The organism is Sphingobium naphthae (assembly GCF_043589935.1).
GTDB lineage: Bacteria > Pseudomonadota > Alphaproteobacteria > Sphingomonadales > Sphingomonadaceae > Sphingobium > Sphingobium naphthae_A.
In genome coordinates this window covers 1,727,526-1,785,196 of sequence record NZ_CP171454.1, presented here as the reverse complement: position 1 = coordinate 1,785,196, position 57,671 = coordinate 1,727,526, and the positions used below count along the sequence as shown (strand labels likewise).

Sequence of the window (57,671 nt, the reverse complement as noted above, 5' to 3'; positions counted from 1 at the left end):
CCCAAGCACAGCCCGCCCCGCAGCCGGCGACGCAGCCCGCCCCGCAGGCGGCCCCCGCCGCCACCGATGCCGCGCATCAACGCGTGCTGCCGCTGGAGGGCGGACAGAATTTCCGCGACCTCGGCGGTTACCGCACGACCGACGGACGGATGGTGAAATGGGGCGTGCTGATGCGTTCGGGCGCGATGTCGCGCCTGACCGAAAAGGATTTCGCCTATCTCGCCTCGCGCGGCCTCAAGACGGTGGTCGACTTCCGCGACACGCGCGAACGCGCCAGCGAGCCGGTCAACTGGCCGGCCGACGCCAGGCCGCAGGTCTTCACCAAGGATTATGCGCTCGACCACGGCATGTTCATGAACCTGCTGATGAAGCCCGGCCTGTCGGCTGAGCAGGCGAAGCAGGCGATGGCGACCTTCTATCGCGACGTCCCTAATGTCTTCGCCGACCAGTATCGCACCCTGTTCGGCCAGCTGCTGGCGAGCGATGGCGCGGTGGCGTTCAACTGCACCGCGGGCAAGGATCGCACCGGCGTCGCCGCGGCGATCCTGCTGTCGGTGCTGGGCGTGGACCGCGAAACCGCGATCCAGGACTATCTCCTGTCCAACCGCTATTATCGGCCGCTGCCGCCCAAGGCCGGCGACCCCGCGCTCGCCATGTTCAGCAAGCTCTCGCCCGAGGTGCGCCAGGCGCTGATGGGCGTCGATCGCAGCTTCATCGAAAACGCCTTTGCGACGATGGACGCCTATCCGGGCGGCATCAAAGGCTATTATCGCGAAAAGCTGGGCCTCGACGATCTCAAGATCGCGCGCCTGCAAGCCAAATATCTGACCGCCGCCTGATGCGCGACCGGCCCGCTACCCCTGCGGTGGCGGGCCGGAGCTGCCGCGCTCGATCAGGGTGAAGCGGAACTCCGGCGTTTCCCCCGCGCCCTGCGCCAGCGCGTCGATGACGGATCGGCCCATCTCCTCCAGCGGCTGGCGCACGGTCGTGAGCGGTGGCCAGGATGTGAGGCTGGCCGACGTATCGTCGAAGCCCGCGACCGACAGGTCTTCGGGCACGCGCAGGCCGATGCGGTGCGCCAGCGTCAGCACCCCCAGCGCCATCTCGTCATTGGTGGCGAAGATCGCGCTGGGCGGCGCAGGCAGGGCCAGCAGCGCCTCGCCCGCCGCGATGCCGGACGCGAAATCGAACTGGCCGGGCACGAACAGGGCCTCCTCCGCGGCGATGCCCGCCGCCGCAAGCCCTTCGCGAAAGCCATCGACCCGGCGCACCGCGGCATGGTGGGTGGGGGGCGGGGTGATGACGCCGATGCGGCGGTGGCCGAGCCCGATCAGATGATCCGCCACCATCCGACCCGCCGCCTGTTCCGGGGTCGATATGGTGAAGCTGGGCGAGGGGGCGGAGCCGGCGATGCGCGCGCAGGGCAGCTGCATCTGCGCCAGCCGGTCGAGCAGCGCCTGGTCGTCGGCCAGAGGCGGCACCAGCAGCACACCATCGGGGCGCAGCGCCGCGACCAGCCGGTCGAGCACGTCGAACCGTTCCTCCCCGCCCGGCGACAGCGGCTCCACCACCAGATGATAGCCCAGGTCCCGGCACCGCCACGCCGCCCCCATCTGGATGCGGCTGACATAGCCGGGTGCGGGGTTGTTGTAGAGGAAGGCGATCATGAAGGATCGACCGCCGGCCAGCCGCCGCGCCGACTGGTTGGGGCGATAGCCCAGCTGCTCGATCGCCGCCTGCACGCGCGCGCGCAGCTCCTCGCTGACATTGGGCGCCTTGTTGACCACGCGCGACACCGTCTTGATCGAGACTTTGGCAAGGGCGGCGACGTCGTGGATGCTGGTCATGGGTCCTGGCTCATGGCGCGGGAAAAGCCCGTCATGCCCCCCCGTCGTCCCGCTTGGCAAGAGAGCGGGCGCGGCCTTATGATCGGGCCATGACCAATATCATCAACCTGCGGCAGGCGCGCAAGCGCAAGGCGCGCGCCGACAAGGCCCATGAGGCGGCCGAGAACCGCGCCCGCTTCGGCCGCACCAGGGCGGAGCGCGCCGCCGACGCCGCCGATGAAACCAAGCGTGCGGCTTTGCTGGAAGGTGCCAAACGCGAGGGCAAGGACGTGGAATGAAACCCCGTTCCTTCTGAACAACACGCCGCTTGCCACGCGGGTCAAACATACCCGTCGCGCCGGCTTCCTCAAGCTCGGCACGCGCTGATCTGATCCGCCGCAATGGTTCAGGCCATGGAGAAGGCCAGGCCGACGCCCGGCCTTTTTCCCTGTCCGGTTGCGCTTTGGCGGCGTGCCTGATACCGGGCGCGCGCGCATCGTTACCGCGCCGTTCCTTCAGAAAGAGTCGCTGCTCCATGACCGACAAGATCAATCGCATCGTTCTCGCCTTTTCCGGCGGCCTCGACACCAGCGTGATCCTGAAATGGCTGCAGCAGACCTATGACTGCGAAGTCGTGACCTTCACCGCCGACCTGGGACAGGGCGAGGAACTGGAGCCCGCGCGGCAGAAGGCGCGCCTGATGGGCGTCAAGGAAGAGCATATCTTCATCGACGACCTGCGCGAGGAATTCGTGAAGGATTATGTCTTCCCGATGATGCGCTCCAACGCGCTCTATGAGGGGCTCTATCTGCTCGGCACCTCGATCGCCCGGCCGCTGATCGCCAAGCGCCAGATCGAGATCGCCAAGCAGGTTGGCGCCGACGCCGTCAGCCATGGCGCGACCGGCAAGGGCAATGACCAGGTCCGCTTCGAACTGGGCTATTATGCCCTGTCGCCCGACATCAAGGTGATCGCGCCCTGGCGCGAATGGGATCTGACCAGCCGCACGAAGCTGATCGAATTCGCCGAACAGCATCAGATCCCGATCCCGCGCGACAAGCGCGGCGAAAGCCCCTTCTCGACCGACGCGAACATGCTGCACACCAGTTCCGAGGGCAAGGTGCTGGAGGATCCGTGGGAAGAAACCCCGGACTATGTCTATTCGCGCACGGTGAACCCGGAGGATGCGCCCGACGCGCCCGAATATATCACCATCGATTTCGAGCGCGGCGATGGCGTCGCCATCAATGGCGTCGGCATGTCGCCCGCCACGCTGCTGGAAACCCTCAACGACTATGGCCGCAAGCATGGCATCGGCCGGCTGGATCTGGTCGAAAACCGCTTCGTCGGCATGAAGTCGCGCGGCATGTACGAAACGCCGGGCGGCACCATCTATCATCTCGCGCATCGCGGCATCGAACAGCTGACGCTCGACCGTGGCGCCGCGCACCTCAAGGACGAACTCGCGCCCAAATATGCCGAACTGATTTATAACGGCTTCTGGTTCTCGCCCGAGCGCGAAATGCTGCAGGCGGCGATAGACCATAGCCAGGAAAAGGTGACCGGCACCGTTCGCCTGAAGCTCTACAAGGGCGGCGTCCATGTCGTCGGCCGCAAGTCGCCTTACTCGCTCTACAGCGAAAAGGTCGTGACCTTCGAGGATGATGCGGGCGCCTATGACCAGCGCGACGCGGCGGGCTTCATCAAGCTCAACGCGCTGCGGCTTCGCTTGCTGGGCCGCCGCGACCACTGATCGCGCCGGGGGAGGGGGATAGCCGCAGGGCTGCCCATCCCCGCCCTCCCCGCGGACACGCCGCCGGATACATTTCGCGACAAACTTCCCGCCGATGTGACAAAATTGCGGGACAAATGGTTTCCATAAGCAGGATCAAGGACGGCGCGAGGCGTCGTTCGGAATGACACCAGCCAAGGAAACAGACATGCTTCGCAAGTTCTTCTCTACCGTCGCGGTCGGATCGCTGTTCGTCGGCGGCCTCGCCGCCAGTCACCTCGCTTTCGCTCAGCCCGGCGCCGATGGCCCCCGCGGCCCGCGCGGCGGCATGATGATGCAGGCCGACGCGAACAAGGACGGCAAGATCAGCAAGGCGGAACTCACCACCGCGCTCGACGCCCGCTTCGCCAGGATGGACGTCGACAAGGACGGCCAGCTGACCTCCAGGGACCGCGACCTCAAGCGCCAGCAGCGCATGGACGAGCGCTTCGCCAAGCTCGACACCGACAAGAATGGCCAGCTCAGCAAGGCCGAGCTCGCCGCCGGCCATGAAGCGCGCGCCGACAAGCGCGCCGAAAAGGGCAAGGGCGAAGGCCGCATGGGCAAGGGCCATCGTCCCGGCATGATGCGCCACGGCGGCAAGGGCGGCGCGATGGGCGACGCGAACAAGGACGGCACCGTCACCAAGGCCGAATTCACGGCCGGTGCGATGGCCATGTTCGACAAGGCCGACACGAACAAGGACGGCTTCGTCACCGCCGACGAGATGAAGGCCGCCCGCCAGGCGATGCGGGGCGCGTGGAAGGACCGCAAGGCGCCCCCCGCCCAGAACTGACCGCGTCCCGGCGCAAAGGGCGAAGGCTTCCCCCGCCTTCGCCCTTCCCACCTGTGACAACCCATGACAGACAGGCATGATGAGCGACCGTCCCCATCTCCTGCTCGTCGATGACGAGCGTTCGATCCGCGAACCGCTGGCGCAATATCTCGCCCGCAACGGCGTTCGCGTCACCGCCGTCGAAAATGCGGCGGAGGCCCGGCTGCGGCTCAACGCCAACGCCATCGACCTTGTCATCCTCGACATCATGATGCCCGGCGAGGACGGCCTGTCGCTGTGCCGCCATATCCGCGAGACCAGCGAGATCCCCGTCATCCTGCTGACCGCCCGGTCGGAGGAGACCGACCGCATCGTCGGCCTGGAAATGGGCGCGGACGATTATGTGCTCAAACCCTTTTCCCCGCGCGAACTGGTCGCCCGCATCAAGGTGATCTTTCGCCGCGTCGCCAGCGGCGGCCAGCGCGTCACCGCGCCCGACGGCGCGACCTATGCCTTTGCCGGCTGGCTGCTCAAGTCGCAGGAGCGCACCCTGGTCGACAGCGAAGGCGTGTCGCTGCCGCTCTCGACCGCCGAATTTAATCTGATGCTCGCCTTCGCCACCCGCCCGAACCAGGTGCTCAGCCGCGACCAGCTGCTCGACATCACCCAGGGGCGGGAGGCCCACGCCTTCGACCGCGCGATCGACAACCAGATCAGCCGCCTGCGCAAGAAGATCGAGCCCGATCCCAAGAACCCGACGCTCATCAAGACCGTATGGGGCGGCGGCTACACGCTCTCGGCCGAGGTGCGCAAACTGTGAAGCGGTTGCGCCTCTGGCCGCAAAGCCTGGTCGGCCAGGTGATCCTGCTGGTCGCCTTCGCCCTGTTCGTGGCGCAGGCGATCAATTTCGGCCTGCTGCTGCGCGAACGCAACCGGCTGACGCTGACCAGCCAGGCTGCGCCGCTCGCCTATCGCGTCGTCAACGCGCTCGACGCGCGGCCCGACCGCTGGCCCGGCGCCGACGATCCCCGGGCCGCCAATCCCCGCGCGGATCGCCCGGACCAGCGGCAGCGGCGCAATGTCGACTTCTTCTCTAGCCAGCCCGTGCTCGACGGCAAGCCGCGCCCCGACGTCGCGGCGCGTGCTCGCGCGCTGTTCGACGATATCGGCCTGCCCGTGCGCACCATCGTCGCGGCGGAGGACAGCCGCGTCATGCCGCTGCGCCGCTGGGAAAGGCTGCGCAGCCGCACCAGCGGCGCCACGCCCGGCGACCGCCGCGTCGGCCGCCTGCGCCTGGCGGTCGAATATGAAGCGGGCAAATGGGTGCTGGCCGAAGCCCGGATCGGCAACCGCCCGCCGCGCTTTGGCGGCTGGCTCGTCGGGCAGACGCTCATCCTCTACATCATCGTCCTCGCGCCCCTGCTGTGGATCGGGCGGCGCATGGCGCGGCCGCTGCGGCAGCTGACCGGATCGGCGCAGCAATTCGCGCGCACCGGCGCCGCCGATCCGGTGGACGAGCGCGGCCCGGGCGACGTGCGCGAACTCACCATGGCCTTCAACGCCATGCGCGCGCGCATCATCGCCATGCTGGACGAAAAGGACCGGATGCTGGGCGCGATCGGCCATGACCTGCGCACCCCGCTCGCCTCGCTGCGCGTGCGCACCGAATCGGTCGAGGACGATGCCGAACGCGCGCGCATGTCGGACACCATCGACGAAATGAACCGCATGCTGGAGGACATCCTCTCGCTCGCCCGCGCCGGTCGCAGCGCGGAAAGCCCGCAAAAGGTCGATCTCGCCGCGCTCGCCGACGCCTTGGTGGAGGATTTCGTCGAGCTGGGATCGCCCGTCACCCTGGCCGACAGCGACCGCGCCGTCGCGCTGGTCCGCCCCCAGCAGATCCGCCGCGCGCTGCGCAACCTCATCGAAAACGCCATCGTCTATGGCGACCGCGCGCATGTCAGCGTCTTTCAGGAGCCGGGCCAGGTGCGCATCGTCGTCGCCGACGAAGGCCCCGGCATCGCCCAGGACCGCATGGCCGAAATGCTCGAACCCTTCACGCGCCTGGAAGGCTCCCGCAACCGCGAAACCGGCGGCGCAGGCCTGGGCCTCGCCCTCGTCCGCGCGATCATGACCGAACATCATGGCGACCTGCGCCTCGCCAACCGCCCGGAAGGCGGATTGGAAGCCAGCCTGGTGCTGCCTGCATAGGGGAGGGGGCGCGCCGCCATCATCCTCCCCTCCCTCCCAGGGAGGGGCCGGGGGAGGGACCGCCGCGCAGCGGCGTGGGAGGGAGATGGCTGATTTTGGACCGGCGGCCTAACCCTAAAGTCGAGTGCGCTACTGGGCATATCAGATAACTGCCTTCCGGCACCCTGATTGGTTAGCAGACGTTCAGCTTTGCCTATGCGTTAACATTTTTTTCGTCGCGATACGTATGCCGCAATCATTAGAACATGCCGTTCTAGTCGTGATATGATCCGCCATGGCCATCTTAAAATCTGAAGGGGTGTCGCCCACTGAGCGGCTATTGGCGGGTCTGTGCGACGACACCTTTTTGCGCCTTTGGAGTTATCCTAATCCGTGCCGTGACGATGGAAAAGAACTGTGCGACCTGCTCGTCGTCTTTCAAAATGACGTTCTGATTTTCTTCGATCGAGAAAATCGGAGGTTTGACCAAGATCCAGAAGACGTTAATCTGGCTTGGAGACGCTGGCGCAAGGAAGTCATCGACAAGCAGGTTTCCACCGCCCATGGTGCGGAAAGGTACATTCGTTCCGGGCGATCGATCTATCTTGATCCTCAAAAGAAACAGTCATTTCCTTTTCCCATCGATCCAGACCAGGTGCGATGTCATAAGATTGTCGTTGCGCATGGCGCGAAAGAGGCTTGCAAGCGAGCTTCTTCGGCAAATGTTTCGGGTAGCTTGGCGATCTCCTACGAGGAGACAGGTGAGCGATTCGATCATCCATTTTTCGTGCAGATCGATCGGAACCATCCCGTCCACATTCTCGATACCGAAAATTTGGAAATCGCCCTGACCGAACTCGATACGATCTACGATTTTACGGCTTATCTGGATGCAAAGCTCGGAGCGATTAAGCGTCACGCCCTATCGTATTGTGGAGAGGAAGATGTCATCGCGCACTACTTTCTTAATTTTGACGAGAAGCGAAATCGCCATATCATCAGTACGCTTGACGCGTTTGATACGGTGCATATCGGTGAAGGCCAGTGGTTCGATTTCGAGCGCAGCGAGCTATATGCGCGGCGGAAAGCGGCAAATCAAACTTCGTATTTCTGGGATCGCTTGCTACAGATCACGTCCGACAACGCACTTCGTGGCTTGCTTAGTGGAAACAGCAAGCCTTTCCAAGGGAAGAGCGCACTGCATTTTATGGCCATGGAACCGCGTTTTTCTCGGCGAGGCCTTTCGGACTTCATGCTGAAGTCTATAAGAAACTTCCCAGAAACTGACGATCCAGTGGTTCGCAATGTCTCGCTGATGCCCTCATTCTACGAAGGCATGGTGTACGTGTTCCTCCAGCTCAAAGCTTCAGATGATCTCCGAAGCTCTAAGAACTATCGGGAGGTACGTTCCGGCATGCTTGAGATAGCGTGTGGCGCTGCAAAGCTTAGAATGCCGACTATCAAGAGAGTGATCGGCATTGCGACTGACGCGCCGAAGTTCGCGGGCCAAACAAACTCCGAAGATTTACTTTTGATGGAATTTGAGGACTGGAACGCGGAGCGACGGGCCTACTACGAGAAGGCTAACGAGGAACTGAGGTTTTTCCAGAATCCGCAAATGCAGGCGAGCAAACATACGATCTCGGAGTTTCCGAGACCTATTGCTAGCCCCAGAGTACGCGCCAAACTGGGGAGAAACGAACGATGCGTCTGTGGCTCTGGTCTAAAGTACAAAAAGTGTTGCGGCCGATAGAGCTTACGAGCCTTGGAGGCTGAGATGCGGGCTAAGCGAGCGAACTCTGAGGAAAGGTTTAAGGACGTTCGCTCCTGGGATATTCTCTTGGTTGGCGGGATGGGCGCAAAGCAGCCACCCGATCCTCCCCGCCTCTCCCGCGCCCCACACCAAAAAAAGGGGCCGCTTTTTCAAGCGGCCCCTGCATCCTCTCCCCTGTAACAGGGATGATTATCGTGCGCTGGCTCAGTCGGCCTTCGACTGGAGGTTCACCGCGGCATATTTGCCGCGGCGGTCGACTTCCAGTTCGAAGTCGAGGCGGTCGCCTTCGTTGAGGGCGGCCATGCCGGCGCGTTCGACGGCGCTGATGTGGACGAAGGCGTCGGGCTGGCCGTCATCGCGCTGAATGAAGCCGAAGCCCTTCATCGCGTTGAAGAACTTCACCGTGCCGCTGGCGCGCTCGCCGGTCAGCTGGCGCTGCGGGCCGCCGCGGTCGCCGCCGCCAAAGCCGCCACGATCGCCGCCGAAGCCACCGGCGCGGGGTTCGCGCGGTTCGCGCGGCGCGCGGTCGGTCACCGGCATCGGTTCGCCTTCGATCACCAGGTCGGTGGCCGAAACCTTGCCGCCGCGATCGACCAGCGTGAAGCCGAGCGGCTGGCCTTCGGCCAGGCCGGTCAGGCCCGCCTGTTCCACCGCGCTGATGTGGACGAACACGTCTTCGCCGCCATCGTCGCGCACGATGAAGCCGAAGCCCTTCTGCCCGTTGAAGAATTTGACGACGCCCTTGCCTTCGCCGACGACCTGGGCGGGCATGCCGCGACCACCGCCGCCGCCGCCACCGCCAAAGCCGCGACCACCGCCGCCGCCGCCACCAAAGCCGCCGCCACCGCCGCCGCCGAAGCCGCCGCGGTCACCGCCGCCGAAACCACCACGATCGCCGCCGAAACCGCCGCCGCCACCAAAGCCGCCGCGATCACCGCCGAAACCGCCACCGCCAAAACCGCCGCGGCCCTGATCGTAGAAATTGTCGTCGCCGAAACCGTCGCGCTTATCCCTGCCGCGCCCGCCGCGGCGACCTCTATCAAAACTCATGCCCTGTTAGTCACTTTCGCTTCGCCCCAAGACCAATCGGACAAACATGTCGGGCGAATGACATGCACAATCCACCGCAAAGGCGGGTTTGGGAATCACTATATCAACTTTTCGTGCCCACGCGAATGATTTTCACCTTGCTGGACCCGTTCCGTTCCTTTTGTCGCTATTCGCCGCGAAACCGACGTTTCATCGCGCGTGCGCGCCATTTCGTCGCAACTCTGCGCGGATGCGTCGCGTCGATTGCGGTGCGGGCGGTTTGGCCATAGAGGGGATCGCATGACCGTCCATTTCCATGAAGAAGATCTGCCCGCCGGCGTGCTCGCCCCTGGCCCGATCGCCGTCGACACTGAAACCATGGGGCTGATCACCCCGCGCGACCGCCTGTGCGTGGTGCAGATCAGCGACGGGAAGGGCGACGAGCATCTGGTGCGCTTCCATCCCGGCAGCGATTATGCCGCGCCCAATCTGAAGGCCGTGCTGGCCGATCCAGAGCGGCTCAAACTCTATCATTTCGGCCGGTTCGACATCGCTGCGCTGCGCCATTATCTGGGCGTGGTCGCCGCGCCCGTCTATTGCACCAAGATCGCCTCGCGGCTGGTGCGCACCTATACCGACCGCCATGGCCTCAAGGAACTGGTGCGCGAATTGCTGGGGCACGACATCAGCAAGCAGCAGCAGTCGAGCGACTGGGGCGGCCCGGTCCTGTCCGACGCGCAGAAGGATTATGCCGCGTCGGACGTGCGCTACCTGCACCAGCTCAAGGCCGAACTGGACAAGCGGCTGGTGCGCGAAGGGCGGATGGAGCTGGCCCAGGCCTGTTTCGACTTCCTGCCGCACCGCGCCGAGCTGGACCTCGCCGGCTGGCCGGAAATCGACATTTTCGCGCATATGTAAGGGGGCAGGGGAAGCGTCGCCATGTCCGTCCAGGCCGAACAGCAACGCAATGTGCGCCGCCACTGGGCGCGGCCGGGCGGCAGCCATGACCGGCTGGTCAAGCTGCTCAAGAACTGGCTGCCCGTGTCGGTCGGCGTGCTCGCCGCGCTGCTCGCCACCGCGCCCTTCACCGGCGGCGACAAGGTCAGCTTCGTGCTCGACAAGAACAAGGTCGACGTCGCCAGCGAACGGATGCGCGTGACCGAAGCGCTCTATCGCGGCGAGGACAGCAAGGGCCAGCCCTTCTCGCTGCGGGCGGGATCGGCGGTGCAGAAAAGCTCGCGCGAACCGATCGTCGACCTCAATGACATGTCCGCGCGCATCCTGCTGTCGGACGGCCCGGCGGTGCTGACCGCGCAGAAGGGCCGCTACGACATGGAAAGCGAACGCGTCGCGATCGAGGGGCCGGTGCAGTTCCAGGCGGCGGGCGGCTATCGCCTGACCACCCGCGACGTCGGCGTCGACCTCACCACCCGGCGGATGCGCAGCGCCGGCCGCGTCGACGGGCGCATCCCCATCGGCACCTTCAGCGCCGATCATCTGGAAGCCGACATGGGCGCGCGCACCGTCACGTTGAACGGCCGCGCGCGCTTGCGCATCGAACAAAATGGTCTCAAAGGGCAGAACTGATGAAACGCACGCTCATCCTGCTTTCGACCGGCTTTCTGGCTACCGCCGGCGCAATCGTCGCCGGAACGGGCGGCCTGTCCGCGCAGGTCTTCCGCAATCATGACAGCAACGCTCCGGTCAATTTCACCGCCGACCGGATCGAGGTGCAGGACCGCGCCGACCGCGTGGTCGTGTCGGGCAATGTGGTCGTGACCCAGGCGGGCATGACGCTCAACGCCGCGCGCATGACGGTCGCCTATCGCAACCAGCCGGGCGCCGGCGCGGGCGGGATAGAGATCGACCGGATCGACGCGTCGGGCAATGTCGTGGTGACCAAGGGCGATCAGACCGCGCGCGGCAATGTCGCCATCTACGACCTCAATGCCAAGCTGATAACGATGCTGGGCAATGTCGCGCTGACGCAAGGGGCGAACCGGCTGACCGGCGGGCGGCTGGTGATGGACCTCAACAGCGGCCGCTCGACCGTGGACGGCCGCTCCAGCGGCGGCGGCGCGGGCACGTCGACCAGCCCCAGCGGGCGCGTCTCGGGCACCTTCACCGTGCCCCAACGGCGGAACTGACGCCCGGCGCAAAGCCGACAGCTGCGACGGCGATTTGCGTAAATGCCGCCGCACCGCGTTTGGAGTGATTTGACGCGATTGATTAAGTCATTGTTATTATTGAACTAATTGCCTTGTTTGCCCGGCGCTACCAGCAAAAACCCGCGCAGGTGTCGCTTTCGCTGTCGCGCTGAACGGCGACGGCAACGAAAAAGGGCGCCGCCTCTCGGCAGCGCCCTATTCCTCGTCCGAAGCCCAATGTCAGGCCGCCGCGCGGCGTTCCTTCAGTTCCTCGTTCAGCATCTCGGCCAGCAGGAAGGCCAGCTCCAGGCTCTGCGCCGCATTGAGGCGCGGGTCGCAATGGGTATGGTAGCGGTCGGCCAGCCCCTCGTCGGTGATGGCGATGGCGCCGCCGGTGCATTCGGTCACATTCTGCCCGGTCATTTCGGCATGGATGCCCCCGCCAAAGCTGCCTTCGGCGCGATGCACGGCGAAGAAGCCGCGCACTTCGGCCAGGATGCGGTCGAACGGCCGCGTCTTGTAGCCATTGGCCGCCTTGATCACATTGCCGTGCATCGGGTCGCAGGACCAGACCACCGGATGCCCTTCGCGCAGCACCGCGCGCACCAGCTTGGGCAGGCCCGCCTCGATCTTGTCATGGCCATAGCGCGTGATGAGCGTGATTCGCCCCGCCTCGCGCGCGGGGTTGAGCACGTCCAGCAGCCGCAGCAGCGCGTCGGGCTCCAGGCTCGGCCCGCACTTCATGCCGATGGGATTGCCGATGCCGCGCAGATATTCGACATGGGCCGACCCTTCGAACCGGGTGCGGTCGCCGATCCACAGCATATGCGCCGACGTGTCATACCATTCGCCGGTGATCGAATCCTGCCGCGTCAGCGCCTGCTCGAACGGCAGCAGCAGCGCTTCATGGCTGGTGTAGAAGCTGGTCCCGCCCAGCTGCGGCACGCTGTCCGCATCCAGGCCGCAGGCGCGCATGAAGTCCAGCGCCTGGCCGATCTGGTCGGCCATCGCCTCGAACTTCGCGGCCCAGGGGGACCGGCCCATGAAATCGAGCATCCAGCCATGCACGCGCTCCAGCGACGCATAGCCGCCGGTCGAAAAGGCGCGCAGCAGGTTCAGCGTTGCGGCCGACTGGTTATAGGCGCGGATCATCCGCTGGGGATCGGGTTCGCGGGCTTCGGGCGTGAAGGCGATGTCATTGACATTGTCGCCGCGATAGCTGGGCAGCTCCACGCCGCCGATCGTCTCGGTATCGGCCGAACGCGGCTTGGCGAACTGCCCCGCCATGCGGCCGACCTTCACCACCGGCAGCTTGGACGCAAAGGTCAGCACCACCGCCATCTGCAACAGCACGCGGAACGTGTCGCGGATATTGTTGGGATGGAACTCGGCAAAGCTTTCGGCGCAATCGCCGCCCTGCAACAGGAACGCCTCGCCGGTCGCGACCTTGGCCAGATCGGCCTTCAGATTGCGTGCCTCGCCCGCAAAGACGAGCGGCGGAAACTGGCCAAGCTGCGCCTCGACCGAGGCGAGCGCCGCCTGGTCCCGATAGACGGGCATCTGAATGCCCTTTTGGCTGCGCCAGCTTTCCGGCGTCCACTTCGCCGCCACGTCGAGTCTCCTTCGCACGAGTAAAATAGGGGCCGCACCTACGCCGCCGGGGCCGCCAAGGCAAGATTGTACCAGTTCGGCCATGGCGGCGCGCAATGATTTGTCTCGATCAGCCTGATCGGCCGCGTCTATTTCTGACAGGACCAACGCTCGTTCAGCGCCACGCTGACCAGCACCGACGCGGGCGCGGTGCGCTGATCGGGCCAGCGGTCAAGATAGGCGATGACGGTCTTGCGCGCTTCGTCCGCGCTCATCCTGTCGGGCCAGCAGACCGGTCGCGCCCGGCCGATGAACATGTCCTTGCGGATGCCGTCGACCACCCCGACGATATAGGCGGTGCAGGCCAGGCCATATTCGGGCGCCTTGTTGCGGCATTTGGCGAGCAGCGTCGCGCCCGTTTCGAACATATAGGCCTGCGCGCCCGCCGGCGCGGGGCTGCCGACCAGCAGGGCGGCGGACAGGAGCAACAGGCGCATCGTCAGCGTTGGTCTCATCGCGGGATCGGCCTTTCTCATGGCGCCGCCATGCACGCGGCCGCTTCCGATCGTCAGTCCTGGCGCTTCGCCGAAAAATCGAATGTCACCGCCACTTGCGGCGCCAGGCTGCCGCTGCTTTCGCCATTGCCTACGCCAAAGGCGGCGCGGCCGATGCTGGCGATACCGCGCACCCGGCGAGTCGCGCCTGCGCCCGACAGGCTGAAGCGGATGGTCTGTGGCTTCGACACGCCTTTCAGCGTCAGCGTGCCGTTTGCTTGATAGCGTCCCGGGCTGGTCGCCTCCGCGCCCTTGGCGGTGAAGGTCGCGGTCGGGTGAGCGGCGGCCGCCAGAAACTCCTCATTGGGCAGCATCCCGTCCTTGTACGCGTCGCCGACGCTGGCCGACGCCATGTCGATCGTCACCTGAATGTCGGCGGTTTCGGGACGATCGGGGTCCATGACGATGCGCGCGGCCCATTTGGAGAAATTGCCGCTGATCGTCTCGCCATCGTTGCCGACCGAAAAATGGATGGTGCCGCCGGGCTGCACGCTCCACGCCGCCGGCGCCGCCGCGACATTCTCGTCGGCCGCCTCGCTGCCATTGTCCGCCGCATTGGCGGCAGGGGCCTCAGGCGCAGCGGCGGCGGCGTTGATCGCCTGCGCCTCATTGCCCGCCGCCGTCCCCCAATCGGCGTCCGGCGCGCTCTCCGCCCCTGATGCAGGCGCGTTGCCCGCCGGAACGATGGCGCGCCCTATGACGAACCCGATCAGGATCAGCGCCGGCAGCGCCAGCAGCAGCGCGCGCGACCGGCCCGGCACCATGCGCCAGATCAGCCCGTCGCCGATCAGCAGATGATGACGCAATGCACCGGCGACATGCAGCAGGAACAGCGCGATGCCGATCCAGGCGATCAGGCCATGCCCATTTTCGAAGGCCTCATGCGCGCTCGCGGGCAGCGGCAGCGGCGGCAAGGGCAGGACGCCGAAGATCAGCGTCGGCACCTTGACCTTCGCGGTCGACACCAGCGCCCAGCCGGTCAGCGGCGCGGCCAGCATGAAGGCATAGAGCCCGAAATGCACGCCCGACGCCAGCGCGCCCTGCCAGCCGCCCTCCTTGGCGGGCGGGCGCGGCTTCCAGTAGCGTATGACGATGCGCAGGATGGTCAGCGCCAATATGGTGATGCCGACCGACTTGTGCAGCTGGTACAGCGCGAAGCCCCGCGCGCCCAGTCCGCCCAGCGCCCAGCCCACGGCGATCTGGAAAGCGAGCAGGGCGGCGATCGCCCAGTGCAGGATGATGGCGGCAAGGCTGTAACGCTGCGGCATGGCTGGTCCCCGACGATGAGCGCGCAAATTATGTCGAGTAAGCAATGATGTCCATCGGCATGACGCAAAACTCTGGGTTGCGGGCGGCCTCCCTTTACAATGGCATCTCGCGCTGCCGGCAAGGCGTCTCCCGCCGCCGACAGCGCCTGGCGCGCGCGTCTACTGCCCCAGCTCGATTGGCGGCAGCTCGGCAGCGGGCAGCGATGCGCCCAGCAGCTTCGCCAGCGTCGGCGCGATCGCGCGCATGTCGACCCGGCCCAGATCCTTGCCCGCCGCCACGCCCTTGCCCATCAGCAGCAGCGTCGCGTCCAGATTGGCCGGGCCGGGGAAATAGCCATGCATGCCCTTGACGCTGGCATGGCCGACGACCGGCGCGGCGGCGCCCCGGAAGATGTCGGTGACGAAGCCGGGCTTCAGGTTGACGGCGAAGCGCGCCTGCGGATTGCCGCCCATCGCCATCAGCGCGTCCTGATCGACGATCCTGTCGATGCCGTTTGCGGGGTTGGCCGCCAGCCGGTCGAGCAGCGCCTTCACGCGCGCCGCCAGCGCCCCGTCGCCGGGCCGCGCCAGCATGATCGCGGCCGACCCGCCCGCGATCCAGGGCATCGCCAGCCAGGACGCGACCTTGCCGTCGCGGTCCAGCGTGATGAGGCCTGCGTCGATGAAGGGGCGGTAGAGATTGATGGCCGTATGCGTCGCTTCGAATCCATGGTCGCTCACCAGCGCGATCACCGCGTCGGGATGCGCCCGCATTTCCGCAGCGACCAGGTCGCCGACTATCCCGTCGATCTTTTCCAGCACGGCCTTGGCCGCCGCCGATCCCGGCGCGCTGGCATGTTCCTCATGGTCGAGCGCGGCGAAATAGACGGTCAGGAAATCGGGCTTGTGCGCGGCGATCAGGGCGCTGGCGAAGCGCGCGCGATTCTGGTCCGCCGCCAGGCTTTCGTCGATGCCCATCGCATAGGGCTGTCCCACCACGGCCTCCAGCTGCGCCTTCAGCCCCGGCGTCGCCAGCGCGTCGAGCAGCCGTGCATCGTCGGCATGGCCCGTGCGCCAGATTTGCGGCAGGTTCCATGTCACGCCCTTCGCCGCGACGCTGACGGGCCAGTGGATATTGCCGGTGGACAGGCCGGCCTTTGTCGCCGCTTCCCACAGCATGGGCGTCCGCACATCCTGCGCATACCAGTACCAGCCGCCCTGGTTGATGCCCATCGGGTCGAAACTGTTGTTGGAGACGACGCCGTGGCGGGCCGGCGACACGCCGGACATCAGCGTGGTGTGGCTGGGATAGGTCAGCGTCGGCACCACGCCGGTGACGCCGGTCGCATGCGCGCCCTCCTTCACGAAGCGGCGCAGATTGGGAATGGACAGCCCGCGTTTGTCCGCCTCCAGCACGTCACCTGGCCGCAGCCCGTCGATCGAGATGAGGAGGACGGGCTCGGCCCGGGCGAGGGCCGGCACGGCCAGGGTCAGCGCCGAAGCGACTAGCGCGAATATCTTCACGATCATTTCTCCGTCCTGTGCCTCGGACGCGCCGGAACCTGCGTCCCGGCCTCGCTCGAAGCACAGGATATTCTGGTTCAGAAACCGGTCTTGAGCGTGGCGAAGAATTGCTGCGGCGCGCCCACCAGCAGGGTCTGCGCGTCGCCGCTATTGCCAAAGCCGCCCGACCCGATCGTGCCGACATATTTCTTGTCGAACAGGTTGGTTACATTCATCTGCACCTCGATCCGGTCGGTCAGGCGATAGCCGATCGACGCATCCACGATCACGCGACCGGGGACCGATGCGTCGTTGGTGTAGCTGTAATTGCGGCGCGACATGTAGTTGATGCCGACGCGGCCGAACGCCCGCCCGTCGTCATAGTTGAATTCGCCGCGCGCCATATGTTCGGGGCTGTCGACGACGGTCTTGTCCTTGATCGCCGCGACCAGCGTGCCGTCGGAGCTGTTGAAGACATCGTCGCGATAGGTCGCGTCGGTATAGCTGTAGGAGGCATAGACGCCAAAGCCCGACCCCAGCTTCAGGTCGCCCGCCGCTTCGAAGCCCAGCGCGCGCACGCCGCCGACATTCTGCAGCGCCGACGCCAGCCCCTGGATCGGGCTGCCCACCGTCACCGCCAGCAGCCGGTTGCGGAAATTGACCAGATAGGCGCCCAGCACGCCGTTGAACGTCGGCGTGTTGTAGCGCAGGCCCAGTTCATAGGTATCCGACTGTTCGGGCTTCAGATCGTCGCGGATCGCATCGAAGCCGATCTGGTTGGTCGAAAAGGGGCCGGTCGTGGTGGCGGACGCGAAGGCGCGCGTCACCTGGGTGAAGCCGCCGAAGATTTCCGCCTCGGGGCTCAATTCGACCGCGAAGCCGGCATGGGGCTGGAACCAGTCCTCTACCTTGATCTTCCCTTCGGGGAAGGTCGCCTGCACGATCGCTTCGGCTTCGTTGCTGACCTTGAAGCCCTTCCACCCCAGGTTGATCGTCACCATGCCCAGGTCGATCTTGTCCTGGACATGATATTGGAAGGTGTCGGTGGTGAAGTCGAATTCCCACTGGGTGAAGAAGGGGTTCTGCGGATAGTCGCGGAAGCTCAGACCCGGCTCGGTGCGACTGGCGAAGGCGTAGAAGCGCCGGGCCTGGTGGAACTTGTTATTCTCATACCAGGCGCCCGCGCTCAGCGTCTGGATGCCGAGCGTATAGTCGATGCTGCCGAAGACGCCGATCCGGTCCATGTCATATTCGGTCGTGCGCACCGACATCGGCACGCCATTGGGGCTGGGCGTATAGGGCGTCGCCCACAGCCCCATGCCGCTATTATTGTGATAATAGCCCTTGAGGCGGAAGGTCGCCGCCTCGCCGATCGGCGTGGTGACGCCGATCGCGCCCAGCCAGTCCTTGCGCAGGCCGGCCGCGTCATAATAGGCGTCGTCGGCGCTGGTGACATTGCCCGGATAGACCTGGCCGCCGGCCACCGACGCGCCGCTATAGTCGTACAGGCCGTCGGGGAAGGGCGACCCGCCGCTGTTGCTGATCAGATCGACGTCGTTCAGGCGGCTGGCATAGTCGATCGCGCGGGCATAGTCGGGGAATGTATTGTCCCAGTCCCAACCCAGGCGACGGATCATGTTCATCGACATGTCCTGATAATCCTGCTCGCGCCGGTCGGAATAGCTCAGCCATCCGTCGATGGTCGCGTCGCCGACCGGAATGATGACCTTGGCATTGCCCATATGCTGGTCCTGCGTGCCCTGGCCCTTCCACTTGTCGGTGGCGGCGGTGCCATAGGAGACATAGCCGCGCATGCCATCGCGCGTACCCAGCGCCAGCCGCGCGAAGGCGCGCCAGGTTTCGTCGCTGCCATAGGTGAGGTTGCCCTGGCCGGCCAGCGATCCGCCGTTCAGATAATCGGCCGGATCGGCGGAGAAAGTTTCCACCGTGCCGCCCAGATTGCCCGTCGCCTGGGTGCCGAGCGAGCCCGCGCCCTGGCTGACGCGCACGCTGCCGATATTTTCGCTGCTGATCGCGCGGGTGATGTGCAGGCCGTTGTGATTGCCATAGCTCATGTCGCCCAGCGGAATGCCGTCGAAGGTGAAGCCGAGCTGGTTCTGGTTGAAGCTGCGGATCGTGACGCGCTGCGACCATTCATAATTGCCGAACGGGTCGGCGGACTGGAAATTGACGCTGGGCAGCTTTTCGATGGCCTTGAGCGCATTGGTGCCCGGCGTCAGGGTGATGATGTCCTTGCGCGCGATTTCCTGCACCTGGCGCGTTTCGCCACGGCCAAAAACGATGATGTCGGCGCCCTCGGCCGGCGCATCGGCGGCGGGCAGGGCGTCCTGCGCAAGCGCCGGCGTCGCCGCCAACATGGTTGAAGCAAGCAAGCAAGCGTGAAGTGGCCGCATGATGATGTCCCCCTTGGACCCTGGACGGATCGCCGGGTCTGGCGGGGCACTAGCCTTGGGTTGTTGCAGCGCGGTGAGACATATTTGACGGATCGGCGAAATGGCCGTGACAGGGCCGTCATGATCCATTTTTGGCCATCCTGTGTCCAAAAGGTCGCACCCGCGCCATTTTCGCCGGCGCAATTGCATCGCCGGCGATGATGGCTATGGAAATGGGCAGATATTCCAAGGGAAAGCAGGACATGGCCAAACCCGAAAGCTGGCGGTTCAGCCCCGATGCCTATCGCTTCATCACGAGCATCGATACGCGCTTCCAGGATCTCGACACGATGGGCCACATCAACAATGTGGCGATTTCCGGCATCTTCGAAACCGCGCGCATCCGCTTCCACCATCATCTCGGCCGCCATCCGCAGGAACAGGGGGTGCGCTGGCTGGTGGCCAATGTGAACCTCAACTTCATCGAGGAATCGCACTTCCCCTATCCGTTCGAAGTCCATTGCGCGATCGGCCATATCGGCCGCACCAGCTGGACGATCAGCTCGGCGGGTTTCCAGAAGGGCGTGTGCGTCGCGACCTGCGACACCACGGTGGTCACCCATGGCGCGGAGGGGCGGCGCATGATCGACGACACGCTGCGCGAGGCGATGGAGCGCAATTTCCTGCGCAAGCCGGAATAGGCTAGGGGGGCAGGGGCGGCGAACCGCTCTTCCGCGCCGCGCAAAGCCTGCTAGGAAGCGCCATGCGCCTGCCCGGTCCGACCGAGATTTTCTGCCTGTTCGACGACGCGCGACGGCGCGGCCCCGCGCCCGCGCGCCTCTATCGCGATCCCGTCGCGATGATCGCCGCCTATCGCATGGACGAGGTGCAGCCTGCGCTCGACCGCATTGGCGAAGCCCGCAACGCAGGCCTGCATGCCGCCGGCTTCATCAGCTATGAGGCGGGTCTGGCCCTGGAGGAGCGGCTGGCGCCGATCGCGGCCAGGCGGGATGGGGACGGCGCGCCTTTGCTCTGGTTCGGCCTGTTTGAAGGGGTGCGGCGCATTCCGTCCACCAGCGTCCCCGGCCTGTTGCCCGATCCGGCGCAGGCCCGCGTCGGCGCGCTGCGGCCGCTGATCGACCAGGCGGACTATCGATCCGCCTTCGACGCGGTGCAGGCCTATATTGACGCGGGCGACATCTATCAGGTCAACTTGACCTTTCCCTGCGACATCCCCCTCGATGGCGATCCCATGGCGCTCTACGCCGCCATTCGCCCGCGCGCTGCGGCAGGGTATGGCGGCGTGATCCGCACCGGCGATCGCACCATCCTCTCCTTTTCGCCCGAACTTTTCTTCAGCCAGGTGCGCGGCCAGCTGACCGCACGGCCGATGAAGGGCACGGCGGCGCGGGACGCCGATCCGCAGGCGGACGCGGCGCAGGCGCGCTGGCTGGAGGAGGACGAAAAGCAGCGCGCCGAAAATCTGATGATCGTCGACCTGCTGCGCAACGACCTGTCGCGCGTGTCGCGCCCTGGCAGCGTGATTGTGCCCGACCTGTTCCGGGTGGAAACCTATCCCACCGTCCACCAGCTGGTGTCGACCGTGCGCGCGCGGGTGCTGCCGGGCCTGTCGCCGGTGGACGTGCTGCGCATCCTCTTTCCCTGCGGTTCGATCACCGGCGCGCCCAAGCTGCGGGCGATGGAGATCATCGACGCGGTCGAGCCGCATCCGCGCGGCGTCTATACCGGGGCCATGGGCTGGATCGATCCGGAAGGCGACGCCGCCTTCAATGTTGCCATTCGCACCCTTTGCGTCGAAGAAGGAAGCAACGTCGGACGGCTGGGGCTGGGTTCGGGCATCGTCGCGGATTCGCAAGGATCCTCCGAATGGGCGGAGTGCCTGGCGAAGGGCCGCTTCCTCACGCTGGCTTGACTTGGATATGCGCAGGGGCTTGAAATAAGGGCGATGGCATTGGCTGATGGACGGTTCGACCTGCTCGAAACCATGGCCTTCGATCCGCATGAGGGGATCCGGCTGCTCGAGCTGCATCTGGCGCGGATGAAGGCCAGCGCCGATGCGCTGGGCTTCGCCTTCGATCGGCACGATGTCCGTAATGAACTTCAGGCCGCGACCTTCCGCCTGCGCGACCGCAGCCGGGTGCGGCTGCTGGTGTCGCGCGGCGGTGCGCTCGCGATCGAGGTGCGCGCCCATCGCACCTGGCCGCAGGCGATCCTGCCGGTGGCGGTGGTGCCGCGCCAGGCGCCGGCGGACGATCCGCGGCTGCGGCACAAGACGACGGACCGCGCCCTCTATCGCGACGCGCTGCGCCGGGGCGGCACCTATGAGGTGCTGTTGACCGACGCGGAGGGTTTCCTGACCGAAGGCTGTTTTTCGACCCTGTTCGTGGAGCGCGGGGACAAGCTGGTGACGCCGCCGCTTCGCCGCGGCTTGCTGCCCGGCATATTGCGCCAGAGCCTCATAGAGATGGGCGAGGCGGTGGAGGGTGACCTGCGCATTCATGACCTGGAACGCGGCTTCTTCATCGGCAACGCCGCGCGCGGCATGGTGGCCGCGACGCTGGCGCGATAGCTGTCCCGACGATAGCAGGGCTTTGCCCCGCCAAAGCCATTGCCGCCCATCTGGCGGTTGCCCCTGCGTCCGTTGCGCACTAAGGGACGCCGCGTCCGCTTTTATTGCGGGCCTCGGGGACTTTTCAGAGAGAACATTGCCATGAGCCAGACTTCCGCTGCCCTCGGTCGCATCCAGCCGTCCGCCACGCTCGCCATGAGCGCCCGCGTGAACGCGCTCAAAGCCGAAGGCGTGGACGTCATTGGCCTGTCCGCCGGCGAGCCTGATTTCGACACGCCCGATTTCGTCAAGGACGCCGGCATCGCCGCGATCCGCAACAACCAGACGCGCTACACCGATGTCGACGGCACGGTCGATGTCAAGGAAGCGGTCGCCTTCAAGTTCAAGCGCGACAATGGCCTTGTCTACAAGCGCAGCCAGATCAGCGTGAATTCGGGCGGCAAGCACACCCTGTTCAACGCACTGATCGCCACCGTCGATGCGGGCGACGAAGTCATCATCCCCGCGCCCTATTGGGTCAGCTATCCCGACATCGTCAATTTCGCAGGCGGCACCCCGGTCTTCATCGAGGCGCCGGCGGCCCAGGGCTACAAGATCACGCCGGCGCAGCTCGACGCCGCGATCACGCCGCGCACCAAATGGGTGATGCTCAATTCGCCGTCCAACCCCTCGGGCGCGGCCTATTCGGCGGACGAGCTCAAGGCGCTGGCCGAGGTGCTGCTGCGCCATCCCCATGTGCTGGTGATGACCGACGACATGTATGAACATGTCTGGTACGCCTCCACCCCCTTCGCCACCATCGCGCAGGTCTGCCCCGACCTCTATGAGCGCACGCTGACGGTCAATGGCTGCTCCAAGGCCTTCTCGATGACCGGCTGGCGCATCGGCTTTGCCGGTGGTCCCGAATGGATCATCAAGGCAATGGGCAAGCTCCAGTCGCAATCGACCAGCAATCCCTGCTCGATCAGCCAGGCGGCGGCTGTCGCCGCGCTCACCGGCCCGCAGGATTTCCTGGAAGACCGCAACGCCGTGTTCAAGAAGCGCCGCGACATGGTCGTGGCCATGCTCAACGACGCGCCGGGCCTCGACTGCCCGACACCCGAAGGCGCCTTCTACGTCTATCCCGACGCCAGCGGCGTCATCGGCAAGACCACACCCAAGGGCGCGCTGATCGACAGCGACGAGGCGCTGATCGGCTATTTCCTGGATGAAGCGAAGGTCGCCGCGGTCCATGGCGCGGCCTTCGGCCTCTCGCCCGCCTTCCGCATCAGCTACGCCACGTCGGACGAGGTGCTGAAGAAGGCGTGCATGCGCATCCAGGAGGCCTGCGCCGCGCTGAAATAAGCGTTTGGCAAGGCATCCGCCGGAAAATCCGAGCCCCGGTGGAACCTTTCGGCAAAAACTAGAAACGGTCTTTTTCGCGTTGCGTCGTCTTGTCTTCGGCGCAGCGCGGTCTATATGCCCGTTGCGAACAAAAACTTAAATTCCGGCTGCGTTCGTCGCTCTGATTCCGGCCTTGGTCGAAAGCTGCTCCTGTGGCCGCGGCCGTTCAGTCAGGGGCAAGGCGCATGGGCATAGCGGGAAAGCCGGCACAACCGGCAGACTATGGTAGAAAGGCGTTGGCCATGATGGCGTTCCTCAAATCCGACCTGTTCCTGCGCTTCCTGGGCGGGTTCGCGATCGGCGCTATCGGCATGTTCATGATGCAGCCCGAAGAGCCGCCGATGTTCGGCAGCACCGCGGTTGCCGCGACCTCGACCGATAGTGCGTCCTTCTAAGCCCCTGGCTTCTAGGGCGCTGGCCCCCCTCATCCTGGCGGCGGTCGCCGTCGCCACCCCCACGCGCGCGGAACGCGTCGTGTCCGCCCCCGCACCCGTGCTCGACGCGGCGCCCACCCGCAAGCTGGAAACGGCAGTGTTCGCCGGCGGCTGCTATTGGGGCGTCGAAGGCGTGTTTTCGCACGTCAAGGGCATCAAGCTTGCCGTCGCGGGCTTTGCCGGCGGTCCGCGCAATCAGCGGGTCGACTATGCCAGGGTCAGCGGCGGGGACACCGGCTATGCCGAAGCCGTGCGCGTCACCTATGATCCCAAGCAGGTCAGCTATGGCACGCTGATGCGCATCTTCTTCTCGGTCGTTGCCGACCCGACGCTGCTGAACCGGCAGGGCCCTGATCGCGGCACGCAATATCGCAGCGCGCTCTTCCCGCTCAATGGCGAGCAGGAGCGGGCCGCGCGCGCCTATCTGGCGCAACTGGGCAAGAGCGGCCCGTGGCGCGACCCGATCGTGACGAAGGTCGAGCGCTTCACCGGCTTCCAGGATGCGGACCGCTACCATCAGGACTTCCTGCGCAAAAATCCGCGTCACCCCTATATCTTGCGCTGGGACGCACCTAAACTCGCCGCCTTCAAGTCGATGTACCCGTCATTGTATCGCGCGCAGCCATCAGCCTGACTTCTTGTTTGAAGCTGCCCTTGTCCTGAACAGCGCTGCGCCTACCTGAGGTCGGAACGACGTAGGAGGATGGGATGAGCGAAATGCGCAGCCGCAGGATTTTGACGACCTTGCAGGAGGACGGCCGTCTTGTCGTCGAACTGGCGGAGGAGAATCTGCCAGCACCCACAGGGCATGACATTGTTGTCCGCGTTGAAGCCGCGCCTATCAATCCATCGGATCTTGCTCTGTTGTTCGGCCCGGCCGACCTTGAAAATGCGGAATATTTTGACGGACATATCATCGCTCCGATGCCGGAGGGCGCGCGCCGGGCGATGGCCGCGCGGGTCGGGCAGGCGATGCCAGTCGGAAATGAAGGCGCGGGAACCGTCGTTGCGGCGGGAGAGGCAGCCGATGCACAGGCCTTGCTGGGCAAGACGATAGCCTGCGTCGCTGGCGGCATGTTTGCCCAATATAGGACGGTCGATGCCCGATCCGTCATCGTTCTGCCTGACGATGCCACGGCGGAGCAGGGGGCGTCCGCCTTTGTCAATCCTTTGACGGCGCTGGGCTTCGTCGAAACCATGAAGCGGGACGGGCATAATGCTATCGTTCACACAGCAGCGGCGTCCAATCTGGGCCAAATGTTGCTGCGCATCACGAAAGACGATGGCATCCCGTTGGTGAACATCGTGCGAAGCCCCGCGCAGGTTGCGATGCTGAAGGATATGGGCGCGGAGCATGTCGTCGACAGCAGCAGCGAGGGTTTCGCACAAGACCTGAAAGCGGCCCTGAAAGCAACGGGCGCGACGCTGGCCTTCGACGCGATCGGCGGCGGCCCGCTGGTCGGGCGGATATTGCACGCCATGGAACAGGTCGCATCGGACGGGCAGGACTATAATCGATATGGATCCAATAGCCGCAAGCAAGCCTATATTTATGGCGCGCTTGATACCGGGCCGACGATCCTGAACCGCAATTTCGGGTTCAGCTGGTCGGTCGGGGGCTGGCTGCTCTTCCCATTCCTGCAAAGCGTGGACGCGCATGTCGTCGAGCGCATGCGCGATCGGGTGCGGAGCGAACTGACCACGACCTTTGCAAGTCATTACAAGGCGCGCATCTCGCTGGAAGATGCCCTGACGCGTGACGCGGTGCTGACCTATAATGCGCGCCGCACAGGCCAGAAATATCTCTTATTGCCTCATGGATAGGGCGGGGGTGGCCGGGTTCGCAGCCAGACCTGCCCGCCAGTGAAGCGAGACATGCGATGATCGCATAGTGCGGCCAGGCACAGTGCGTGCCGCGCCAGTCTAGCGACGAACAACCAAAAAGGGGCGAGGTCTCGATCCAGACCTCGCCCCTTATTGGGCAATCCTGTCGAAATTGCCTATTTCGGCGCCAGCACCATCAGCATCTGGCGGCCTTCCATGCGCGGATAGGCTTCGACCTTGGCGATTTCCTGCACATTTTCCGCCACGCGCTGCAGCAGGTTCATGCCCAGCTGCTGGTGGCTCAGCTCGCGGCCGCGGAAGCGCAGGGTGATCTTCACCTTGTCGCCGTCTCCGATGAAATCATGCACCTTCTTCATCTTCGTATCATAGTCATGATCGTCGATGTTCGGACGCATCTTGATCTCTTTGAGTTCCTGCGTCTTCTGGGTCTTGCGGGCGATATTCGCCTTCTTCTGGGCCTCGTACTTGAACTTGCCGATGTCCAGGAACTTGCAGACCGGCGGGTCGGCATTGGGCGAGACCTCGACGAGGTCGAGCCCGACCTCATATGCCTGCTCGATCGCCTCCTGCGTAAACATCACACCGAGATTTTCGCCTTCATCATCGATCACGCGCACCTTGGGCACGTTGATGAACTCGTTATAACGGGGGCCGGACTTCGGCGGCGGCGCCATCGGGCGGCGCATCATCGGGGGACGTATAGCAATATCTCCTGTGGTCGTTACGAAAACGGACGGCTTTTAGCGGCTTTTTACAAAAGCCGAAAGGGGTGCGTGGTTCCGCCGTAGCGGAATCACGCACCCTTGCGGCATTTCTGCCTCACTGCATATCGGGTGCCAGCGCCTCTTTTTCAAGCCGGGCGATCACATCGTCCAGCGCGATGACGCTCTGGCCGTCCTTGCCCAGCTCGCGCAGCGCCACCGTGCCCTCGTCCGCCTCGCGCCGGCCTACGACCAGCAGATTGGGCACTTTCGCCAGGCTGTGTTCGCGCACCTTGTAGTTGATCTTCTCGTTGCGGATGTCGAGTTCGGCCCGGATTCCCGCCGCGCGCAGCTTCTCGACCGCTGCCCTGGCATAATCGTCGGCGTCCGACACGATGGTCGCGACCACGGCCTGCACCGGCGCCAGCCAGAGCGGGAATTTGCCGGCATAATGTTCGATCAGGATGCCGATGAAGCGTTCATAGCTGCCGAAGATCGCGCGGTGGAGCATGACCGGTCGGTGCCGCTCGCCATCCTCGCCGATATAGGCGGCGTCGAGTCGCTCGGGGAGCACGCGGTCGGACTGGAGCGTGCCCACCTGCCAGGTGCGGCCGATCGCGTCGGTCAGGTGCCATTCCAGCTTGGGCGCGTAGAAGGCGCCTTCGCCCGGCAATTCCTCCCAGCCATAGTCCGCGGTCGCCAGGCCCGCCGCGACGACGGCGTCGCGCAGTTCATTTTCCGCCTTGTCCCACATCTCGTCGCTGCCGAAGCGCTTTTCGGGGCGCAGCGCCAGCTTGATCGAATAGCGGAATCCGAAATCCTTGTAGATGCGGTCCGCCAGTTCGCAGAAGGCGCGCACTTCCTCGACGATCTGGTCCTCGCGGCAGAAGATATGCGCGTCGTCCTGCGTGAACTGGCGCACCCGCATCAGGCCGTGTAGCGCGCCATGCGGCTCGTTGCGGTGGCAGCAGCCATTTTCGTAGAAGCGCAGCGGCAGGTCGCGATAGCTCTTGATGCCCTGGCGAAAGATCAGGACATGCGCCGGGCAGTTCATGGGCTTGAGCGCCATCCAGTCCGCTTCGTCCGACACAAGCGGGCCTTCGTCGGCGATATTCGGCACCTCGTCGGGGATGACGAACATATTCTCGCGATATTTGCCCCAATGGCCCGATGCTTCCCACTGGCGGGCGTCCATCACCTGCGGCGTCTTCACCTCGCGATAGCCCGCATCGTCGATCGCGCGGCGCATATAGGCTTCCAGGCCGCGCCAGATGACATAGCCCTTGGGATGCCAGAAAACCGATCCGTGCGCTTCCTGCTGCAGGTGGAACAGGTCCATCTCCGCGCCCAGCTTGCGATGGTCGCGCTTGCCCGCTTCCTCCAGCCGCGTCAGATGGTCGGCCAGCTGCTTCTTGTTGAGCCAGCCCGTGCCATAGATGCGGGACAGCATCGCATTCTTCTGGTCGCCGCGCCAATAGGCGCCCGACACGCGCGTCAGCTTGAAGGCGGCCGGATCAAGCTTGCCGGTGGAGGCGAGGTGCGGGCCGCGGCACATGTCGTACCAGCTATCGGGCTCGCCCGGCGCGCCCGAATGATAGACGGTCAGTTCTTCGCCCTGCGGCAATTCGGCCGCCCATTGCGCCTTGAATGTCTCACCTGCCGCTTCCCACTTTGCGATCAGCGTATCACGGTCGATCACCTCGCGGCGCAGCGGCTTGTCGGCAGCGATGATCTCGCGCATCTTCGCTTCGATCGCGGGCAGGTCTTCGTCGGTGAAGGGGCGATCCTTGGGTGCGAAATCATAATAGAAGCCATCCTCGGTCGCCGGGCCGAAGGTGATCTGCGTGCCGGGGAACAGCGCCTGCACCGCTTCGGCCAGCACATGGGCGAAATCATGCCGCGCCAGTTCCAGCGCATCGGCCTCGTCCCGGCTCGTCACCAGCGCTAGCGTCGCGTCCTGTTCCAGCGGCCGGCCAATGTCGCGCAATTCGCCATCCACTCGCGCTGCGATCGCCGCCTTGGCCAGCCCCGGACCGATCGCCGCCGCAATATCCGCCGGAGTAGTGCCGGGCGCGACTTCACGCACGGAACCATCGGGCAGAGTGATTTTGAGCATGGCGGACACGATATGTCTTTCTGTTGAATGGGCTGGTCACGCGGCACGCATGGCCGCGCCTTCCCCTTAAATGGGCGGTCCTGCCTGTCAATAGAAGGGGCGGCTGCGCTGTCGCTCAACACTCTCGCGGTTGCTGCTGCGGCTCATCTGGAATGGCGGATCCCAACGTAGGGAGGGCCGATAGCGACATCATGTTCACAGCGGTTGACGCGCTGGCCTCTGGCATGCGCCAAGCCGCTCAGGCGTCAGCGATGACACCGACCGTTCGCAACCGATCCATTCAGCACCGACAAGCGGCGATTTAGCGCAAACAAGCAAAGTTTCTGTTGCATCCTTTTCTCTATCGGATAAATAGAGATTGTTCGCAAGGATGCTTTGGCCAGGCATCCGCGTCTTTGACGTGAACGGCCCGCGGCTTTTGAAGGGACGCAGCTTGCTCCGCGTGATCAACGGCTAAAGCGCACGATGCTCAGGCGACCACGTCAAGGATCGTGTTCCCCCCGCCAACAAGGGGAAATGACGATGCTCCTACCATATCATTTTTGTCCAAGTCGCCATTGCGACAAGCCCTGTGCAATCGGCCGTTTGCCATGGGCTGTCCGATAGGCTGATCAACGGACGCTTCGGAGCCACGGCTCGGTAGCGCTCCTTCGCTCTGCGCTTCCGGCACGCTGAAAAAGACTGCTTGGCATCTGCCCGCCAACCCACGCCCGCAATGCGCGGGCGGATACTGGCGCGCGCTCATCCCGCCTCGGTTCAGCAAGCGGCGGCTGCCGTGATCTGCCCTTCCATCCTCGACGGCGAGCCACCCTTCCAAAGACATGAATATCTCAGGGAAAAGACGTGACTTTATTGGCTTCAACTTCCGCTGTTCGATCGGCTCTGCACGCATTATCCACCTCGACCGCCTGCGTCGTGATCGCTCTCGCTACGCCTGCGATCGCAGTGGAGGGTGCCCCGTCGCCGGTCGACGCCGGATCTGCGGTAGAGGCAGAGGGCGCTGATATCACGGTAACGGCGCGCCGCCGCGATGAAGATGCGCAGAGCGTACCCATTGCGCTCAGCGTTGTGAGCGCGGACGCGCTAGACAAGACAGGCAACTTCACGCTGACGCAGGTTCAACAACTTGTGCCCAGCCTCCAGATTGTCAGCTTCAACCCGCGCAACACCAACGTCAATATTCGCGGGCTTGGCGCCAATGTCGCGCTTACCAATGATGGCCTTGAAAACGGCGTCGGCTTCTACCTCGACAATGTCTATTATGGTCGGCCTGGGCAATCACAGTTCGACCTTGTCGATCTGCAACAGATCGAGGTTCTGCGCGGTCCGCAGGGGACGCTGTTCGGCAAGAACACCACGGCCGGCGCGATCAACATCAGCAGCAAGCCCCCCAGTTTCACGTCCGAATTTTTCGGTGAGCTAAGCGCGGGCGATTACGGATATCACCAGCTGCGCGCATCCGTCTCCGCGCCGATCGTCGCTGACAAGGCCGCCTTCCGCCTGTCGATCGCCGACACCCACCGCGATGGTTTCCTGACCAACGTCCATGATGGGTCCAAGGCGCAGGATTACGATAACTTCTCGGTGCGAGGCCAGTTGCTGGTGACGCCGACGGATCGGTTGTCGATCCGCCTAATCGGCGACTATGCGCGTCAGAAGCAGCATTATGTCCTGAATATCCCGGTGGCCTATTTCGACACGTACGACAGTGGTGCGCTGATCCCGAATAATCTCGCCGCCCGCGTTGGCCGCGCCGGATATAGCTTGTTACCCGCCGACCCTTTCGCTCGGCGCGGAGACTCCGACGGTCACTACCAGGCATATATGAAAAGCTATGGCGGCTCTGCCCAGGTCGACTGGGATTTGGGCGCCGTCGCGCTGACCTCCGTCACCGCCTACCGCTGGTGGGACTGGGATCCCGCCAATGACGGCGACAGCACCGGCCTTCCAGTGGTGGTCAAGGCGCAACAGGCCAACCGTCAGCGCCAGTTCAGCCAGGAATTGCGGGCCGGATCGACTGGCACCAATGTCATCGACTGGACTGCAGGGCTCTATTATTTTTGGCAAACGGTACGCGGCCATGGCGCATCGGCCTATGGCGCCGCAGCCCCCAACTGGTTCCTCCCGACAGCCAACCCTGCCGCCGCCAATGCGGCGCTCAACGGCTTTGAAGCGAACAGCTATTCGGAGCCTGTTACCAAGAGCTATGCCGCGTTCGGCCAGGCGAACTGGCATATCAGCGAGCGCCTGATCCTGACCGCTGGACTGCGCTTCACCCATGAGGACAAGAGAGGGGTCTATCGTCAGGAATGGGTGGCGGGCACGGACCTTGCAACCCTGGCGCCGGCCGATGCCGCCGCTGTCACGGCGATCCGTAACCAGTTCAACCCGCGCACCAGCTACACCGTAGCCCTGAAGGATGACAGTCTGTCGGGCCTGGCGACGCTCAGCTGGAAAGTGGCGCCCGACATCCTGCTGTACGGCAGCTATTCGCGCGGGTCCAAGTCGGGAGGTCTCAACCTTACCAACATACCGACCGGGGCGGTGGCGCAGGTGAAGCCCGAAACGGTCGACAATGTCGAAGCGGGGATCAAGAGCCAATTTCTCGGTCGGACGCTCACCATCAACCTTGCCGGTTATTGGACGCAGGTCGCCAATTATCAGACGGCGATCACTGAACAGACGTCGCTGGGTTCGCTCGTCCAATATATCTCCAACATCCCGAAGGTGCGTTCGCGCGGGTTCGAGGGCGACGTCAGCTATGCGCCGAGCAAGTGGGTCGGCCTCACCGCGTCGGCCAGTTACACCGATGCGACCTACCTCAGCTACACCAATGCACCCCAGGCGCCTGAGCGCTCGGCAGCGCTCAACCCTACGCAGGACCTGAGCGGTCGGCAGCTGCCGGGCATCTCCAAATTCACCTATACGCTCGGCGCGGATGTCGCCCGGCCGGTACGGGGCGGCACTGTCGAGATATACGGCCATGCGGACTATTCACACCGCTCAACCTTCAACACCTCGTCCAGCAACAGCCGCCATGCGCAGGTGCCAGCCTATGGCCTGCTGAACGTCCGCGCTGGAATCCGCAACGCCGACGGTCGCTGGGACCTGTCGATATGGGCGCGCAACCTGGCCGACAAAGATTATTTTCAGGCGCTTTCGGCCGGCACTTTCGGCCTGGTGACGGGCACCATCGGCGATCCCCGCACGGTGGGCGCAACCTTCAAGACACGCTGGTGAGGAGACGCTGATGGCGACGCTCTATACTTCGCAAGGATTGGCCGTCGAGATTGGCCAAGGGCCCCAGGAAGGCCAGCTGAACGGCTGGCGGCTGGCCGGCTTCGCGTCGCTGGTCGCACCCATCTATGCCGCGCAGCTGCCGCTGGCGGTGCACCTGCCCGCGATCTATGCGCAGCAATTCCATCTGTCGCTGAGCGTGATCGGAGCGATCTTCCTTGCCGAGCGGCTGTGGGGCGCGTTCGCCGACCCGCTGGTGGGTGCTTTGAGCGACAGCACGCGCACGCGCTTTGGCCGGCGCAGGCCCTGGATTGTGGCTGGCGCGGTCATTTTCGGAGCTGCTACCGCCGCCCTCTATTTCCCATCGGCGCAACTCGTGACGCCGCTCTATCTTGGGGTGGCGCTTTTCGCCGTCTATCTCGGATCCTCGATGATCTCGATCCCGCATCTTGCATGGTCGGGGGAAATTTCGGGCGCCTATCACGAGCGGACGCGCATCCAGACATTCCATACCGTCGCCGGCTCCATAGCGCTGCTCGCCGTTCTTGTCCTGCCCACGATCATCGACCAGGTGAACCCGGCTGATGCGTCCCTCAAACTCGCGGCGATCGGCACGGTCGTGATAGGCAGCCTCGTCGTCGCGCTGCCGCTGACGCTGCGATCCTTCCCTGAGCCTGATCTCCCGGTCGCTCCGCGCCAGCGGCTGGCGTTCGGCGACACAGTCACGGTCCTTCTGCGCGACCCGCTGCTGCGCCGGGTGCTGCTGTCCGACTTCGCCGTCACCATCGGACAAAGCACGCGCGGGGGACTGATCGTCTTCTTCGTGACCTTCTACATGGGCCTGCCGCAATGGGCGAGTGGCCTATTTCTTTTCCAGTTCATCTTCGGCGTGGTCGCCGGGCCGATCTGGGCGCAGATCGGCTATCGTATCGGTAAGCATCGCGCGGCGGTCGCCGGGGAACTGGTGCAGGTTGCGACCAATCTGGGGCTGTTTTTCGTAGTGCCTGGCCAGATCGGCCTGGTGTTGGCGCTGACGATGGCGCAGGGGCTGGCGCAGGGATCGGGCAACCTCATGCTCCGGTCCATGGTCGCCGATGTCGCCGACGCCCATCGCCTGCGGACTGGGCAGGATCGTACGGCGCTCTTCTTCTCGGCCTTCAGCCTTTCGGCCAAGGCCGGAATGGCGGTCGCAGTCGGCGTTGCCCTGCCGCTGGTCGCCTGGCTGGGGTTCGATCCCAAGGCAGCCACCAATTCGCCCGAAGCCTTGCGCGGCCTGCTCTGGGTCTTCGCGCTCGGCCCGGCGATCGCCCACCTTGTTTCCGCGGCGCTCGTACACGGCTTTCCACTGACGCAGGCGCGCCACGCCGACATCCGCCGCGCCCTCGCCGAACGTGACGCGGTGCCAGCCGAATAGCTGCTCCAACCCCCAAGTCGAAGCCCAAGGAGAAAGTGACATGACTGATCTCATCCATAACTTCGTTAACCACGCTGATGCGGACAGCCCGCTCGACATCGTCCCGGTCGCCGGTCGCATCGGCGCCGAGGTGCGCGGCATTGCGCTGTCGGGCGATTTGGACGCAGGAACTGTGGCGGCGTTGCAGGCCGCGCTTGCCCGGCACAAGGTTCTGTTTTTCCGCGAGCAGCACGCGCTGGATGACACCCGTCACGAAGGCTTTGCCGCCTTGCTCGGCGAACCGGTGGCGCATCCGACGGTTCCGGTGGCGGAAGGATCGCGGTACCTGCTCGAACTGGATTCTAAAGAAGGCTATGCGGCGTCAAGCTGGCATACCGACGTGACCTTCGTCGAAGCCTATCCCAAAGCGTCAATCCTGCGCGCCATCACCGTGCCGGCCGCTGGCGGCGACACGCTTTGGGCCAATGGCGCGACAGCCTATGAAGAGCTGCCCGAAGCGCTGAAGACGCTGGTCGACACGCTTTGGGCGGTGCACAGCAATAAATATGACTATGCTCATGCGCTAGGCAGCAAGGATGCGGCGCGCAGCGAGGAATATCAGAAGATCTTCGCCTCGACCGTCTATGAAACGGAGCACCCCGTCGTGCGCGTCCACCCCGAAACCGGAGAGCGCAGCCTGCTTGTCGGCCATTTCGTGAAGCAGTTCGTCGGCCTCAACAGTGCGGATTCACAGCGGCTCTTCTCCATCCTTCAGGATCACATCACCAAGCCGGAAAATACGGTGCGCTGGCGCTGGGCGGTCGGCGACGTCGCCATCTGGGACAATCGCGCCACGCAGCATCGCGCGATAGCCGATTTCGGGCTTCAGCGTCGCACCTTGCGCCGCGCCACGGTGGCCGGCGACGTGCCGGTGGCGATCGACGGCCGCCGCAGCCGCACCATCAGGAAAGAACGGCAGGCAGACCTCGTCCCCGCCGAATGACCAGCGCGCGTGCCGGCGGGTCCGCCCGCGCGCGCGACATCCGGGGCTGCGTCTGCCTGGAGCGCAGCCCCTTACTCACCTTCCTGGAGTCCTCATGCACCATCGCTTTCGCCCCATTCTTTCCCTTGCCGCCGCGCTGCTCGGTGCAGCTCCACCGGGCGCGGTGGCGGCTGCCGAGCGGGAACGGCCGAATTTTCTGATTATCGTCGCGGATGATCTGGGCTATTCCGACCTCGGCGCCTTCGGTGGCGAGATCGCCACGCCCAATCTCGATGCGATTGCGAATGGGGGCACGAAGCTGACCGGTTTCCATACCGCGCCAACCTGTTCGCCCACTCGTTCGATGCTGCTGACCGGCACCGACAACCACAAGGCTGGCCTCGGTTCCATGGCAGAACTGCTCGCGCCCAACCAGAAGGGGAAGCCGGGGCACGAAGGCTACCTGCGCGGCGATGTTGCCTCCCTGGCCGAACTGCTCGGCGCGGGCGGATATCGCACGCTTTTCTCGGGCAAATGGCACCTCGGCCTGGCGCCTTCGCAGGATCCGCATCTGCGCGGTTTTCAACATAGTTTCGCGCTGCTGCAGGGCGGGCATAATCATTTTGGGAAGAACCTGTCCGCCGATCCGGCCAAGGGCTTCACCTACACCCGCGACGGCAAGGTGCTTGAAGGCCTGCCGGCCAATTTCTACTCCTCCGATTATTTTGCTGGCCAGTTGATCGACCAACTGAAGGACAGTGCGAAAGCAGAAGGGGGGAAGAAGCCCTTCTTTGCCTATCTCGCCTTCACCGCGCCGCACTGGCCCCTGCAGGCCCCGCGCGAGGACATCGCCCGATACAAGGGCCGCTACGATGCCGGTTTCGACGTGCTGCGCGCGCAGCGGCTGGAGCGTCAGGCGCAATTAGGCCTAATTGATCCCGCCGTGGTGGCGCACGTTCCAATCCTTAAAAACGGGAGTTGGGATTCGTTGACCGCGCAAGAGAAGCGCAGCGCAGCGCGGGACATGGAGATCTATGCCGCCATGGTCGATCGGATGGACCAGAATGTCGGGCGCGTGATCGATGCGCTCAAGCGCAGCGGAGACTATGACAATACCGTCATCCTCTTCCTCGCCGACAATGGCGCGGAGGGCATGGACGTCGAAAAAGGCAGTTTGCCGCAGATCCGGCAGGCCGTGCAAAACGCCGATAACAGCCTCGACAATCGCGGGAACGCCAGCAGCTATATCGGGATCGGCCCAGGCTGGGCACAAGCGGCTACCGCGCCGTCCTGGCTTTACAAGGCCTATGCAACCGAAGGGGGCACTCATACGGTGGCGTTCACCGGTTACAAAGGGTTTACGCGCAAGGGTGTCGCCCCGGCCTTCACTCATGTCACCGATGTCGTGCCGACCCTGCTAGATCTCGCCCATGTTCCCCAGCCGGGCACTCGATTTCAGGGTCGAGCGGTCACCCCGATCCGTGGCAAGAGCTGGGTGCCCTATCTGACGCATAGCGCGAGCCTCGTCCATGCGGGGAATGAACCGATCGGGACCGAATTGTTCGGATCGCGCTCCTTGCGCCTGGGCGACTGGAAGATCATGGATCTTGGCGACGGGGTCTGGCGGCTGTTCGACGTGGCCCGGGATCCGGGCGAAACGCAGGATCTGTCGCTGGTCGAAGCCGAACGGAAAGAAAAGCTGATCGGCGCGTGGGAGGCTTATGCCAGGGATGTCGGCGTCATCCTGCCCGATAAGCAGCTCTACCGGCCATGAGCTGTTGCCCGCCGCCTATCGCCCGTCGCCATATCGACGCCAAGCCCGCAACCAGCGGACGCGGCCCGTGCGTGGATCATGACTGGATATCCGTTCCGGCCGGAACCTACCGGCTGGGCGGAGAGGATGACGATGCCAATCCGCAGGACGGCGAAGGTCCGGTTCGCAACGTCCTGTTGTCCGACTTCGCCATAGCCGCGACGACCGTCACCAATGGACAGTTCGAGGCCTTCGTGAAAGCGACCGGATACAGGACCGAGGCTGAATCGATCGGCTGGTCGTTCGTGTTCCATGATCTCGTCTCGCCGACCGCCAGGAAACGCGGGAAACGCGTGGATGGCCTGAACTGGTGGATAGCGGTCGACGCTGCCTGCTGGCGCTGGCCAGGGGGCCGCGGCAGTCACATAGCGGACAGGAGGGATCACCCGGTCGTCCACATTTCCTGGAACGACGCGGTCGCCTATTGCATGTGGTCGGGGACGCGGCTGCCGACCGAAGCGCAATGGGAAGCGGCGGCGCGCGGCGGCCTCGTCGGGGCGAAGTTCCCCTGGGGCGACGAGCTTTCGCCGGAAGGTCGCCATATGTGCAATGTGTGGCAAGGTCGCTTCCCCGTCGAAGACAGTGCCCAGGACGGATTCCACGGCACGTCCCCGGTCCGCAGTTTCCCGCCCAACGGATATGGATTGTACGACATGGCCGGCAACGTTTGGGAATGGTGTGCGGACTGGTTCGGCACGAACCCGGCAACACGCGCCGGGCTTGATCCTGTCGGCCCGGCGACAGGGACGGCGCGAGTCATGCGCGGAGGATCTTTTTTATGCCACGAAAGCTACTGCAACCGCTATCGCGTCGCCGCCCGGACGAGCAATGAACCCGACAGCGCCAGTTCCAATATAGGCTTCAGGGTAGTCGCGGAGGCTTGGCCGGGCTAAAGCCGCGACGCGGTCTCGCTCAACTCGAATGACTGCTATGAAATGACTCCGACATTCGCACGGTAGAAGCAGACCAATGCCGCATCGTTCGGAGCCGCTCGTCCCGACATCGGCCGCGCGCATGGCGCGGCGGATCGAATGGCCGTCCGCGCAAGCGCGCCGGCGTTCGACAACATGTGGCGACGCATCTTCATTGTGAAGTCCGCGATCCGCGTAAATCCTTCCGGATGAGCGAGTCTAGCGAAACCCGGGAAAATCAGCGATTTTATCGGATGTCTGCGGACGTCTCTGGAAGGAGAAATGGAGGCCCGAGCCGGGCTTCCAGAAATACGGATTTACGCGGGCTCCAAACGTCTAACAAGCAATTTTCGGGGCACGGAATATCAGGCGGTTGCGTGCCGACTGTCTAACCTTCCGGCCGCTCCCCCTGGCCTGAAACGAAACGCCCCCGCTTCGGCTGGCACCGAGGCGAGGGCAGACCATTCCATAGCGGCGGATTGGCGGGCGAACCCTACCGGAGACGGGAGGGCGGCGCAATGACGGACCTCAAGAGCATCGCCCGCGCCATGGGCGGCGAGGTGAACGGCAAGCTGGCGTGCTTCCCGACTCCCGGCCATAGCAAGCGGGATCGCGGTTCGACTGCCGAGCTGGTGGCGAGCGCCCCGGACGGCGTGCTGATCCGCTCCTACAACGGCGGCGATCCTCTCGCGATCAAAGACGAGCTGCGCGCCAAGGGCGTGCTCCCTGAGCGCGAGACGCGACAGAGCGGCAACGACAATGGCAACGGGAGCGGCTGGCGCTGCACCGGCACCTATGAATATGACGATGGCGCGGGGCAGGTAATCTACCGCACGCGCCGGCTGGAGCGCACCGGGAGCAAGAAACGCTTTGTCGCGGAGCGGCTGGAGGGCGGCACCTGGGTTTCCGGCCTGGGCGACGTTGACCGCCTGCCTTACCGATTCACCGATCTATGCCAAGCGGCCGAGCGCGCGCGGGCGGCGGGCGATCCTGAACCGCTGATCTACTTCGCGGAGGGCGAGCGCAAAGCCGACAAGCTGGCAGGCTGGGGCTTCCTCGCCACTGCTATCGCGTTCGGCTGCAAGGGCTGGCGCGAGGAATACGCGGAAGCCTTTCGGGGCTCCACCGTCATCATCCTTCCCGACAATGACGATCCCGGCCGCCAGTTCGCCGCGACGGTGAAAGCCTCGATCGAGGAATATGGCGGCACCGCGCATGTGATCGAGCTGCCCGGCCTTCCCGCTGGTGGCGATATTGTGGATTGGACGGGCACGGCAGACGATCTTCGCGCGCTCACCGACAAGGCGCTTGGTGGGAGCCTGCTGCCCCTGCCGACGCTGGACCTTGCCGAGCTGGCGACACAGCGCGCCAAGGCCAAGCGGTTCGCGATCGAGCAGCTCGCGCCTGAGGGCGAGGTGACGCTTGGCACCGGCCCCGGCGCGGGCGGTAAGAGCCTGCTATCGCAACAGCTCGCCACGGCTGGCGCGGCTGGCGTTCCCTGCCTGGGCTTGAACGTGCAGCCCGGCCCGACGCTCTACCTCACTTGCGAGGATAGCGCGGAGCAACTGCACTGGCGGCAAGAGCACCTATGCGCGTCAATGGGCGTGGATATGGCGAGCCTTGCCGGCAGGCTGCACCTGGTAAGCCTGAGGGGCGCGCTCGACAACGAGCTGTGCACCTTCACCCCTGAGGGCGCATTGAAGCCGGCATCGGCCTATCACCGGCTTGTCGCCATGGTGCAGGCGACCGGCGCTAAGCTGGTTTTCCTCGACAACGTGGCGCACCTCTACCCGGACAACGAGAACGATCGCGCCAAGGTGACGCGGTTCGTCAATCTGCTGAACCGGCTGGCTGGCGAGACGGGCGCGGCGATCGTGCTGCTAGGCCACCCGAACAAGAGCGGCGATAGCTATTCCGGCTCGACTGCCTGGCTCAATGCCGTGCGCTCGCAATTCACAATCGACCATGACCGAGACGCGGACGGGACCATCCTCGATCCCGACGCGCGCGTGCTCAGCGTGGGCAAGGCCAACTATGCGCGCAAGGGCGACCTTCTGCGCTTCCGCTGGCACGAATGGGCCTACGTGCTGGAGGACGATCTACCGACCGACACCCGCGCGGAGCTGGCGGAGACGATCAAGGCCAACGGCGAGAACGCGGCGTTCATGGCTTGCCTGCAAGCGCGCGCTGCCCAGGGCGAGGGCCGCGAGGTTGGACCGTCGCCCGGCCCCAACTACGCCCCGGCTCAGTTCGAGGGGATGCCTCAAGCGAAGGGCTACCGCAAAGCGGCGCTCAAGCGGGCCATGGATCGCCTCTTTATGATCGGCCGTATCGAGGCTGTGACGATCGAGCGACCGGGCAAATCAGCCCGGAAAACGATCCTCCGGGAAGTCCCCGAAGGCTCCCCTAACGCCTTCCCGAACGCCTCCCGAACACCATTCCCGAACGTCCCCGAACCCCCGCCCGAACGCTCCCCCGAACACACTCTAGATACTACGTATCAAACGGGCGCGGCCCACTGGCCCGCCGCGCCCGATGACGATGATTTGGATTGGGGCGAGGAAGCGGCGGAATGACAGCCGCCCGAACCGCTCGCCTGATCGCGCGTGAGCTATCCCGGCTCCGCCCCGATTGGCGCGACCCCGAACGCTATTTCGAGAACAGGCAGGAGATCGAGCACGCCTTGCGCCGGCTCGCCCGCACGCTGGAGGAAACCCGATGAACCCTATCACTGAGCAACTGGCGGCGATGGGGCCGCAAGCCCTGGAGGGCGCATTGATCGCGCTTGATGCCGTCTCCCGTCCGCTCACCGTGCGTGAGATCGAGGCGGCCATGGTGGGCAAGGGCGTCTCCCGCTCTCAGCGCAAGATACTGAGCAAGGCGATCGAGCGCCTGCATATCATCGCAGTCGTGGGGCCCGAGCATGGCTGATTGGCCCTACAACACCGCCAACTGGAAGCGGCTCCGCACCGCGCACCTTCGCGCCTTCCCGTTCTGTGAGGGGCACAAGGCCATGGGCTCGCCCTATGTCATCGCCAACACGGTGGACCATCGCGTGCCGATCAGTGAGGGAGGGCCTGCCTTCCCTGGGCATGATGGGCTCGCGAGCTATTGCCCAGCCTGTCACTCTGCAAAGACGGCACGCGGCACCGAGGCAGGGGCAGTGCGATCAGGCAAGCCCAGGCGCGGGTGCGATGCCGAGGGCAACCCGCTCGACCCGTCGCACCATTGGAAATCGCTCAGGGCTGACCCCGTAGGACCGCCGCCGAACCTTCAAAATCAATTAGTTTCTAAAGGTAACTGCGATGGGTAAGCGCGGACCCGGTGCCGGCCGCCTGAGGGCCGCCGCGCAAGCTGCACCCGCGACCGTTTCGCACCCTTGGGAAAAGGAAGGGATGCCGGAAGCCGATCAGGTGCTGGCGTTCCTCGAAACCCTGCCGATCGTCTCCGGCCTTCGCGCTGGCGAGGCGATGGAGCTGCTGGAGTTTCAGCGCCAGTTCGTTCGCGGCGTCTATGGGCCTCGCGACGATGACGGCCTGCGCCGGGTGCGGCTGGCGGCGCTGTCTGTGGCACGCGGCAACGGCAAGAGCGCCCTGCTATCGGGCTTGTCCCTCGCACACCTGCTGGGGCCTTGCCTGGAGCCCTACGGCGAATGTTACGCGGCGGCGCTCGATCGCGAGCAAGCCGGCGTGCTCTACAATCAGACGCGGGCCTATATCGAGGCAACCCCATGGATGGCGGCGCGGGTGAATATCCGCGACTGGCACAAGGAGATCATTGACGAGGAATCGCAATCGCGGTGGCGGGCGCTCACGTCCGACGCGCGGAAGGCGCACGGCCTGGCGCCGTCATTCTGGATCGCTGACGAGGTGGCGCAATGGCGCAACCGGGAGCTGTGGGACAATCTCGCAACCGGCATGGGCAAGCGTGCCCAGGCGCTTGGCGTGACGATCAGCACGCAAGCGGCCGATGACCTGCATTTCTTCTCGGAGATGCTGGACGCGGAGCCGGTGCCGACGATCTACACGCAACTGCACGCCGCACCGGATGATTGCCGGCTGGACGATCGGGAAGCCTGGGCTGCGGCTAATCCTGCCCTGGGCGAGTTCCTGAATGACGATCAGTTTGCCGACGCGGCAGCGCGCGCGATCCGCTCCCCGTCATTCGAGCCCAGCTTTCGCCTGTTGCAGCTCAATCAGCGGATTGCGGCCGAGGGCAGGTTTATCGAGCAGGCGGATTGGGAGGCGAACGCGGAGCCCTTCGATCCGCTGGAGCTGGAGGGGGAGCGATGCTTTGGCGGCCTCGATCTATCCAGCACCCGCGACCTTAGCGCCCTGTCTCTCTACTTCCCCGACAGCGGCCGGCTGATCGCCTGGCATTGGCTCCCGGCCGATACCATCCCGGCGCGCGTGGAACGTGACCGGGTGCCCTATGATCGCTGGGCAGCGGACGGCTGGGCAACGGTAACGGTGGGCAACGCCCGCGACGACCTGGCGATTGCGCTCCAACTCGCAGACATTCGGGCGCGGTATGACGTGCAGGGGATCGCCTTCGATCGCTGGCAGATGGCGCGGCTGATGAAGCTGCTGAGCGACGAAGGGATTGACCTGCCCATGAAAGAGTTCGTCCCCGGCTTCAAATCCTACGCGGCGGCCGTGGATGCTTTCGAGCGGGCCTTGCTGGGCAGGAGACTCCAGCACAACGGCAATCCGCTGCTGCGCTGGCAGGCGGGCAACGTGATTGTGGAAAGCGACCCCGCCGGCAACCGCAAGCCGACGAAGGCAAAGAGCCTGGACCGTATCGACGGGATCGTGAGCGCCATCATGGCGTGCGGCCTGGCGGCGACCGACGAAGGCCCGGCCGTTTACAAGGGCGCGGGCCTGATGTGGGTTTAGAGCCGCTGAATTAGGGCGTTGCCAATGTCGTCATAGGAACCGCTCATCAGCTTCACTTTCCCGCGCCGATCGAGTTCCTTCATTACTTCGGACCAGATACGAACCGCGAGCGGCGCAAACTTTTCCACCTTCACGACGCACTCAGTCATCATGTCATCATAGGCCAACAGGGCCTCATCAGTGAGCTTACTTGCCTCAATCATTGACCTGATTCCCCTTTGCGCCCATACCTCAAGGCGGCCCGACACCGCGCGCCAACGCGATGCCGAGCCTGACCACAACCGATCGTTAGGAGATCGACATGGCTGTTACTTCCCTACAGGCGGAATCCGCCCAAACCAACCCAACCTCTTCGCGGGCGCTGTATTACGCCTACCGGCGCGCCAAAGCGGCTTGGGATATTGCGCTCTACGCGCCTGAGCTGTTGGACGATGATTGTGGATCGGCGTGCAAAAAGGACCCCGTTAGCGGGGTGATCGGCGTCTAAAAGGGACCCCTCATTTCGATAGCTTACACAGCCGCGTGGAAGTTCATGCGGCGAGATCGGGATGTTGGTTTTGGAGACAGTGGTTCGTATCCGGCGTGAGTATGCCGGCGGGAAGGCGATCAAGGCGATCGCGCGTGATCTGCATGTGTCGCGGAAGGTAATCCGCAAGGCGATCCGGGCGCCGGAAGGCGCATTTGATTATCGACGCAAGGTTCAGCCGCTGCCGCGGATCGGTCCGTTTCAGGATCGGCTGGATGTGCTGCTGGAAGAGAACGAGGTACGGGGCCGACGTGACCGGCTTCGGATGACCCGTATCCACGACCTTCTGGTGCGTGAGGGTTTCGAGGGCTCTTACGATGCCGTGCGCCGCTATGCGGCGCGGTGGAAGATCGAGCGGCGCAGGGATGTCGGCGACGGGACGACGGCCTTCATTCCGATGCTGTTCCAGCCCGGCGAGGCCTACCAGTTCGATTGGAGCCACGAGGATGTCGAGATCGCCGGCAAGCCGATGCGGGTAAAGGTCGCGCACATGAGGCTGTGCGCATCGCGGGCTGTGTATGTCCGGGCCTATCCACGCGAGACCCAGGAGATGCTGTTCGACGCGCATGCGCGCGGCTTTGCCTTCTTCGGCGGCGTGCCCCGGCGCGGCATCTACGATAATATGAAGACGGCGGTGACGAGCGTGTTCACCGGCAAGGACCGGGTGTTCAACCGGCGGTTCCTGATCATGGCCGACCATTATATGGTCGAGCCCACGGCCTGCTCGCCGGCGGCGGGATGGGAGAAGGGTCAGGTCGAGAACCAGGTGCAGACGATCCGGGGACGCTTCTTCCAGCCCCGTCTGCGGTTCGCCAGCCTCGAGGAGCTCAATGGCTGGCTGGAAGCTGAGTGCCGACGCTGGGCCGAACGGCAGGCCCATCCTGAGCAGGGCGACCAGACCGTGGCGCAGATGCTGGAGATGGAACGTCCTGCATTACAGTCGATGCTGGGGCCGTTCGACGGCTTCAACGAGAGCGAGCACGGCGTGTCGGGCACCTGCCTGATCAGCTACGATCGCAACCGTTACTCGGTCCTCTCGACGGTGGCGCGGCGCACGGTGCAGGTTCGGGCCTATGCCGACCGCATTGTCGTGCGATGCGGCGATGAGGTCGTCGCTGAGCATCCCCGCTTCTTCGGGCGGAACCGCACCATCTATGATCCCTGGCACTATCTGCCGGTGCTGGCCCGCAAGCCCGGCGCTTTACGCAACGGCGCACCCTTCCAGGACTGGGAACTGCCGCCGGCGCTCGCCCGGTTGCGACGCAAGCTGGGCAACGGCGATGATGCCGATCGGCGGTTCGTGCGCGTGCTGGCGGCCGTGCTGACCGATGGCCTGGAACTCGTCGAAGCCGCCGTGCGGGAGGCACTGGCAACCGGCACGGCGAGCGACGACTTGATCCTCAATATCCTGGCACGGCGCCGCGAACCGCCGCGACCGCTGACGATCGTCACGTCGGAGGACAATGCCCTGCGGCATCCGCCGATCGCCGACTGTTCCCGTTACGACCAACTGAGGAACTTCCATGCAGCGGCATGACATGATCGACGCGATGCGCGGGCTCGGACTCAAGGGGATGGCCGGCGCGTTCGATGAGGCCGTCACCACAGGGCTTCAGCGCCAGCGCACGACGATGGAGATACTGACCGATCTGCTGCGTGCGGAGGCAACGCACCGCCACGCCGCCTCGATCCGATACCGGATGGCGGCCGCCAAGCTACCGGTGGTGAAGGACATTGATGCCTTCCACTTCGAGGGGACGCCGATCAACGAGGGGCTGGTCCGTTCGCTGCACGGCGGGGCGTTCCTGCCCGCACGGCGCAATGTCGTCCTGGTCGGTGGCACCGGCACCGGCAAAACCCATCTGGCCATCGCCATCACCGCCAATGTCGTCCGCGCTGGAGCGCGGGGGCGTTACTTCAACACCGTGGATCTGGTGACCCGCCTCGAAGAGGAAGCCCGGATCGGAAAAAGCGGCGCGCTTGCCGCCCAGCTCTCTCGCCTCGACCTCGTCGTGCTCGATGAGCTTGGCTATCTTCCCTTCGCCCGTTCAGGCGGGCAGTTGCTGTTCCATCTGGTCAGCAAACTTTACGAGCAAACCAGCGTCATCATCACGACCAACCTGGCGTTCGGGGAATGGCCGACGGTGTTCGGCGACCCCAAGATGACCACCGCTCTCCTCGATCGCGTCACCCACCATTGCGACATCATCGAGACCGGCAATGACAGCTGGCGCTTCAAGAACCGAAACTGATCCCCCGCCGCACGCCGGGATTAAGATGCTTTGCGCTGCGCGCGCCTCCGGTCGGGCTCCGCCCTCCCTACGCCGCGCGCAGCGCAAGGCGCGTTCCTCGACCGTCGTGGCATCCTTGAAAGGGGGTCCCTTTTGCGCGCCGATCGGGGGTCCCGTTTGCACGCCGATTGACAGTCCTCGACCGCGCGAAGCAGTCCGCCGGCTTCCGTTGGAGTCGTGATCGCGGCGCGGTGAGTGGTGCGCGGCGTGACGAGCGCACCGCGCAGATCGGAGCAGATATCGCGCTCGGCCCGTGCCGTGGCGATGGCATAGCGGAACACTTGGCTGCACGTGCTGCGGATCCGATTAGCGGTGTCGTACCGCTTCGACGCCTCGACCTTCTTGAGAACAAGCAGCAATTCGTGGGCAGTGATTTCGGAAATCGGACGTTTGCCCAAGGCCGGGTAGGTTTGCGCCAGCAGCCAGCGGGCTTTCTTTAGGGTAATGGCGGCGAGACCCTCCTTCTCGATCTTCTCTAGCCATTCTTCCGCCACGGCCTGAAACGTGTTGGTAGCAGCGATCGATTTGGCGATCTTGTCCAACTTCGCCTGTTCAAGCGGGTCAAGTCCCTTGGCGAGCTTGCGGCGCGCTTCGAGCAGCAGCTCGCGCGCATCGCCCAGCAGAATCTCCGGCCAGCGCCCGAACGACAACGTCCGTTGCTGTCCACCGAAGCGGTAGTTCATGCGCCAGTATCGGATACCAGTGGTCTTCACGAGCAGGTACAGGCCGTCGCGATCCGACAGCTTGTAATCTTTTTCTCGGGGTCTGGCGTGCTTCACCGCGTTGGCGGTCAAGCCCGTCTTGCGTTTCGCACCGTCCGACATTGATGGACCTCCGCATTCATGCTCGGGGTCCGATCCATCATCCGTACCATCATTGTACCCGGATGCAGGTGGAACCGTCCGAACCGCTGCGGGGGATCATACCAGAAAAAGTGATGGAAAACAGCCGTTTGATGGACGCTGCCGGACGTCTTCAAACGGAGAAATGGAGGCCCGAGCCGGAATCGAACCGGCGTGCACGGATTTGCAGTCCGCTGCGTCACCACTCCGCCATCGGGCCTTGCAAGTGGGACGCCGCAAATGTGCGGCTTTGGCGGCAAAGTCAAGCCGGCTGAGCGGCGCGGGCCGCAAGAATCTTGGCGGCCCGCGCGCAAAGCCGCTTGGCGCAGGCCGCACGCTGATTTAGAGGTCCGAGGATCTCCTTAGTGTATTGCATTGCCAATACAGTTGTGCCAAGCGAGGAACTATCGTGAGCGAGCAGACCTATTCTTCGATGCGGACCGCAATGGTCGAAAGCCAGTTGCGCACCAGCGACGTGGACGACCAGCGCGTGATCGCGGTGATGGCGCGGGTGCCGCGGGAGGAATTTGTGCCCGCCGAGCGTCGCGCCATGACTTATATCGACCGTCCCATTCCGCTGGGCGGCGGCCGCGCGCTCAATGCGCCGCTGGTCGTGGGCCGCCTGCTCAAGGAAGCGCGGGTCGAGGCGGGTGACAAGGTGCTGCTGATCGGCGCCGCCACCGGCTACAGCGCCGCGCTGCTCGCCGAACTGGGCGCGCAGGTGACCGCGGTCGAGGAAGAGGGCGGGGCGGACATCGTCGTGCCGGGCGTGACCCTGGTGCGCGGGCCGCTGGCCGCCGGTGCGCCCGACGGCGCGCCCTATGACGTGCTGTTCATCGACGGCGCGGTGGAGGACGTGCCGACCGCGCTCGTTCAGCAGCTTGCCGACGGCGCGCGGGTCGTCACCGGCCTCATCGACCGCGGCGTCACGCGCCTGTGCGCGGGCCGGGTGATCGGCGGTGCGCTGGGCTTGAACAGTCTGACGGATATTGAAATGGTCGCACTGCCCGGTTTCTGCGCGGCCAAGGCGTTTACGTTCTAGAAGAGGATGAGCGGGGGGAGATGACAGCGAAGCGCACCTATCAACGGCACCGAGCCGCAATTGCCCTGCTGCTGCTGTCCTCCGCCTATAGCCTGCCCGCCGGGGCGGAGACGCTGCAGGGCGCGCTGGCCAAGGCCTATGCCTCCAACCCCACGCTGACCGGCGCGCGGGCGGGGCAGCGCGCGACCGACGAGAATGTGCCGATCCAGAAGGCCAGTGGTCGTCCGTCCGCCGACGTGCAGGGCAGCTATAGCGAAAGCCTGCTCAAGCCGACGATCAGCTTCACCTCGCCCCAGCGCACGGTGAACGCGCAGGCGACGCTCAACGTCCCCATCTATTCGGGCGGCAGCGTGCGCAACAGCGTCAAGGCGGCGGAAATCCGGGTGGAAGCGGGGCGGGCGGGCCTGCGCGGCACCGAAGCCAGCATCTTCTCCCAAACCGTCGCCGCCTATATGGACGTGATCCGCGACAGCGCGATCGTCGCCCTCAACCAGGCCAATGTGAACGTGCTGGAAGTCAATCTGCAAGCGAGCAACGACCGGTTCGAGGTTGGCGACCTGACCCGCACCGACGTCGCCCAGTCCGAATCGCGCCTGGCGCTGGCGCGGTCCGATCTCCAGACGGCGCAGGCGAACCTCATCACCAGCCGCGAAAACTATATCGCGCTGGTGGGCGAGGCGCCCGACAATCTGGAGCCGCCGCCGCAGCTGCCGGGCCTGCCGGCGGACCCCGATATTGCGGTGCGCATTGCGCTCAATGACAATCCCGACATCCTGGCGGCCAAGAAGCAGCGGGAAGCGCGCCGCTATGACGTGAAGGCGGCGCGCGGATCGGTGTTGCCGACGCTGTCGGCCTTCACCCAGGCCGGCTACACCAACTATCTCGACACCCTCGCCAACACATCGGTCGATGCCGACGGCAACGTGATCGAAGGGCCGCAGATCAACAAGCAGGCCGCGGCCGGGCTCCAGCTGACCATCCCGCTCTACCAGGGCGGGCGCCCCGCCGCGCAGGTAAGGCAGAACCAGGCGCTCGAAGCACAGGCGATTGAGCAGGAAATCGAGACCGAGCGCAATGTGATCGCCCAGGCGCGCGCCGCCTATGCCAGCTGGCAGGCTTCCTTGCAGACGATCCAGTCGAGCCGGGTGGCGGTGGACGCGACATCGCTTTCGCTCGAAGGGGTGCGAGCGGAAAATTCGGTGGGCAGCCGCACCATCCTCGACATCCTCAATGCCGAACAGGAAGCGTTGATCGCGCGCGTCGAACTGGTGTCGGCGCAGCGCAACGCCTATGTCGCCGGCTTCACGCTGCTGGCCGCCATGGGCCATGCCGAAGCCGACGATCTGGGCCTCGACAGCGGCACGCTCTACGACCCGATGGTCAATTATGAGCGAGTCGAGGGCAAATGGTTCGACTGGGATTGGGGCGCTGCGCCCACGCCCGTCGCGACGCGCACCGTTGACACGCCGGCGCAGAATGCCAAAGTCGATCCCGCGACCGCGCGTCAGCCTTAACCGCTTGTTAACTCGATCGCGTAATTCTAAGGTTGCACGGGTGCGCAATGGATTTTGGACGGGGACTATCCATGGGTGACATGACCAAGGAACCCTCGATGGAAGAGATACTCTCGTCCATCAAGCGGATCATCGCCGAAGAAGGCGAGGAGGCGGTGCAGGCCGCGCCGCGCCGCAGCCGTGCGGAAGCCGCTCGCGCCGAAACATCCAAGGCCGCGCCAGCGCCGATCGCGCCTGCGGTCGAGGAAGTGCTCGAACTGACCGATGAGGTCGCGGAGGAGGAAGTGATGCCCGCTCCCAAAGCTGCCGCCAAGCCGTCCGCAACCGCTGGCGAGGATTCGATCCTCTCGGTTGAAAGCGAAGTCGCGGCGCGCCATTCGCTCTCGGCTTTGTCCTCCATGCTGGTCGCGCCCCGCGATGGCGAGGACAACACGCTGGAAGGGCTGGTCCGCGCGATGCTGCGGCCGATGCTGAAGGACTGGCTCGACGCGCGCCTGCCTGCTCTGGTCGAAGAGATGGTCGCCAAGGAAATCGCGCGCATCACCAGCCGCTGATCGCGCCCTTGCGGCGCCTGCCGTCGCGGCCTAGACCCCTGTCATCCTGATGACGCACCGGCTTGCCGCTGGCGCGCGTCACCTCTTCGACATGGGGATTTGCATGAAATATTTGCTGCTTGCAGGGATCGGCGCGATGGAGCTGGCCTGCGCGCCCGCACAGGCGCGGCCCTTCACCCCTGCCGACATGGTCGGGCTCAACCGCATCGGCGCGCCGGCGGTGTCGCCGGACGGCAAATGGCTCGCCTATCAGTTGCGCAGCACTGATCTTGCCACCAATCGCGGCCGGACGGACCTGTATCTGCTCGCCATCGACGGACCGGATCGGACACCGCGCAAGATCGCGTCCCTCGCCGACAAGAATGAAGGTTCGCCCGTCTTTTCGCCCGACGGGTCGGCGCTCTATTTCCAGTCCGACGCCAGCGGCGACGATCAACTCTGGCGGGTGGCGCTGAGCGGCGGCGATCCGGTGCAGATCAGCAGGGCGCCCGGCGGCATTTCGGGCTTTCTGCTGAGCCCCAATGGCGCGAAGGTTGCGCTATGGGCCGACCGGCCGGTCGGGGCGAAGACGCTCGACGACCAGAAGCCCGAAGCGCCCGCTGACGCCGGCAGCGGCCGCGTCTATGACCAGCTCTTCGTGCGTCACTGGGACAGATGGGCGGATGGGCAGCGCTCGCAGATCTTCGTCATGCCCGTGACGGGCGGCCCGGCCATGTCGGTGATGGGCGATCTGGTCGGCGATGCGCCGTCCAAGCCCTTTGGCGGGGCCGAGGAGATCGCCTGGAGCAGGGACGGCCGCACGCTCTTCTTCGCCTTGCGCGAGGCCGGTCGGATCGAGCCGCTGTCGACCAATCTCGATATTTTCAGCGCACCCGCCGACGGCAGCGCCGCGCCGACCAACCTCACCGATGCGAATGACGCCACCGACACCATGCCGGCGGTGTCGCCCGACGGCAAATGGCTCGCTTATGCCGCGATGAAGCGGCCTGGCTATGAAAGCGACCGGCTGGTTCTGACGTTGCGCAACATCGCGACCGGCGAGACCCGCGCGCTGACCGAAGGCTGGGATCGTTCGGTCGGGTCAATCGCCTGGGCATCCGACGGCGCGTCGCTGCTGGTCACCGCCAATGACGTGCTCGACAATCCGGTGTTCCGCGTCGACATGGCGTCGGGGAAGGTCACGCGCCTCACCGATCGGGGCCATGCCGGCAGCGTCGTGCCGCTGCCCCGGGGCGGCTTCGTCTATGCGATGGACAGCATCCAGTCGCCCGCCGATTTCTGGAAGATGCCGGCCAGGGGCAAGCCGGTGCGGCTGACTCGCGTCAATGCCGACCTGTTGGCCGGCGTCGACGACGTCTCGGTCGAACGCTACAGTTTCAAGGGCGCCAATGGCGACACCGTCTGGGGCCAGATCGTCAAGCCGAAGGACGCGACCGGCAAGCTGCCCGTCGCCTTCCTCGTCCATGGCGGGCCGCAGGGCAGCTTCAACGACAGCTGGTCCTATCGCTGGAACCCCAAGGCGTTCGCCGCCCATGGCTATGCTGCGGTGATCGTCGATTTCCACGGCTCCACCGGCTATGGCCAGGCCTTCACCGACAGCATCAACAAGGATTGGGGCGGCAAGCCGCTGGAGGATCTGAAGCTCGGCCTCGCTGCCGCCGCCGCGCGCGACGATCAGGTCGACGCCGGCAATGCCTGCGCGCTCGGCGCCAGCTATGGCGGCTACATGATGAACTGGATCGCGGGCCAGTGGCCCGATGGCTTCAAATGCCTGGTCCAGCATGACGGCGTGTTCGACGCGCGCGCCATGGCCTATGAAACCGAGGAGCTATGGTTCGACGAATGGGAACATGGCGGCCCCTATTATGAGCATCCTGAGGAGTTCGAGAAATGGAACCCGGTCAACCATCTCGGCGCATGGAAGACGCCGATGCTGGTGGTCACGGGCGAAAAGGATTTCCGCATTCCCTATACCCAGGGGCTGGCCGCCTTCACCGCGCTCCAGCGCCGCGACGTCCCCTCGAAGCTGCTGGTTTTTCCGGACGAAAATCACTGGGTGCTCAAGCCGCGCAATTCGCTGCAATGGTATGGCGAAGCGCTGGCCTGGCTGGACCGCTGGACCGAGAAGGGGGCGGCCGATTGAGCCGCAAAGGCTGAACCTTTCTGCGCTGCGCGAGTTTCCGTAGCGCAGAGCGGAGTTTTCCTATGAAACTCTTTCAGGACAAGGTTGCGATCGTCACCGGCGGCGCTTCGGGTATCGGCGCGGCGATCGTGCGCGAACTGGCCGATGAGGGCGCGACCGTCGTCATCGCCGATTTCGACGAGGACGGTGCCAATCGCCTGGCCGATGAGCTCGGCCGCGATCGGGCTGCGCCTTTCCGCGTCGATGTCAGCGATCCGCAGGCGGTCGAAGCAACTGTCGCTTTCGCTGTCGCGCAACTTGGCGGCCTGCATCTCGCCGTCAATAATGCCGGCATCGGCGCGCCGGCGACCAAGCTGGCCGACATCGCGATCGACGATTGGCACCGGGTGCTGGGCGTCGATCTGCACAGCGTCTTCTACGGCCTCAAATATGAGATTCCCGCCATCATCGCGTCGGGCGGCGGCGCCATCGTCAACATGGCGTCCATCCTGGGCGCGGTCGGCTGGGCCGGATCGGCCGCCTATGTCACGTCCAAACATGCGCTGCTGGGCATGACCAAGACCGCGGCGCTCGACTATGCCGACCAGAATATCCGCATCAACGCGGTCGGTCCCGGATTCGTCACGACGCCGGCGCTGGAAAAGACGATGACCGACGACGAACGATCCGGCCTCGCGGCGCTGCATGCGCTGGGCCGGCTCGCCCGGCCCGAGGAGGTCGCAACCCTTACCAGCTTCCTGCTGTCGGATCGCGCCTCCTTCATGACGGGTACCTATTATCCGGTCGATGGCGGCTATCTGGCGCGCTGACATTCTGGGCGTTGCGGCGGGCGCAGGCGCGCGGACTATTTGCTCTTCGCGCCGGCCCCGCTAAAGCGCAGCCATGACCGAGCTGCCGAAAACCTTCGACCCCGCGACAATCGAGACCCGCTGGTATCAGCATTGGGAGGAGAAGGGCCTGTTCCGCCCCGACCGGCCCGACGCCATGCCCTTCACCATCGTCAATCCGCCGCCCAATGTGACCGGCAGCCTGCATATCGGCCACGCGCTCGACAATACGCTGCAGGACATCGTCATCCGCTACGAGCGGCTGCGCGGCAAGGATGCGCTGTGGGTGGTGGGCACCGACCATGCGGGCATCGCGACGCAGATGGTGGTAGAGCGTCAACTCAATGCGAAGGGCGAAAAGCGCACCGACTATAGCCGTGAGGATTTCATCGCCAAGGTCTGGGACTGGAAGGCGGAAAGCGGCGGGGCGATCACGCGCCAGCTGCGTCGCCTGGGCTGCTCCATGGACTGGGCCAATGAACGCTTCACCATGGACGAAGGCTTTTCTAAGGCCGTGGTCAGGACCTTCGTGGAGCTGCACAAGCGCGGCCTCCTCTATCGCGACAAGCGCCTCGTCAACTGGGACCCGCATTTCCGCTCCGCCATTTCCGACCTGGAAGTGGAGACGGTCGAGACCAGGGGCGGCTTCTGGCGCTTCCGCTATCCGCTCGCCGATGGCGTGACTCTGGCCGATGGCAGCGACCATATCATCGTCGCGACGACGCGCCCGGAAACCATGCTCGCCGACATGGCGGTGGCGGTCCATCCCGATGATCCGCGCTACAAGGATGTTATCGGCAAGGATATTCTCCAGCCGATCACTGGCCGTCGCTTCAAGGTGGTGGCGGACGAGCATGCCGACCCGGAACTGGGATCGGGCGCGGTCAAGATCACGCCGGGCCACGACTTCAACGATTTCGAAGTCGGCAAGCGCGCGGGGATGAAGGCCGCCGACATGCTCAACATGTTCGACGCCGACGCCAATGTCGTCCAGACCGCCGACGGTCTGATTCCCGATCGCTTCCTGGGGCTGCACCGCTTCAGGAAGGATGGCGTGGACGGCGCGCGCGAAGCCGTGGTCGCGGAGATGAAGCGGCTGGGCTTCCTCGTCCCCCATGTCACCAGGAACAAGGAAGGGGAGGAGGTTTCGGCCGATTTCGAGCCGCGCACCATCCAGACGCCCTTTGGTGATCGCTCCAATGTCGTCATCGAACCCTGGCTGACCGATCAATGGTATGTCGACGCCGCCAGGCTCGCGGTCGCGCCGATGCAGGCGGTGCGCGACGGCCGGATCGAGATTGTCCCCAAAACGTGGGAAAAGACCTTCTTCAACTGGATGGAGAATATCCAGCCCTGGTGCGTCTCGCGCCAGCTCTGGTGGGGGCACCAGATCCCGGCGTGGTTCGATGCGGACGGCAACAGCTATGTCGCCGAAACCGAAGCCGAGGCGCAGGCGCTTGCCGGCAACAAGCCGCTGACGCGCGATCCCGACGTCCTCGACACCTGGTTCTCGTCCGCTCTCTGGCCCTTCGGCACGCTGGGCTGGCCGGAGCAGACGCAGACGCTGTCGCGCCATTATCCCAATGACCTGCTGATCTCCGGCTTCGACATCCTGTTCTTCTGGGACGCCCGGATGGCGATGCAGGGCATGGAGTTCATGGGCGATGTGCCATGGCGCAAACTCTATCTCCATGGTCTGGTGCGCGCCGCGGACGGGCAGAAAATGTCCAAGTCCAAGGGCAATGTCGTCGATCCGCTGGGCCTGATCGACGCCTATGGCGCGGATGCGCTGCGTTTCTTCATGGCGGCTATGGAAAGCCAGGGCCGCGACGTCAAGATGGATGAAAAGCGGGTCGAGGGCTATCGCAACTTCGCGACCAAGCTGTGGAACGCGGCGCGCTTCCTGCAGTCCAATGGCGTCACGGCGTCCACCGCCCATGAAGCGCCCGCCGCCGACCTGCCGGTCAACCGCTGGATCATCGCCGAAACCGTCGCCACGGTGCAGGCGATCGACACGGCCATGGCCGAACTGCGCTTCGACGCCGCCGCCAACGCCATCTACCATTTCGTGTGGGACCAGTTTTGCGACTGGTATATCGAACTGACGAAGGGGGCGATGGATGAGGAGACCCGCGCGGTCGCGGGCTGGGCGTTCGACCAGATCCTGGTCATGCTCCACCCCTTCATGCCCTTCATAACCGAAGAGCTATGGAACCTGACCGGCGTGCGCGCCAACGAACTGATCGTCGCGCAATGGCCGCAGGCACTCGCCGCCGTCGACCAGGAGGCGCAGGCCGAGATCGACTGGCTGATCCGCCTGGTGAGCGCGATCCGCACCGCCCGCACCGAACTCAACGTCCCGCCCGGCGCGAAGCTGGCAATGCAGGTCTGGAACGCAAATGATGGAACTGGGGCTAGGCTGATACGTCAGCGGGATGCCCTGTCTCGCCTAGCTAGGCTTACTGCTATTACTTTTCACGCGTTTGATAAGGGTGAGGAAGTTCCCAAGGCCTCTGTGCAGATTGTCGTTGACGAAGCTTACTTCATCCTGCCGCTGGAAGGCGTGATCGACATCGCGGCGGAAAAGACCCGCCTCGCCAAGGCGCTCGCTGCGGCGGAAAAGGAGCGCGACAGCCTGGGCGGTCGCCTCTCCAATCCCAGCTTTGTCGAAAAGGCCAAGCCCGAAGCCGTCACCAAGGCGCGCGAGGATCATGCCGAAAAGAGCGCCGAGGCCGAAAGGCTCAAAGCCGCGCTGGAACGGCTGGGCTGACAGCATCCTCCCTTGTAAGGGGAGGGGGACCACGCAGTGGTGGAGAGGTGTCGCCCTATCGAGAGCGGGGACACCCCTCCATCAATCTTTCGGATTGCCACCTCCCCTTGCAGGGGGAGCATGGCTTGAAGCGATGCCGTGCAAATGGGGGACGGAGCATGAGCGAACCAGCATCGGGCAAAGGCGGAAAGGACCTGACGCGAGGGCCTATCGGGTCGACCCTGCTGCTCTTCGCCGTGCCCACGCTGGCATCGAATGTCCTCCAGTCGCTTAACGGATCGATCAATGCCATCTGGGTCGGCCGGTTCCTGGGCGCCCAGGCGCTGGCCGCGACGGCCAATGCGAACATCATCATGTTCCTCATGTTCTCGGTCGTGTTCGGCTTCGGCATGGCCTCGACCGTGGTGATCGCCCAGTCGGTCGGCGCAAAGGATCTAGACGCGGCGCGGCGCGCCTTCGGCACGGCGGTCGGCTTCTGCTCGATCCTGGGTCTGGGGGTGGCGCTCGCCGGCTGGATCGGCGCGCCGGTGCTGCTGCGGCTGCTGGCGACGCCGCCGCAGGCCTATGACCTGGCGCTTGTCTATCTGCGCGTGATCTTCTTCGCCATGCCCGCCACGCTGCTGGTCGTCATGATCATGATGGGGCTGCGCGGCGCGGGCGACGCGCGCACGCCGCTCATCTTCATGATCGTCAGCGTCGCCATCGACCTGGTGCTCAATCCCGTGCTGATCCTGGGCCTGGGACCGATCCCCGCCTTCGGCATCGCCGGTTCGGCGGCGGCGACCGCGGCGGCCGGCTTCATCAGCCTGATCGGCGTCGTCGCCTTCATCTACGCCCGGGACATGCCGCTGCGGCTGCGCGGGGCGGAACTGCGCTATCTCTGGCCCGCGCGCGACCAGATGCGCATCCTGGTGGGCAAGGGGCTACCCATGGGCCTGCAGATGATCGTCATGTCCGCCTCGGGCTTGGTCATGATCGGCCTTGTCAATCGCGAAGGGCTACTGGTGACGGCGGCCTATGGCGCCGCGCAGCAGATCTGGACCTATTTGCAGATGCCCGCCATGGCGATGGGCGCGGCGGTCAGCGCCATGGCGGCGCAGAATATGGGCGCGGGCCGCTGGGACAGGGTCAGTCGCATCACCGGCTATGGCATGGGCTATCTGCTGGCGGTGACGAGCGCGATGGTGGTCGTCATCCTGCTCTTCCACGAACCTTTGCTGTCGCTCTTCCTGGGCGACAATCAGCCCGCGATCGATGCCGCCTGGCGGATGCAGTTGCTGGCGAGCTGGAGCTTCATGCTGTTCGGATGCGCCATGATCCTGTTCGGCGTCATGCGCGCCAATGGCGTCGTGGTCGCGCCGCTGCTGATCCTCAGCTTCACCCTGTTCGTCGTGCGCCTGGGCTTCTACGAACTGGCCTATCCGGCGCTGGGCGCCGACGCGCTATGGCTCAGCTTCCCGGTGGGTTCGCTCGCTTCCCTGCTTCTCGCCTGGGCCGTCTACGCGCAGGGGGGCTGGCGCAAGGCCAAGCTCATGGTCCCCGTCCATGAAGAGGAATGCCGCGAAAGCGTGAACAGCGAAACCGAGCCCGCAGGGCGGATCGCGCCGGTCGGCTGACCGGCCTCAGCGCCCTTGGTTGCGCCAGCGCGTGATCGTGCGGTCGAGAATGTCATTCTCTCCGCCCGACTGGCGCCACAGGTCGGTGAAGCTCGGATCGCCCGAGGCGGGCCGCCGGCTTTCCTCCAGATTGTCGAGCGCCACGCGGATCGGCACCGCCACGCCCTCGCCGCAGATGATCGCCTCGCGATTGCGCAGCGCCGGGATGGTGTCCAGGAAGCCGCGCGCGCCTTCGGGCATCGCCGCCTTCACGAACGCCTGATCGCGATCATTGTTGAGGCGCATGGCGATGATGGTGCCGCATTGCGACAGCACGCCTTCGGCCAGGTCGGACGGGCGCTGGGTGATGAGGCCCAGCGATACGCCATATTTGCGGCCTTCCTTGGCGATCCGCTCCAATATCTTGCGCACCGCCTGACCCGATCCGCTGGTGGTGTTGGGGATGTAGCGATGCGCTTCCTCGCACACGAGCAGGATCGGCCGCTGCGGCTCGTCGCGTGCCCAGATGGCATAGTCGAACACCAGCCGCGACAGCACCGACACGACGACCGACGTGATGTCGGACGGCATGGCCGACACGTCGATGATGGAAATCGGCTTGCCGTCGGATGGCAGGCGGAAAATCTTGGCGATGAACTGCTGCATCGTATCGGCGACCAGCATGCCCGAAAACATGAAGCTGTAGCGCGGATCGGCCTTGATCTCGTCGATCTTCGTCTTGAGCCGCATATAGGGCAGCGAATTGGTGCCCTTGTCGAGCTTCCCCATTTCGTTCTGCAGGATGGTGGTGAGGTCGGACAACAGATAGGGGACGGGCGAATCGACGGTCAGCCGGCCGATGCTGTCGGCCAGCCGGTTTTTCGAGCGCGCGGCGAGCAGGCATTTGGCGAGAATGTCGCTGTCGATCGTCCGGTCCGCCCCTTGCGAGGTCACGAACACCTCGCAATGCTCCTCGAAATTCATCAGCCAATAGGGCAGAGCCAGGTTGCTGACGTCATAGACCGCGCCATTCTGGGCAAAGGCGGCGCCATATTCGCCATGCGGGTCGATCATGACGATATGCCCCTGCGGCGACAGGTCGCAGATGCGATGCAGGATCAGCGCCGCGCTGGTCGATTTGCCGGTGCCGGTCGATCCCAGCAGCGCGAAATGCTTGCCCAGCATCGGATCGACATAGAGCGCCGCGCGCGTGTCGCTGGTGGGATAGACGGTGCCGATCTGCACATGGGCGCGGTCCTCGGCGGCGTAGATTTGCTGCATGTCGGCGCTCGACACCGGCAATATGTCGGTGCCGGGCGTCGGGTAGCGCGTGACGCCGCGGCGAAAGCGGTGGATGCGCCCGGTCGCTGGCTCCTCGTCGCCTTCGCCCAGAAAATCGATGTCGGCGACAATGCCATGGCTTGCCTGGTCCAGCGCCATGGCGCGCACGCTGGCAATCAGCCAGCTGCCGCCGACCCGCATCTTGACCTGGCTGCCGACCTGGCCCGCCATCGCCACGCAGGGGTCGGCATCCTGCCCCAATATCGCCAGCCGCTGCGCGTCGATCAGCACCTTGGAGCTGGAACCGGCGATCTGGAACACCATGCCCATGGATTGCGGGTCATTCTGCGCGGACGGCGCCGGTGTGGCGAAGGTCTGGGCGTCCGACATATAGGACATGCTATTCTTCCCCTGAACGCCAGCAACGGGCCGGCAAACAGCAAGGCTCTAGAAGGCAGAGGTAAATTTTGGCTTAGCCGCAAAGCCCGGCGTTTCGCCGCGTCCGCGCGCCTGCCGGCTGGACAAGGGAACATGGATCAGCTTCACGCATTGGAAGCGGCATCACAGTCAGGATGATTTCTTGCCCGAAACGATTTCAGCCGATCGCGCGCGCCGTTCCGACGCCATTGCGATAGCCCGCGTCATCTGCATCCTGGGGGTGGTCTATGTCCATGCCTGGACCGGCCTCAACGGCGACGCCCTGGCGCAGCTGCGCGGCACCGGGCAGGACAATCTGCGCTGGGCGCTGATGGAGATATTCGGCCGCAGCGCGGTGCCGCTGCTGGGCCTCATTTCCGGCTGGCTGGTCGCCGGATCCGGCCGATCGCGCGGCTGGACAACCCATGTCGCGCGCAAGGCGCGCACCATCCTGCTGCCGATGGTGTTGTGGAACGCGCTCGGCATCCTGTTCGTGTCGGGCGCCGCCTGGCTGTTCGATCTTCAGGCGCCCACGCCCAGCTCGCTGGAATGGGTGGCGCAGGAATTGTTCATCCTGACGCGCAATCCTGACATCAACGTGCAAATGCCCTTCCTGCGCGACCTCTTCCTCTGCATGATCGCCGCGCCCCTGCTGGTGCGCTTGCCCGGCTGGCTGCTGGTGCTGGTCGCGCTGCTGGCCGCGGCGGCGCAGGTGGCGGGACTGGGACCGCCGGTGCTGATGCGCGCGTCGATCCTCTTCTTCTTTGTCC

General features: G+C 64.8%; 50 protein-coding genes and 1 tRNA gene (2 of these 51 cut by a window edge). 38 read left to right on the top strand and 13 right to left on the bottom strand.

Going from position 1 to position 57,671, the window contains the following annotated elements; genetic code table 11:
- Window positions 1-839, top strand: partial view of a tyrosine-protein phosphatase gene (locus ACGGKE_RS08795; RefSeq protein ID WP_394437085.1) — the 3' portion only. The gene continues 73 nt to the left of window position 1, outside the view; only the last 839 of its 912 coding nucleotides appear in the window; the start codon falls outside the window, past its left edge; its stop codon occupies window positions 837-839.
- Between the two features lie 15 nt (window positions 840-854).
- Here ACGGKE_RS08795 and ACGGKE_RS08790 read toward each other — a convergent pair whose 3' ends face one another.
- A complete protein-coding gene (locus ACGGKE_RS08790) occupies window positions 855-1,847 on the bottom strand; it encodes a LacI family DNA-binding transcriptional regulator (protein ID WP_394437083.1) in 993 nt (330 codons plus the stop codon).
- An 89-nt stretch (window positions 1,848-1,936) separates the two neighbouring features.
- Between ACGGKE_RS08790 and ACGGKE_RS08785 the strand changes: the two genes are divergently transcribed.
- From ACGGKE_RS08785 to ACGGKE_RS08760, 6 genes are all read left to right on the top strand, one after another.
- A complete protein-coding gene (locus ACGGKE_RS08785; protein ID WP_394437081.1) occupies window positions 1,937-2,125 on the top strand; it encodes a DUF4169 family protein in 189 nt (62 codons plus the stop codon).
- A gap of 236 nt (window positions 2,126-2,361) precedes the next feature.
- Window positions 2,362-3,579 (top strand): argininosuccinate synthase, encoded by a 1,218-nt coding sequence (locus ACGGKE_RS08780; protein ID WP_394437078.1) that lies wholly within the window; start codon window positions 2,362-2,364, stop codon window positions 3,577-3,579.
- A gap of 187 nt (window positions 3,580-3,766) precedes the next feature.
- A complete protein-coding gene (locus tag ACGGKE_RS08775) occupies window positions 3,767-4,393 on the top strand; it encodes an EF-hand domain-containing protein (protein ID WP_394437076.1) in 627 nt (208 codons plus the stop codon).
- Between the two features lie 79 nt (window positions 4,394-4,472).
- Window positions 4,473-5,192: a response regulator gene (locus ACGGKE_RS08770; protein ID WP_394441847.1), complete on the top strand. Its 720-nt coding sequence runs from the start codon at window positions 4,473-4,475 to the stop codon at window positions 5,190-5,192.
- Entirely contained in the window at window positions 5,189-6,583 is a 1,395-nt protein-coding gene (locus ACGGKE_RS08765; protein ID WP_394437074.1) for an ATP-binding protein, read from the top strand. The genes ACGGKE_RS08770 and ACGGKE_RS08765 overlap by 4 nt, the downstream gene beginning before the upstream one ends.
- A 274-nt stretch (window positions 6,584-6,857) precedes the next feature.
- Window positions 6,858-8,315, top strand: coding sequence for a YecA family protein (locus ACGGKE_RS08760; RefSeq protein WP_394437072.1), 1,458 nt, complete (start codon window positions 6,858-6,860; stop codon window positions 8,313-8,315).
- A 225-nt stretch (window positions 8,316-8,540) separates the two neighbouring features.
- On the opposite strand, the gene ACGGKE_RS08755 is transcribed toward ACGGKE_RS08760, so the two are convergent.
- Entirely contained in the window at window positions 8,541-9,386 is an 846-nt protein-coding gene (locus ACGGKE_RS08755; protein WP_394437070.1) for a cold-shock protein, read from the bottom strand.
- A 279-nt stretch (window positions 9,387-9,665) separates the two neighbouring features.
- Between ACGGKE_RS08755 and ACGGKE_RS08750 the strand changes: the two genes are divergently transcribed.
- From ACGGKE_RS08750 to ACGGKE_RS08740, 3 genes are read left to right on the top strand one after another with little or no spacing between them, the layout of a single operon-like run.
- Window positions 9,666-10,283, top strand: coding sequence for a ribonuclease D (locus tag ACGGKE_RS08750; RefSeq protein WP_394437068.1), 618 nt, complete (start codon window positions 9,666-9,668; stop codon window positions 10,281-10,283).
- Window positions 10,284-10,304: 21 nt separating this feature from the next.
- Window positions 10,305-10,952, top strand: a complete 648-nt coding sequence (locus ACGGKE_RS08745; protein WP_228165898.1) for an LPS export ABC transporter periplasmic protein LptC — start codon at window positions 10,305-10,307, stop codon at window positions 10,950-10,952.
- The gene (locus ACGGKE_RS08740; protein ID WP_394437065.1) at window positions 10,952-11,512 is read left to right on the top strand and encodes an LptA/OstA family protein; all 561 of its coding nucleotides are present in this window, start codon (window positions 10,952-10,954) and stop codon (window positions 11,510-11,512) included. The genes ACGGKE_RS08745 and ACGGKE_RS08740 overlap by 1 nt, the downstream gene beginning before the upstream one ends.
- Window positions 11,513-11,752: 240 nt before the next feature.
- Here ACGGKE_RS08740 and ACGGKE_RS08735 read toward each other — a convergent pair whose 3' ends face one another.
- The 5 genes from ACGGKE_RS08735 to ACGGKE_RS08715 form a co-directional block, all read right to left on the bottom strand.
- Complete coding sequence (locus ACGGKE_RS08735) at window positions 11,753-13,123, bottom strand: class II 3-deoxy-7-phosphoheptulonate synthase (protein ID WP_394437063.1); 1,371 nt, start codon at window positions 13,121-13,123, stop codon at window positions 11,753-11,755.
- A gap of 128 nt (window positions 13,124-13,251) precedes the next feature.
- On the bottom strand, window positions 13,252-13,617 hold the full coding sequence (locus ACGGKE_RS08730) for a Rap1a/Tai family immunity protein (RefSeq protein ID WP_394437061.1): 366 nt from the start codon (window positions 13,615-13,617) through the stop codon (window positions 13,252-13,254).
- A 53-nt stretch (window positions 13,618-13,670) separates the two neighbouring features.
- A complete protein-coding gene (locus ACGGKE_RS08725; protein ID WP_394437059.1) occupies window positions 13,671-14,924 on the bottom strand; it encodes a YceI family protein in 1,254 nt (417 codons plus the stop codon).
- A gap of 159 nt (window positions 14,925-15,083) precedes the next feature.
- Entirely contained in the window at window positions 15,084-16,427 is a 1,344-nt protein-coding gene (locus tag ACGGKE_RS08720; protein ID WP_394437057.1) for an alkaline phosphatase family protein, read from the bottom strand.
- A gap of 77 nt (window positions 16,428-16,504) precedes the next feature.
- A complete protein-coding gene (locus ACGGKE_RS08715) occupies window positions 16,505-18,820 on the bottom strand; it encodes a TonB-dependent receptor (protein WP_394437055.1) in 2,316 nt (771 codons plus the stop codon).
- Between the two features lie 242 nt (window positions 18,821-19,062).
- Here ACGGKE_RS08715 and ACGGKE_RS08710 point away from each other — a divergent pair, with 242 nt between their 5' ends.
- The 7 genes from ACGGKE_RS08710 (at window position 19,063) to ACGGKE_RS08680 (ending at window position 25,030) form a co-directional block, all read left to right on the top strand.
- Window positions 19,063-19,500, top strand: coding sequence for an acyl-CoA thioesterase (locus ACGGKE_RS08710; protein WP_394437053.1), 438 nt, complete (start codon window positions 19,063-19,065; stop codon window positions 19,498-19,500).
- 62 nt (window positions 19,501-19,562) lie between these two features.
- Window positions 19,563-20,732, top strand: a complete 1,170-nt coding sequence (gene pabB / locus ACGGKE_RS08705) for an aminodeoxychorismate synthase component I (RefSeq protein ID WP_394437051.1) — start codon at window positions 19,563-19,565, stop codon at window positions 20,730-20,732.
- Window positions 20,733-20,765: 33 nt separating this feature from the next.
- The gene (locus ACGGKE_RS08700) at window positions 20,766-21,389 is read left to right on the top strand and encodes an aminotransferase class IV (protein ID WP_394437049.1); all 624 of its coding nucleotides are present in this window, start codon (window positions 20,766-20,768) and stop codon (window positions 21,387-21,389) included.
- Between the two features lie 141 nt (window positions 21,390-21,530).
- On the top strand, window positions 21,531-22,733 hold the full coding sequence (locus ACGGKE_RS08695; RefSeq protein WP_394437047.1) for a pyridoxal phosphate-dependent aminotransferase: 1,203 nt from the start codon (window positions 21,531-21,533) through the stop codon (window positions 22,731-22,733).
- 281 nt (window positions 22,734-23,014) lie between these two features.
- Entirely contained in the window at window positions 23,015-23,167 is a 153-nt protein-coding gene (locus ACGGKE_RS08690) for a hypothetical protein (RefSeq protein WP_394437045.1), read from the top strand.
- A 19-nt stretch (window positions 23,168-23,186) separates the two neighbouring features.
- Entirely contained in the window at window positions 23,187-23,840 is a 654-nt protein-coding gene (gene msrA / locus ACGGKE_RS08685; RefSeq protein WP_394441843.1) for a peptide-methionine (S)-S-oxide reductase MsrA, read from the top strand.
- 74 nt (window positions 23,841-23,914) lie between these two features.
- Window positions 23,915-25,030, top strand: coding sequence for a zinc-binding dehydrogenase (locus tag ACGGKE_RS08680; protein WP_394437043.1), 1,116 nt, complete (start codon window positions 23,915-23,917; stop codon window positions 25,028-25,030).
- 176 nt (window positions 25,031-25,206) lie between these two features.
- On the opposite strand, the gene infC is transcribed toward ACGGKE_RS08680, so the two are convergent.
- Entirely contained in the window at window positions 25,207-25,740 is a 534-nt protein-coding gene (infC, locus tag ACGGKE_RS08675; RefSeq protein ID WP_228165885.1) for a translation initiation factor IF-3, read from the bottom strand.
- Window positions 25,741-25,870: 130 nt separating this feature from the next.
- The gene (gene thrS / locus ACGGKE_RS08670; protein WP_394437040.1) at window positions 25,871-27,868 is read right to left on the bottom strand and encodes a threonine--tRNA ligase; all 1,998 of its coding nucleotides are present in this window, start codon (window positions 27,866-27,868) and stop codon (window positions 25,871-25,873) included.
- Window positions 27,869-28,783: 915 nt separating this feature from the next.
- Here thrS and ACGGKE_RS08665 point away from each other — a divergent pair.
- The 10 genes from ACGGKE_RS08665 to ACGGKE_RS08620 all read left to right on the top strand — a co-directional run bounded on the left by ACGGKE_RS08665 (window position 28,784) and on the right by ACGGKE_RS08620 (window position 41,099).
- A complete protein-coding gene (locus ACGGKE_RS08665; protein ID WP_394437038.1) occupies window positions 28,784-31,108 on the top strand; it encodes a TonB-dependent receptor in 2,325 nt (774 codons plus the stop codon).
- Between the two features lie 10 nt (window positions 31,109-31,118).
- Window positions 31,119-32,519: an MFS transporter gene (locus ACGGKE_RS08660; RefSeq protein ID WP_394437036.1), complete on the top strand. Its 1,401-nt coding sequence runs from the start codon at window positions 31,119-31,121 to the stop codon at window positions 32,517-32,519.
- Window positions 32,520-32,559: 40 nt separating this feature from the next.
- Window positions 32,560-33,501, top strand: a complete 942-nt coding sequence (locus ACGGKE_RS08655) for a TauD/TfdA dioxygenase family protein (protein ID WP_394437034.1) — start codon at window positions 32,560-32,562, stop codon at window positions 33,499-33,501.
- A gap of 94 nt (window positions 33,502-33,595) precedes the next feature.
- Window positions 33,596-35,254: an arylsulfatase gene (locus ACGGKE_RS08650; RefSeq protein ID WP_394437032.1), complete on the top strand. Its 1,659-nt coding sequence runs from the start codon at window positions 33,596-33,598 to the stop codon at window positions 35,252-35,254.
- Window positions 35,251-36,186, top strand: a complete 936-nt coding sequence (locus tag ACGGKE_RS08645; RefSeq protein WP_394437030.1) for a formylglycine-generating enzyme family protein — start codon at window positions 35,251-35,253, stop codon at window positions 36,184-36,186. Before ACGGKE_RS08650 ends, ACGGKE_RS08645 begins: the two co-directional genes overlap by 4 nt.
- 536 nt (window positions 36,187-36,722) lie before the next feature.
- Window positions 36,723-38,780 (top strand): AAA family ATPase, encoded by a 2,058-nt coding sequence (locus ACGGKE_RS08640; protein WP_394437028.1) that lies wholly within the window; start codon window positions 36,723-36,725, stop codon window positions 38,778-38,780.
- The gene (locus ACGGKE_RS08635) at window positions 38,777-38,926 is read left to right on the top strand and encodes a hypothetical protein (RefSeq protein WP_020821228.1); all 150 of its coding nucleotides are present in this window, start codon (window positions 38,777-38,779) and stop codon (window positions 38,924-38,926) included. The genes ACGGKE_RS08640 and ACGGKE_RS08635 overlap by 4 nt, the downstream gene beginning before the upstream one ends.
- Window positions 38,923-39,135 carry a hypothetical protein gene (locus tag ACGGKE_RS08630; protein ID WP_095686998.1) on the top strand — a complete coding sequence of 71 codons (213 nt, stop codon included), beginning with the start codon at window positions 38,923-38,925 and terminating at the stop codon, window positions 39,133-39,135. Before ACGGKE_RS08635 ends, ACGGKE_RS08630 begins: the two co-directional genes overlap by 4 nt.
- A complete protein-coding gene (locus ACGGKE_RS08625; RefSeq protein WP_394437025.1) occupies window positions 39,128-39,517 on the top strand; it encodes an HNH endonuclease in 390 nt (129 codons plus the stop codon). The genes ACGGKE_RS08630 and ACGGKE_RS08625 overlap by 8 nt, the downstream gene beginning before the upstream one ends.
- A gap of 82 nt (window positions 39,518-39,599) precedes the next feature.
- Window positions 39,600-41,099, top strand: coding sequence for a terminase large subunit (locus ACGGKE_RS08620; protein WP_394437023.1), 1,500 nt, complete (start codon window positions 39,600-39,602; stop codon window positions 41,097-41,099).
- Here the strand turns inward: ACGGKE_RS08620 and ACGGKE_RS08615 are convergent.
- The gene (locus ACGGKE_RS08615; protein WP_095687000.1) at window positions 41,096-41,302 is read right to left on the bottom strand and encodes a hypothetical protein; all 207 of its coding nucleotides are present in this window, start codon (window positions 41,300-41,302) and stop codon (window positions 41,096-41,098) included. The genes ACGGKE_RS08620 and ACGGKE_RS08615 overlap by 4 nt on opposite strands.
- A 98-nt stretch (window positions 41,303-41,400) precedes the next feature.
- On the opposite strand from ACGGKE_RS08615, the gene ACGGKE_RS08610 reads away from it, so the two are divergent.
- The 3 genes from ACGGKE_RS08610 to istB all read left to right on the top strand — a co-directional run bounded on the left by ACGGKE_RS08610 (window position 41,401) and on the right by istB (window position 43,877).
- Complete coding sequence (locus ACGGKE_RS08610) at window positions 41,401-41,586, top strand: hypothetical protein (protein ID WP_394437021.1); 186 nt, start codon at window positions 41,401-41,403, stop codon at window positions 41,584-41,586.
- 61 nt (window positions 41,587-41,647) lie between these two features.
- Window positions 41,648-43,162, top strand: coding sequence for an IS21 family transposase (gene istA / locus ACGGKE_RS08605; protein ID WP_394436753.1), 1,515 nt, complete (start codon window positions 41,648-41,650; stop codon window positions 43,160-43,162).
- On the top strand, window positions 43,149-43,877 hold the full coding sequence (gene istB / locus ACGGKE_RS08600) for an IS21-like element helper ATPase IstB (protein ID WP_037482228.1): 729 nt from the start codon (window positions 43,149-43,151) through the stop codon (window positions 43,875-43,877). The genes istA and istB overlap by 14 nt, the downstream gene beginning before the upstream one ends.
- Before the next feature lie 20 nt (window positions 43,878-43,897).
- Here istB and ACGGKE_RS08595 read toward each other — a convergent pair whose 3' ends face one another.
- Both ACGGKE_RS08595 and ACGGKE_RS08590 read right to left on the bottom strand, forming a co-directional pair.
- Entirely contained in the window at window positions 43,898-44,740 is an 843-nt protein-coding gene (locus ACGGKE_RS08595; RefSeq protein ID WP_394437019.1) for a tyrosine-type recombinase/integrase, read from the bottom strand.
- A gap of 164 nt (window positions 44,741-44,904) precedes the next feature.
- Window positions 44,905-44,978, bottom strand: a tRNA-Cys gene (locus tag ACGGKE_RS08590).
- A gap of 189 nt (window positions 44,979-45,167) precedes the next feature.
- Here ACGGKE_RS08590 and ACGGKE_RS08585 point away from each other — a divergent pair.
- The 7 genes from ACGGKE_RS08585 to ACGGKE_RS08555 all read left to right on the top strand — a co-directional run bounded on the left by ACGGKE_RS08585 (window position 45,168) and on the right by ACGGKE_RS08555 (window position 55,224).
- Entirely contained in the window at window positions 45,168-45,800 is a 633-nt protein-coding gene (locus ACGGKE_RS08585) for a protein-L-isoaspartate O-methyltransferase (protein ID WP_394437017.1), read from the top strand.
- 20 nt (window positions 45,801-45,820) lie between these two features.
- On the top strand, window positions 45,821-47,314 hold the full coding sequence (locus ACGGKE_RS08580) for a TolC family outer membrane protein (protein ID WP_394437015.1): 1,494 nt from the start codon (window positions 45,821-45,823) through the stop codon (window positions 47,312-47,314).
- A gap of 71 nt (window positions 47,315-47,385) precedes the next feature.
- Window positions 47,386-47,868, top strand: coding sequence for a DUF2497 domain-containing protein (locus ACGGKE_RS08575; RefSeq protein ID WP_394437013.1), 483 nt, complete (start codon window positions 47,386-47,388; stop codon window positions 47,866-47,868).
- Window positions 47,869-47,971: 103 nt separating this feature from the next.
- Window positions 47,972-50,011: a prolyl oligopeptidase family serine peptidase gene (locus ACGGKE_RS08570; RefSeq protein ID WP_394437011.1), complete on the top strand. Its 2,040-nt coding sequence runs from the start codon at window positions 47,972-47,974 to the stop codon at window positions 50,009-50,011.
- 62 nt (window positions 50,012-50,073) lie between these two features.
- Window positions 50,074-50,820: an SDR family NAD(P)-dependent oxidoreductase gene (locus ACGGKE_RS08565; RefSeq protein WP_394437009.1), complete on the top strand. Its 747-nt coding sequence runs from the start codon at window positions 50,074-50,076 to the stop codon at window positions 50,818-50,820.
- 73 nt (window positions 50,821-50,893) lie between these two features.
- Window positions 50,894-53,608, top strand: coding sequence for a valine--tRNA ligase (locus ACGGKE_RS08560; protein ID WP_394437007.1), 2,715 nt, complete (start codon window positions 50,894-50,896; stop codon window positions 53,606-53,608).
- A gap of 158 nt (window positions 53,609-53,766) precedes the next feature.
- Window positions 53,767-55,224, top strand: coding sequence for an MATE family efflux transporter (locus ACGGKE_RS08555; RefSeq protein WP_394437005.1), 1,458 nt, complete (start codon window positions 53,767-53,769; stop codon window positions 55,222-55,224).
- A gap of 6 nt (window positions 55,225-55,230) precedes the next feature.
- Here the strand turns inward: ACGGKE_RS08555 and ACGGKE_RS08550 are convergent, their stop codons facing one another.
- Window positions 55,231-56,883: an ATP-binding protein gene (locus tag ACGGKE_RS08550; RefSeq protein WP_394437003.1), complete on the bottom strand. Its 1,653-nt coding sequence runs from the start codon at window positions 56,881-56,883 to the stop codon at window positions 55,231-55,233.
- A gap of 181 nt (window positions 56,884-57,064) precedes the next feature.
- On the opposite strand from ACGGKE_RS08550, the gene ACGGKE_RS08545 reads away from it, so the two are divergent.
- Window positions 57,065-57,671 carry the 5' portion of an acyltransferase gene (locus tag ACGGKE_RS08545; protein WP_394437001.1) on the top strand. Its footprint extends 512 nt past the window's final position, so the window shows 607 of its 1,119 coding nt (coding positions 1-607); it begins with the start codon at window positions 57,065-57,067; its stop codon lies off the right edge, out of view.

Bases quoted from the DNA above. Each gene is read 5' to 3' on its own strand.
- ACGGKE_RS08715 (WP_394437055.1), bottom strand. From the start codon at position 18,820: ATGCGGCCACTTCACGCTTGCTTGCTTGCTTCAACCATGTTGGCGGCG.
- ACGGKE_RS08565 (WP_394437009.1), top strand. From the start codon at position 50,074: ATGAAACTCTTTCAGGACAAGGTTGCGATCGTCACCGGCGGCGCTTCG.
- ACGGKE_RS08640 (WP_394437028.1), top strand. From the start codon at position 36,723: ATGACGGACCTCAAGAGCATCGCCCGCGCCATGGGCGGCGAGGTGAAC.
- ACGGKE_RS08620 (WP_394437023.1), top strand. From the start codon at position 39,600: ATGCCGGAAGCCGATCAGGTGCTGGCGTTCCTCGAAACCCTGCCGATC.
- ACGGKE_RS08575 (WP_394437013.1), top strand. From the start codon at position 47,386: ATGGGTGACATGACCAAGGAACCCTCGATGGAAGAGATACTCTCGTCC.
- ACGGKE_RS08630 (WP_095686998.1), top strand. From the start codon at position 38,923: ATGAACCCTATCACTGAGCAACTGGCGGCGATGGGGCCGCAAGCCCTG.
- ACGGKE_RS08570 (WP_394437011.1), top strand. From the start codon at position 47,972: ATGAAATATTTGCTGCTTGCAGGGATCGGCGCGATGGAGCTGGCCTGC.
- ACGGKE_RS08580 (WP_394437015.1), top strand. From the start codon at position 45,821: ATGACAGCGAAGCGCACCTATCAACGGCACCGAGCCGCAATTGCCCTG.
- ACGGKE_RS08745 (WP_228165898.1), top strand. From the start codon at position 10,305: ATGTCCGTCCAGGCCGAACAGCAACGCAATGTGCGCCGCCACTGGGCG.
- ACGGKE_RS08595 (WP_394437019.1), bottom strand. From the start codon at position 44,740: ATGTCGGACGGTGCGAAACGCAAGACGGGCTTGACCGCCAACGCGGTG.
- istB (WP_037482228.1), top strand. From the start codon at position 43,149: ATGCAGCGGCATGACATGATCGACGCGATGCGCGGGCTCGGACTCAAG.
- ACGGKE_RS08635 (WP_020821228.1), top strand. From the start codon at position 38,777: ATGACAGCCGCCCGAACCGCTCGCCTGATCGCGCGTGAGCTATCCCGG.
- ACGGKE_RS08555 (WP_394437005.1), top strand. From the start codon at position 53,767: ATGAGCGAACCAGCATCGGGCAAAGGCGGAAAGGACCTGACGCGAGGG.
- thrS (WP_394437040.1), bottom strand. From the start codon at position 27,868: ATGCTCAAAATCACTCTGCCCGATGGTTCCGTGCGTGAAGTCGCGCCC.
- ACGGKE_RS08610 (WP_394437021.1), top strand. From the start codon at position 41,401: ATGGCTGTTACTTCCCTACAGGCGGAATCCGCCCAAACCAACCCAACC.
- ACGGKE_RS08645 (WP_394437030.1), top strand. From the start codon at position 35,251: ATGAGCTGTTGCCCGCCGCCTATCGCCCGTCGCCATATCGACGCCAAG.
- ACGGKE_RS08725 (WP_394437059.1), bottom strand. From the start codon at position 14,924: ATGCCGCAGCGTTACAGCCTTGCCGCCATCATCCTGCACTGGGCGATC.
- ACGGKE_RS08700 (WP_394437049.1), top strand. From the start codon at position 20,766: ATGGCATTGGCTGATGGACGGTTCGACCTGCTCGAAACCATGGCCTTC.
- ACGGKE_RS08550 (WP_394437003.1), bottom strand. From the start codon at position 56,883: ATGTCCTATATGTCGGACGCCCAGACCTTCGCCACACCGGCGCCGTCC.
- ACGGKE_RS08660 (WP_394437036.1), top strand. From the start codon at position 31,119: ATGGCGACGCTCTATACTTCGCAAGGATTGGCCGTCGAGATTGGCCAA.
- ACGGKE_RS08780 (WP_394437078.1), top strand. From the start codon at position 2,362: ATGACCGACAAGATCAATCGCATCGTTCTCGCCTTTTCCGGCGGCCTC.
- ACGGKE_RS08695 (WP_394437047.1), top strand. From the start codon at position 21,531: ATGAGCCAGACTTCCGCTGCCCTCGGTCGCATCCAGCCGTCCGCCACG.
- ACGGKE_RS08775 (WP_394437076.1), top strand. From the start codon at position 3,767: ATGCTTCGCAAGTTCTTCTCTACCGTCGCGGTCGGATCGCTGTTCGTC.
- ACGGKE_RS08760 (WP_394437072.1), top strand. From the start codon at position 6,858: ATGGCCATCTTAAAATCTGAAGGGGTGTCGCCCACTGAGCGGCTATTG.
- infC (WP_228165885.1), bottom strand. From the start codon at position 25,740: ATGATGCGCCGCCCGATGGCGCCGCCGCCGAAGTCCGGCCCCCGTTAT.
- ACGGKE_RS08625 (WP_394437025.1), top strand. From the start codon at position 39,128: ATGGCTGATTGGCCCTACAACACCGCCAACTGGAAGCGGCTCCGCACC.
- ACGGKE_RS08710 (WP_394437053.1), top strand. From the start codon at position 19,063: ATGGCCAAACCCGAAAGCTGGCGGTTCAGCCCCGATGCCTATCGCTTC.
- ACGGKE_RS08560 (WP_394437007.1), top strand. From the start codon at position 50,894: ATGACCGAGCTGCCGAAAACCTTCGACCCCGCGACAATCGAGACCCGC.
- ACGGKE_RS08790 (WP_394437083.1), bottom strand. From the start codon at position 1,847: ATGACCAGCATCCACGACGTCGCCGCCCTTGCCAAAGTCTCGATCAAG.
- ACGGKE_RS08755 (WP_394437070.1), bottom strand. From the start codon at position 9,386: ATGAGTTTTGATAGAGGTCGCCGCGGCGGGCGCGGCAGGGATAAGCGC.
- ACGGKE_RS08680 (WP_394437043.1), top strand. From the start codon at position 23,915: ATGAGCGAAATGCGCAGCCGCAGGATTTTGACGACCTTGCAGGAGGAC.
- ACGGKE_RS08655 (WP_394437034.1), top strand. From the start codon at position 32,560: ATGACTGATCTCATCCATAACTTCGTTAACCACGCTGATGCGGACAGC.
- ACGGKE_RS08690 (WP_394437045.1), top strand. From the start codon at position 23,015: ATGATGGCGTTCCTCAAATCCGACCTGTTCCTGCGCTTCCTGGGCGGG.
- ACGGKE_RS08785 (WP_394437081.1), top strand. From the start codon at position 1,937: ATGACCAATATCATCAACCTGCGGCAGGCGCGCAAGCGCAAGGCGCGC.
- ACGGKE_RS08740 (WP_394437065.1), top strand. From the start codon at position 10,952: ATGAAACGCACGCTCATCCTGCTTTCGACCGGCTTTCTGGCTACCGCC.
- ACGGKE_RS08750 (WP_394437068.1), top strand. From the start codon at position 9,666: ATGACCGTCCATTTCCATGAAGAAGATCTGCCCGCCGGCGTGCTCGCC.
- ACGGKE_RS08730 (WP_394437061.1), bottom strand. From the start codon at position 13,617: ATGAGACCAACGCTGACGATGCGCCTGTTGCTCCTGTCCGCCGCCCTG.
- istA (WP_394436753.1), top strand. From the start codon at position 41,648: ATGTTGGTTTTGGAGACAGTGGTTCGTATCCGGCGTGAGTATGCCGGC.
- ACGGKE_RS08650 (WP_394437032.1), top strand. From the start codon at position 33,596: ATGCACCATCGCTTTCGCCCCATTCTTTCCCTTGCCGCCGCGCTGCTC.
- ACGGKE_RS08615 (WP_095687000.1), bottom strand. From the start codon at position 41,302: ATGATTGAGGCAAGTAAGCTCACTGATGAGGCCCTGTTGGCCTATGAT.
- pabB (WP_394437051.1), top strand. From the start codon at position 19,563: ATGCGCCTGCCCGGTCCGACCGAGATTTTCTGCCTGTTCGACGACGCG.
- ACGGKE_RS08770 (WP_394441847.1), top strand. From the start codon at position 4,473: ATGAGCGACCGTCCCCATCTCCTGCTCGTCGATGACGAGCGTTCGATC.